We start from the raw sequence: 57509 nt of genomic DNA on the forward strand, positions 1-57509 counted from the left end.
TGGAGTTCGTGGGGCGGGTGGACGACCAGGTGAAGATCCGGGGTTTCCGGGTCGAACCGGGTGAGGTGGAAGCGGTGCTGGCCAGCCATCCCGCCGTCACCCAGGCCGCCGTCATACCCGGGCAAACCCCTGGGGGCGCCAGGACCCTGGTCGCCTACGTGGTCAGCGCCCCGGGGCAGGAACGCCCCACGCCGCAGGACCTCCGCGGCCATGTCAGCCAGACCCTCCCGGACTACCTGGTTCCGTCGGCGGTGCTGGTCCTGGACGCGTTTCCGCTGACCGCCAACGGAAAGCTGGACCGCGCGGCCTTGCCCGCACCCGACTTCACCGCGATGGTCTCCGGTCGGGCCCCGCGCAGCGCGCGCGAGGCAGCCCTGTGCGCGTTGTTCGCCGACGCGCTCAACCTGCCCGAAGTCGGCGTCGACGACGGGTTCTTCGACCTGGGTGGGGACAGCATCCTGTCCATCCAACTGGTCAGCCGAGCCCGCAAAGCGGGTTTGGTCATCACTCCGCGACAGGTGTTCCAGTACAAGACGCCAGCGGCGCTGGCCGTGGTCGCCAAGGAGATCACCGCGAACCCGGTGCCGCCCGACGTCGGGACCGGTGCGGTGCCACCGCTGCCGATCATGCGCTGGTGGCGGGAGCACGGCGGTGGGCTGGCCGGCTTCCACCAGTCCGTGGTGCTGGAGGTGCCGCCCGAACTGGACGAGGACTGGTTGCTCGGCGCGGTTCGCGCGGTGCTCGACCGGCACGACGCGCTCCGGCTGCGGCTCGTCGACGAGGACTGGAACCTGGAGATCACCCCACCCGGATCGGTGGCCGAGCGCGACTGCGTGCGGCGCGTGGCGGTGTCGGAGAACGAGGAGTTCCGCTCGGTCATCGACCGGGAAGGCGCACGGGCCCAGGCGGAGCTGGATCCAGCCTCGGGTCGTGTGCTGCGGGTGGTGTGGTTCGACGCCGGGCCCGACCGGACAGGCAGGCTGCTGCTCGCCGTGCACCACTTCGCGGTCGACGGGGTGTCCTGGCGCATCCTGGTGCCGGATCTGCGCGCCGCCTGGCAGGCGCTGGCCGAGGGCCGCCGGCCAGAACTGGACCCGGTTCCCACGTCCCTGCGGCGGTGGGCACGTGAACTGTCCGACCGGGCACTCGACGCCGAACGCGAGGCGGAACTGCCGTGGTGGACCAGGACACTGGACGGTCCCGAGCCTCCGCTTGGTCGCCGCCCACTCGACCCGAGCAGGGACACCGTGGCCAGCGTGCGGTCGCTGAGCACCAGCCTGTCCCCGGAACACGCCGAGCCGTTGCTGACCCGGATCCCCGCAGCGTTCCACTGTGGAGCCAACGAGGTGCTGCTGACAGCGCTCGCACTGGCGCTGGGCCGCTGGCGGCACGCCGACTCGGCGGTGCGCGTCGACCTGGAGGGCCACGGCCGGGAACCCACTGGCGATGGGTTGGACCTCTCCCGCACCGTCGGCTGGTTCACCAGCCTGTACCCGGTGCGCCTGGACCCCGGCACGGTCGACCTGGCAGACGTGGGCCAGGCGCTCAAGCGGGTCAAGGAACAGTTGCGCGCGGTGCCGGGGAACGGCGTTGGTTACGGCATGCTCCGCCATCTCAATCCGCGCACCCGAGCACGCTTGGCGGAGCTGGCGGAACCCCAGATCGGATTCAACTACCTCGGCCGGTTCGCCACCGGCGGGGGAGCGCGGGCCTGGGCACCGGCCGAGGAGGCGCCGGCGCTGGACGGTGGTCAGAGTCCGGACACACCAGCTCCGCACTGCCTGGAGATCGCAGTGATCTGCCTGGACAGCCCCGACGGCAGCGAGCTGTCGATCACGTGGTCGTGGCCGGGGGACCTGTTCACCGAGGACGAGGTGCGGGAACTGGCCGAGGCGTGGGGCACTGCCGCACGGGCGCTGGCCGACTGCGCCGACGGCGGTCACAGCCCCTCGGACCTGCCACTGGTTTCGCTGACCCAGTCCGACGTCGAACTGCTGGAGGCCGAGCACTCCGGGCTGGTCGACGTTCTTCCGCTGACCGCGTTGCAGGAGGGGCTGCTCTACCACCTGGTGGTGCACAACACGCAGCGCAGCAGCCAGCCAGACGTCTACACCGTGCAGCTCGGCATCGATGTGACCGGGGCGCTGAACAAGGCGAGGCTTCGGGACGCGGCAAGTGATCTGCTGGCGCGGCACCCGAACCTGCGCGCGGCGTTCGTCCGAAGAGGACCGTCGGGGCCGGTGCAGGTCATCAGGGACGGGGTGCGGCCGCCGTGGCGGGAGCTGGACCTCACCGGGTTCCCGGACTCGGAACGGGACTCGGCGCTGCTGCGACTGCTCGACGAGGACGCCGGGCAGCCGTTCGATCCCGTGACGCCGCCACTGCTGCGTTTCACCGTGATCCGGCTCGACGCGCACCGCCACCGGCTGGTGCTGACCGCACACCACATCCTGGTGGACGGGTGGTCCCTGCCGCTGTTGGTCCGGGACCTGTTCGCCCTGTACGCCGGGGACACTTCCCTGCCGGGGCCAGCGCCCTACCGCGACTACCTGCGGTGGCTCGTGACGCGGGACCGGGCTGCGGCAGCCGCGGCGTGGCGGGCGGCCCTGACCGGGCTTGCGGCTCCGACCTTGGTGGCACCGCCCGGACGCAGCCGCGCACCACTGGTGCCGCGTCGCATCCTGTTCGACCTGCCCGCCGACCTGGTGGCGAGAATGACCGCCCAGGCCCGTCAGCACAGCCTCACCCTGAACACCCTGGTGCAGGGAGCCTGGGGCCTGCTGCTGGCCGAGCTGACCGGACGCACCGACGTGGTCTTCGGCGCCACCGTGGCCGGACGGCCCGCCGACCTGCCCGGTGTCGAGGAGATGGTGGGCCTGTTCATCAACACCGTTCCAGTGCGCGTGCGCGTCGATCCCGGCGAATCGGTACTCACGCTGCTCACCAGGACGCAGGACCAGCAAACCGCGCTGATCCCCCATCAGCACCTCGGGCTCACCGAGATCGCCCGGCTGGCCGGTTTCGGCGAGCTGTTCGACACCATGATGGCGTTCGAGAACTACCCGGTGGCCCCGGATTCCCTGGCCGCACCGGGTACCGGGCTGCGGCTGGCCTACGCGGACTCCCGGGACGGCACCCACTACCCGCTGGTCCTGCTCGCCGGCCCGTCGCCGGACGGGCTGAGCCTGCGGCTCGAATACCGACCCGACGTGTTCGACGACCGCGTGGCCGACGGGATCGCCAACCGGCTGCGGGACCTGTTGGAGACCATTGTGGATGGTGAGTGGGACGAGCGGTGACCGTCACGGCCACGGCCACCGCCCTCCCCGGCTCGGCCCGCTACCGGGCACGCGTCCGCCAGCCGTCAGCTCCCGGTGCAGGTGAGGGCCGGTCTGCCGGGCGCGGCCGTGGACGTCCCGAGGAATCCGAACGTGGTGCTGGCCCCGGCCGCGACCGACCCGTTGTGCGTGGCGTTGCGGGCGGTGACCGCCGCGCCCTGGCTCGTGACGGTCGCGTTCCAGGCCTGGCTGATCGTCTCGCCACTGGTGAAGGTCCAGGACACGGTCCAGTTGTTGATCGCCGCGCTGCCCGCCGTGACCCGGACCTCGCCCTGGAACCCGCCGGACCACTGGTTGGTCACCGTGTACGTCGCGGAACACCCGCCCGTGCCGGGCGGGGTCGTCGTACCGCCCCACCCGGCCGGGGAGTCCAGCCAGGCGATGCGCCGCTGCATCCAGTCCCGCAGGTACTGCACCTGACCCTGCCAGGTGGGCGCGGTCGGGGTGATGAAGAAACCGATGAGCGCCGTCGAGAGGTTCGGCCACCGCTGGAAGTTGCGCTGCGCGGCGTTGGTCAGCGGCCTGGCCAGAGCGTCGATCCTGCTCTGCAGCGCGGCGTCGGAGAGCAGGCCGCGCCGCAGTGTCTGCCACCGCGACCTGACCTGGTCGACGAAGGCCGGATCCCGCAGCAGTTGGGTGAACCAGTCGTTGGCCAGTGGCTGCCGGGTCTGCTGGTACTGCCAGCCCGCGGTCTGGTCGTTCTGGAAGTACCCGCCCACCCCGAAGGAGAGGTCGTAGTCCCACAGCGGGCCGGCGAAGATCTTGGTGTACCGGTCTTTGTAGAAGTAGGCGCTGCGGACGTAGGAGTCCATTTCCCGGCTCAACTCGTTGATGATCAGCTGGTCGACGAAGGAGCCGACGTCGATGTACGCCGGGTAGCCGGTGACCGGGTCGGCGAAGTTCGGCGCCCGCAGCACGTTGTGGAACTCCTGGATGTGATTGCGCAGCCAGTCCCGCTGCTCGGGTTGCAGCGGTGACGGGTCGGCCACCTCAAGGTAGTTCCAGCAGGTGGCCGCCGGCCCGCTGCACGGCAGTGTCGGCTCCTCGGCCGCCATCCACTCGAACTTCCAGATGTACCCGCCCTGGATCTCCGGCAGGGTCCGGTCGTCCTCGTGCAGCTTTTCGAGGTCGAGCCGGTTCTTGGTGTTCTTGATCGTCTCGACCATCAGGTAGACGCCCATGTAGTCGTTGGCGTTCACCGGAGTGGCGTCGGTGTTGAGGTAGAGTTCCGCGAACGCGTACCGCGGTGCCTGCAGCCCCATCTCCCTGCCGAGGTCGTAGCTGAGGGCTTCCCGGATCAGTGCCTTGTCGGTGAACGGTCCGCGCAGCACCCAGTCGGAGTCGGCGGGCATGCCCAGCACCGGGTAGTCGGCGTCGTCGTTGTCGTTGTCCCAGAACTCGACGCGGTACGGCGTCTTCTCGAACGTGGCCGACGACTGGCCCCGCAGCCGGAGTCCGGCGCGGGTCGCGACGGTCGGAGCCGACGCGATCGACGTCGTCCCGCCGCTGCCCGGTTGGAAGATCATGGTGGCGGCGTCGAAGTACTCCCGGCCGGGCTTGCCCGCGCCGTAGGAGTCGATCAGGATCACCGGCAGGTCGTGCGTCGTGGTGGTGGTGCCACGGGCGACGTACATGGCCGTTCCGGGCGCGCCCGACGCGGTCTGCCCCACGAAGGCCTGCGCCCGCAGTTGGGTGGTGCGGGTGAACTGCAGTGCCGAGCCCTGGTAGAGGGCTGACTGCGCGGTCGGCAGCCGGCCGTCGGTGGTGTAGCGGATCTGGGCGCCGCTGACCGTGGTGCTCAGGGACACCGCGACCTGGCCCTGGAAGGTGCCGCTGGGCACGGAGAAGGTGATGTCGCCGGTCAGGTCGTCGGCGGCGGCAGCCGCGGCGTCGGCGTCGGCGGCCGCCGTGTCGGTGTCGGTGGTGCCGGTGCCGGCGGCGGTGCTTGCCGCGCGGCTGTCCGGAGGGGCGTTGGAACCCGGGGCGGCACCGGCCGATGACGGGTACGGGATGAGGAGGCCGGCGAGGAGCACGGCGGTGACCGCGAATCCCGTGGTGCGGCGGGGTACTGCGACACCGGTGCTGTGCGGAGTCAGACGCACGATGTCTCCTGTTCGGGGCGGGGGGAGGTGGTCGGTGCGGAGCCCACCGACGGCGCGGTGCCGCGGAAGTGGCGGCGCAGCGTCCGCCGCCACGGCACGTCAGGCAGGTCCACGCGGAGGGCGGCCAGCCCGGTGGCGTACTTGGAGATGCGGACCGGTCGCAGCCCTTCCTGCCACAGCACGCGGTCAACCGCTGTGGCGGCCGAGGCGGTCTTGGTCTCGACCACGGCGAGACCGGGCAGGCACAGCGCGGACTCGGCGGTCCGCCAGGAGAGCCCGGTGTCGATGGTGACCCGGCTCGCGGTGTCCGGCAGCAGCAGGGTGGCGCGGTGGTAGCGGGTGACCAGGACCGGGTCGAGGGCGCTCCCGGCGGTGGGACCGATCGACTCGCGGGTGAGGGCGTCGTCGACGAAGTCACGTCCGGGGTGGACGGTGGCGCGGTCCCCGGGGTGGTATGGCAGCCGGTGCTTGGTGACGTTGCCCCGGGCACCGCTGATCTTGACCTCCAGCCAGCACTGGGCGGAGTCGAGGTAGGTGCGGGTGCGCACCTTGAAGCGCCGGCGCCTGCGGTACGCCGCGCAGTGGTAGCTGGCCAGGCGTGGCGTGTCGAAGTACACCGACTCGTAGCGGAAGGTGCGTTCACCGTCGATGTCCAGCACCCGGGCGTGCGGCGCGAGCCGCTCCAGCAGGCCTGGCAGTGCCTGCGCGGGGACGAGGTACTTGCGGTCCACCCTGGTCTGCAACGCGGCGCGGTCGATCAGTTCACCGAGCCCGACGGGGGCCAGCCGGGTCAGGGCCGGCACGATGGGAACCGTGGTCATCGGCGCGCTCCGGACGGTGTGGACGTGCTGGGATCAGCGATCAGCGCGCGGTCGGGCAGCGCGTACCGGACGTCGACCACGGTGGTCTCGTTGACCAGGTCGAGCCGCTGGACGCTGACGGCGTGCACCCGGGCGTCGAGCAGCTGTTCCAGGCGTGCGACGAGCACGGCGTGGTGGGTGATGGCCGAGTCGAGCACCAGGATCTGGTGCCGGTAGTGCCGGAACAGGCGCCGGTGGTCGCCGAGGAACATCACCGCGAGGATGAGCGCCATCAGGCCGCCGCTGAGCCACACCGAGGTGGTGCTCAGCGCGCCGAGGATGCCCAGGGCCAGCGCGGAGAAGTAGTAGGCGACCTCGTGTTGGTCGAGTTCTGTCGAGCGCAGGCGGATGATGGACAGCACGCCGAACAGCGCCAGTCCCAGCCCGAGCCCGGCACCGACGTTGCTGGCGCTCAGCGCGCTCGCCACCGCGAGCACGCCGATGTTGACCCCCAGGTAGGCGACGACCAGGTCGCGGCGGCGGTGTCGTGGGAAGTAGAGCCCGAAGACGAGCAACACCACTGCGCAGATGTCGATCGCGAAGAGGACGAGCTGTGACATCTTGTACGTTCCTCCTGAACCGCTGCCGGGTCGGCCGGACACCGCCCGCTTCGTCACGGGGGTCTGCGGGGCAGGTAGCCGAAACTTTCGACCTTACGGCTAAACTTTCGGGAACTTGGTCGAAACCATAGGGGGCCTCGTGGTGTCGCGTCAATGAACTTCTGGTTCCCCACGGTCCGGCAAAAGGGGGAAATTTTCCTGGCTGGGCTGGATCTTCAGTCGATCTCGGTGTAGACCGAGGCGCACGGACGCATGTCCGGACGCCGTGTCCTCCGGGGTCCTGGCCGCCGAAAGTTTCGGACCCGAGTCGGCTGGGCAGCCCGATTCCGCCGTTCCCGCGGCGGGTTCGGCCCGGAAGGTCGCCACCCCCGGCGCGAGAGGCGGGGGCGGCGACCGAGGTGAAGCAGACAGCCGCTCAGCTGACAGTCCGACCGCGACAGTGCGCACTGGACTGATCGGGGCCCGGTGAACGTTGTGACGCGGTGTGGCGGTGCGCCAGGCACCGCCACACGCTGGTGCCACCTGGGTGTTCGAGGACTTCGCGGTTCGGCGCGGAGTCCTCGCGGTGCCGCCCCGAGGGATCAGCCGGGGCTTGACCGCCCGTGTCGCCAGTACCCGAAGAAGGCGATGTCCGACTTCGGCACCCCGCGGTCGTTCACCAGGTGGCGGCGCAGGCCGGTGGCCAGCTTGGCCTCACCCGCGACCCAGGTGATCATCCTGCGTGACTCGGGCGTGCGCACCTTGGGCAGCATGTCGTCACCCGCCTCTTGTCACAGGTCCACGACGAGCCGGGAGGACAGCGCGCGGGACACGCAGGCGAACATCCGACCCGGCGGGGCACCGATGTCGTCCCGGTGCTCGGGTTCTCCGTCGAGCACGGTGAGTTCGCAGCTACCGCACACGCCTTCCCGGCAGCCGGACGGCACGGGCTGCCCGGCGTGGGTCAGCGCGTCCAGCAGCGTCTCGTCCGGAGCGACCTGGACCGACTGTCCTGATCGGACGCACACCACGTCGAACGCCCTGTTGGGTGCGAATGCTCTGCCGGCGGAGCGGAACCGCTCGGTGTGCAGCCGGTCCGAGGGGAACACGGCCTCGGCCGCGGCGAGCATGGACCCCGGGCCGCAGCAGTAGACCAGTGCGCGCGGGCTCAGCGCGGCGGCCAACGCCGCGAAGTCCGGCCTGTCCCGCGTTTCGGTGGCCACGATGTCGACCCGGTCCGGGTGGGACGCGCGGAGTTCGGCGGCGAAGGGCATGGCCGCGATCGACCTGCCCACGTACACCAATCTCGCCCCGGCTCCCGAGGCAACGGCGGCCCGCAGCATCGGCAGGATGGGGGTGATGCCGATTCCGCCGGCGAGGAACAGGTACTCCGGTGCTGGAACGAGTGGGAAGTTGTTGCGCGGCAACGAAACCGTGAGGTTGCGGCCTGGGCGAAGGAACAGGTGGACGTACTCCGAGCCGCCCCGGCTGAGCGGCTCGTGGCGCACGGCGACGCGGTAGCTCTCCCGGTCGGCCGGGTCGCCGCACAACGAGTACTGCCGGGTCAGCCAGTTCGGCAGGGCCAGGTCGATGTGCGCGCCCGGTTCCCAGGGCGCCAGTGGGCCGGTGGTGCCGCGCAGGACGAGGGAGACGACGCCGTCGGCGACCCTGTCCACACGGTCGAGGATTGTCTGCTGCATTGAGATCACCTCGTGGACTCGGTCAGAACAGCTTCCGGTAGGAGGCTTCCAGGTTGCGATCGAGCAGCGCCGGATCGATGTCGAGTCCGAGCTGGCCGACGGCGGTCTCACCGGGTGACGGGATCTCCGCGGCGAGCGCCTGGCTCGCCGGGTCCCACAGGCGGGAACGGATGAGTGCCCGTCCACAGTGGAAGTACACCTCGGCCACCTCGACGACGAGCGCCAGGACCGGCTCGCTGCCCTCGGTCCGCATCCGGGCGAGCACGTCCGGCTCGTCGGTGGGATAGGCGCGGCCGTTGACGCGCAACGTCTCCCGGAGCCCGGGGATGAGGAACAGCAGACCGATCCCGTCGTTCTCCGCGAGATTGCCGAAGGAGTCCGCGATCCTGTTGCCGGGGCGGTCGGGAATCGCGAGCGTGCGCTCGTCGAGGACCTTCACGAATCCCGGGTAGTCGCCGCGGGGCGAGCAGTCGGCGCGCCCGGCCGCGTCCGCGGTGGCCAGCGCCAGGAACGGGGAGTGGGCGATGAAGCGGTGGGAATGCTCATCGATGTGGTCGAGGATCTTGGCCCTGATCATCGCCTCGGGCTCGCCGAGTCGGGCGCGGACCTCGTCCTGGTACACCCGCCGGGGGCGCGTGCGGGCATGCGTCATCAAGGGCTCCTCGTGGATGCGAGAGGACAGGGGCGGTGCGGTCGGGCGTCAACGTCGTCCCGGCCGAGGGTTCACCGCCACCGCCAATGGACTCGGTGCCACCTGCGCGTGCTACCCGATCACGGCATTCGCGCAGGTCATGACACTATTATGAGCAATTGCTCACTTCGCGCGCTACTCGCTTTCGGCGCTGTCGTCCAGGAGGTGCCATGACATCGGAGAGCCGCCGACTTCAACCACGTAAACAGCCCCGCCAGGTTCGGGCCGAGCACACCAGGGAGCGCATCCTCACCGCGGCTGCTCACGTTTTCGCCGAACACGGTTACGCCGCGGGCACCACCAACCGGATCGCCGAACGGGCCCGGATCTCGATCGGCTCGCTGTACCAGTACTACCCGAACAAGGACGCGATCCTGCTCGCGCTGGTGGACCGGCACCTCGACGTCGGCGGCGCCATCAGCGCGCGGCGACAGAGCGAGGAGCTGCCCGACTCCCTCGGGGAGATCATCCGGGTCTTCGTGCGCACGGCGGTCGAGAACCACCTGGACGACCCGCAGCTGCTGCGCGTCATGGCCGAGCAGGCGCCCCGCTCCCGTGAACTGCTGGAGAAGGTTTCCGAGTATGAACGGGCCCGGGTCGCCTACGTCGAGGAGCTGCTCGCCCGGCACCCCGAAGCCCGGGTCGACGACCCGCACACCGCGGCCCGGCTCGTCGTCGCCACGATCCAACTCGTCGTCCACCAGTTGCTCGCCGCTCCCGATCCCCTTGAGATCCCCCGGTTCGAGAACGAACTCGTCACCATGCTCACCCGCTACCTCACCGCCCCCGTGGCCGGAGAACCCGGGGTGGGACCGCACATTTAAAGCTCTGTTAAATCTGCGTTAAGGATGGCGTTGTCGGTGTGGTTTCCGCCGACCATGGGAGCCGTTCGATTAGTGGTCTAGACCACAATGTGGGTGTCCCTGCTGCCTGCGAGGTAGTTGATGTCCAGAACCCCCTGCCGCGTTCCCGCGAACCCCGCCCGCGCCCCGGAACGGGGGGTTCGACCCCGGGAGATCAGCGACCACTGAGGTCGGCGCGGTGGCCCGCTGTCCGTTCGGACGGGCTGCCGCGCCACATGGTCTAGACCAAGTTGAGGGTAGTCCATCCCTGCTCCCTGTGAGGTAGCTGATGTCGAGAATCCGATGGCACGCCATCGCGGGCGTGGCCGCCGCCGCGGCGGTCGTGCTCGGCCTTGTCGTGGTCGCCCCGGCCAGTGGCGCGGCGACGGTGACGGCCACATTCGAGAAGACCCAGTCCTGGGACACCGGTTGGGAGGGCAGGTACACCATCCGGAACTCCGGCAGCGCCGAGCTGAGCGGCTGGAGGCTCACGTTCACCCTCGGGTCCGGCTCGGTGACCTCGGCGTGGGACGCGCAGCTCTCGTCGTCCGGCACGGAGTACACGTTCGCCAACCTGTCCTGGAACGGGACCATCCCCGCTGGCGGATCGGCCTCGTTCGGGTTCAACGCCTCGGGCACGGGAACGCCCACCGGGTGCGCCCTGAACGGGGTCTCCTGCGACGGCGGCAGCGTGCCCCCCACGACCACCACGACCCCGACCACGAGCAACCCGCCGGATGAGCCCGGCGAGCCCGGAGAACCGGGCCAGAAGCTGGTCGGCTACTTCGCCAACTGGGGCGTGTACGACCGCCACTACTACGTCAAGAACATCGCCACCTCCCGCTCGGCGGCCAAGCTGACCCACATCAACTACGCCTTCGGCAACGTCCAGGGCGGCAGGTGCGCCGTCGGCGACTCCTACGCCGACTACGAGAAGACCTACAGCGCGGCGGACAGCGTCGACGGTGTCGGCGACACCTGGGACCAGCCGCTGGCCGGGAACTTCAACCAGTTGCGCAAGCTCAAGAAGATGTACCCCGGGCTGAAGGTGATCTGGTCCTTCGGTGGCTGGACCTGGTCGGGCGGGTTCGGCGAAGCGGCCCGCAACCCCGAGGCGTTCGCCGACAGCTGCTACAAGCTCGTTGAGGACCCGCGCTGGGCGGACGTGTTCGACGGCATCGACATCGACTGGGAGTACCCCAACGCCTGCGGGCTGACCTGTGACACCAGTGGCCCGAAGGCGTTCGGAAACCTGGTGAAGGCGCTGCGCTCCAGGTTCGGCTCGAACCTGGTGACCGCCGCCATCACCGCCGACGCCTCGTCCGGCGGAAAGATCGACGCGACCGACTACGCCGCCGCGGCGCAGTACGTCGACTGGTACATGGTGATGACCTACGACTTCTTCGGAGCCTGGGACACCACCGGACCGACCGCGCCGCACTCACCGCTGCGGGCCTACGACGGCATCCCCAACCCCAGCTTCAACACCGACTCCGCCATCACCAAGCTCAAGGGCAAGGGCGTCCCACCAGGCAAGCTCCTGCTCGGCATCGGCTTCTACGGCCGGGGTTGGACGGGCGTGACCCAACTCGCGCCCGGCGGCAGGGCCACGGGACCCGCGCGGGGCACCTACGAGCAGGGCATCGAGGACTACAAGGTCCTCAAGAACACCTGCCGGGCCACCAACACCATCGCCGGCACCGCGTACGGACTGTGCGGCAGCGACTGGTGGAGCTACGACACCCCGGACACCATCAGGGGCAAGCGGACCTACGCCGGCAGCCAGAGCCTCGGGGGCATGTTCTTCTGGGAGCTGTCGGGCGACACCAGTGACGGCGAGTTGATCAGTGCCATGAGCGGCAGCTAGCCGAACGGATCCCAAGCAGGGCGGTGCACGCAGACGACCGGGGTGTTCGGGCCGAGTTCGCGAGGACCGGCCCGAACACCCCGCCAGCAAGCACACACCGGGGTGTCGCATGCGCACAGCGCGAGAACTGCTCGACCGCACTGCCACCGGACGCGCGCCGACCGCGGCGCGGCTCGCTCAGCCACCCGAAACCGCGGTGGCGGGCGTGATCCCGTCCGGCTCGAAAGGAGGAGCACGAGCACCGACCGCCGCGTCGGCGACGAGACCGGTGGCCACCGGCGGCCGGCGTTCCGGCCCGCGCGGGAACGAGCGTCAACATCAGTTGAGTCGCCCGGTCCGCGGCGCCGGTGGCGGCGACGCCGACCAGCGCAGGGCAGTTCACCTTGACGGTTCAGATTACGATTCGGCCATGCCCCACGTGTTGCTGGCCGAGAACGATCCGGCGGTGGCCGGGGCAGTGATCCGCGCGCTGGTCACGAGTGGGTACGGCGTCCGAGCCGTCGAGACCGCGGCCGACGCGCTGCGCGACGTCACGACTCGTCCGCCGGACATGGTGATCCTGGACCTGGGGCTGCCCGACATCGACGGTGCCGACGCACTGGTGATGCTCCGGGCGGTGTGCGACGCTCCGGTCATCGTGTCGACGGAGCGCAGATCGGAGTCGGACGCCGTCCGCCTCCTGGACACCACCGCCGACGACTACGTGGTCAAGCCCTTCTCCACCGGTCAACTCGTCGCGAAGGTCAACGCGGTGTTCCGGCGAACCCGCCGCGCCGCACCGGTACTGGCCGACGAACCCATCCTCGTCGGTGGACTGCGGCTCGACCCCGCTCGGCGCACCGCCGCGCTGGACGGTCGTCCACTCGCCCTGACGCGCAAGGAGTACGACCTGCTGTCCTACCTGGCCGGCCGTGCCGACCGGGTCGTGACCCGCAGCGAACTCAGCACCAACGTGTGGCAGCGGCCCTATCTGGGCACCGACCGCACGGTGGACGTGCACCTGTCGTGGTTGCGCCGCAAGCTCGGCGAGAGCGGGGAAACACCGCGGTACCTGCGCACCATCCGGGGGGTGGGCTTCATGCTGGTCAACCCGCACGCTGCGCCGCAGCCGGGTGGTCGACCGGACACCGCTCGGTGACGGCACGTCCGACACGCGCGCCGAGCCCGGGCGTCCCAGCGCGAAGCCGTTGTCGGACACCGGGAGCCAGCGCCCGGTCCGCTGCTGGCCGAGGCGCTGGCTCCCGCTGTGCGGCTGTTCCTGATCACTCGTGCTGCTGCTGGCTGGTCTTGGTCGCGAACACCCACCGGTTGCTCGCGAGCGCGTCGTTCTGCTCGGGCTGTGGGCCACACCCGTAGCGCCGGGTGAAGTGGAAGGGGGTGTGGACGGCCGTGGCCCAGCCGAGTCTGCTCAGGTCCCCAGCGGAGTCCGGGCGCGCCTCCCCGTCGAACAACGCGAGCAGGTCGACGCCGATCTGGCGCTTTGTCGAGGAGTAGACGGGGTTGGCGCGGACTGCCGGTGACTCCCTGTCGAGCTTGACCTCGAACGCCAGCGCGCTTCCGGCTGCGCTCACCCGGTTCACCGTCTGGATGAGGCGCTGTTCCGCGGCGCTGGGCAGGTAGAGCAACAGCCCCTCGGCCAGCCAGGCGGTCGGCGTTGCCGCGTCGAAGCCAGCTCCCACCAGGGCGTCGGCCCAGTCAGCACGCAGGTCGGCCGCGATCGGGGTGCGTGCCACCCGGGAGACGGCACCCACGCTGGAGAGCACCTCGTGCTTGAACGCCAGGACGTCCGCTCGGTCGATCTCGAAGACGACGCGGCCAGGCGGCCAGTCGAGCCGGAACGCCCGCGTGTCCAACCCGGCCCCGAGCAGGACCACCTGGCGCGCACCGGCACGCACCGACCGGAGGAGGAAGTCGTCGAGGACTCTCGTCCGCAGACCGAAGTAGCGCCCCAGACGCCCCCACAGCGGGTTGGCGTCCCCGTCCGCGACCTCCCGCATCCGCACCGGCCAGCCCGAGGACGCCGGTGCGGCGCGGACGAAGTGCTCGGCGTAGACGTCGCGCACCAGGGTGTCGTGGCGGTGGGTCTCGATCGCGCGTGCCGCCGCGACCATGAGCGCGGTCAGGCCGACTCCGCCGCTCACGCCGGTGTCCCCGTGCTGTGCGTGGGCCACCCAACCTCCTCTCCGGGCAGTCGTGACCACGTGTCCAGCTGGTCGTGGGTGGTCGTGCCGGCGCCGTACACGACACGCATGAACCGCAGGATGTCCTGGGCCGGCAGGTGCAGGCTGGCCGTGCAGTCGGTCAGCACCGTCACGTGGAAGCCCTTCTGGAACGCGGTTCGAGCGGTGGAGTCCACGCAGACGTCGGTGTACAGCCCGGCGAACACGAGATGCCCGATGCCGCGTCGGAGGAGGTGCCGCTCGAACCCGTCGCTGAGGAACGCGTCAAAGCACGCCCGCTTGGTGAAGACCTGCTCGCCAGGCGCCGGCGACACCTGGTGGAACTCGGCGCCCCGCGAACCCGCACGGCACTTCGGCTGCTTGCCCAGCACGCGGTCCCGCCGCCGCCAACTCGGTCCCTGGTGTTCGACGTCGCCGAGGAACCTGACGAACACGACCTCGATGCCCCGACCACGTGCCGAGGCGACGGCTCGCGCGGCGTTCGCCGTCACGCTCGCCAGCGACGCGAGGTCGCCCTGGTACCGGGAGGCGGCGACCTCGCCCACGCAGAAGTCACGTTGCAGGTCCACGACGACCAGCGCCGTCTTCTCCCGCGGGGTCACGGCTCGGCCGCCACTGTCCGGCCGGTCAGCGGGGTGTGGTCCGGTTCGGCCGGCTCCAGCACGTCGAGCAGCGCGTCCACCACCGCCGTGGTCGTGTGTCGCCCGCCGAGGTCGGCGGTGCGGATGCCGCGCTCCGCGACGGACCTGAGCGCGCGCTCCACCGCCCGCACCGCACCGGCGCAGCCGGCGTGCCGTTCGGCGATCGCGGCGGCGGCCCGCACGGTGGCCACCGGGTTGACCGCGTCCCTGCCCTCCAGGTCGTCGGCGGAACCGTGCACGGTCTGGTACTCGGTCAGGCCGGCCACCTCGGCGCGCAGGTGGATGTTCTCCGTGCAGCGGCTCTCCTGCCGCTCCGAGCCGAACCGGTCCAACAGGACCACGTGCATGATGTCGGCCCACTCGTTGCCGGCGATGATCACGGTGCGCTCCGGCGGGTCGCGCTCGATCAGGTTGCGGTTCACCGTGTCCGGCTGGCACAACCTGATGGGCGTGCCGTGGCGCTCGGAGATCTCCGCGACCCACTCGTCGAGCGCGCCGTCCAGCAGGTGGAACTTGTAGGCCATGAGGACCTGGCCGATGCCGCGGTCGGGCCACTCCTGCCGCGCCCGCCGCAACGCGAACGACACGACCTTCTCGGTGATCTCCCTGCTGAAGCTCATGGTGCGGGTGACCGTGCCAGGGGAGTGGCTGTTCTCGCCGGTGTAGAACCCCTGGGCCTCGTCCCGGACCAGCAGCAACGACGTGTCCTGGTGGGCGATGACGTCGACCTTCACCGCCTGCAGGCGCTGCCGCACCAGGTACAGCGACTGGGCGTTGATCGCCGTGCGGAAGATCGCCGGGACGCCGTGGCGCGCCTGGGTGCGGCAGAACAGCTCGTAGTGCTCGGCGTCCTCCTGCGTGAGCCGGCGGATCCGTTCGATCCCGCCCTCGCGCCGCAACGACGAATACGAGTGATAAATCCGCGGTGATCGCGTGACGTCGATTTCGGTTGCGTACAACTGGCCGAGTCTGGCCAGCACCCGCTCGAAGACGGCCGCGAGTTCCGCTCCCGTGCCTCGGCCGATCGCGAGTCCTATGACCGGTGCCACCGTGCCCCCTCGTCGTCGGAATCGGGGTCAGGCGCTCGTGCCGTTGACCAGGTGGTCGCCGGGAATTCCCGCCTTGTCGGGGCGGTAGTAGTCCTTGATGCCGTGCACCCAGGTCGACACCTTGATCTGGTCCGAATCCGAGGGGTCGAAAGCGTCGAAAAGGGCCTCGATGTTCGCGCGCTCGAATCCGATGGCCGTCATGAGCGCCACGAAGACGGGGCGCTCGATGAGCCCGTCGCCGTCCGGGTCGCCCAGTGCGGCGAGTGACTCGGCGAAGTCGCTGATCGTGTCGTCGAACCGCTCCGGCGACAGCACGCAGGCGGCGTACTCGTCAAAGCTCACCCTGCCGTCGCGGTTGGCGTCCAGTTCGGCGGCCAAGGTCGCCCAGTACCGGCGGAAGGCGGCGGACATCGCGTCCTTCGCGGCAGTTCCGGCTCCGTCCGCCGCCTCGGCCACGCGCCGTGCCATCAGTTCGAAGTCGGCGGCGTCGAGGTAGCCGGTGCCGTCGGCGTCGAGCAGGGTGAAGATGAGCTTGATCCGATCAACCGCCGCTTTCAACATTGCTCTGTCCACCATTCTCTCGTTCATTGATATCAACCGTGCGGAAGGCGCGTGGAAGCCATTGTTCTTTGTTTGACTGTTATTCCTGGACGGCCCTCTGGTTGGCTCCCCGGCCTGGTGCGGATCAGTTCCGGCGGTGTTTCACTATGCCAGACAGCGGCTGGTGCTCCCACGGGGAAATCCGATGCCACTCGAAAGAGTGAATATGCTGGTGTGTTCGCGGATTGTGCGGAATGTGTACCGGGCCGGCTGGTCGAGCGCGTGTCCCGGCGTCGGTTGTGGCGGCGGGGCCGCGCGGCGCACCGGGGAGTCGCCGTTGCTGGCGAATCGCCAGACTTCGCGTGCTGCCGCGAGATCGCGGCAAAGCCGGATCCGGGTGGTGACGCGCTCAGTATCATCCTGATCACGCTCGCGATGCCAAGCAGGGCAAGGAGATTGTCGTGTGGAACCAGCGTGATCAGATCCAGGCGTACCAGTTCCTCCGTCGCCGCCTTGTCTCGGCACTCGTCTCGGCCGACGCCAACCACCCGGCGTCGCCGTCGATGCGGGTCGTGCTCGGCACCGTGATCGGGCTGGTCGTCGTGCTGCTGACCACCGCCGTGTTCGGCATCATCGGCCTGCTCACCCCCAGCCGCGCCGAGGAGTGGCGGCAGGGCGGGCAGGTGATCGTCGAGAAGGAGACCGGGGCCCGGTTCATCCTCGGCGCGGACAACGCGCTGCACCCGGTGCTCAACTACGCCTCGGCGCGGCTGCTCGCCGGTGGCGACGGCGACCGCACCGTGGTGGTCCCGGCCAGCACCCTGAGCGGGGTGCCGCGCGGTCCGGGCATGGGGATCAGCGGCGCGCCGGACTCCCTGCCCGGTGTCGACCACCTACTCACCGGCCCGTGGACCAGGTGCACCCGGCTGGCCGCGGACCGGCCAGCCGGTGACGACCCGATCTCCACCGTCCTCATCGGACAGGAACCGGGCGGGGCGGAACTCGGGCCCGCACAGGCGATCCTGGCCACGCTGCGCTCCGGTGAACTCTTCCTGATCACCGACGGACAACGGCACCGCCTGGTCGACGAGCACGCCGTGGTCGCGCTCGGCTACGCCGCGGCCGAGCGGATCCCGGTCGCCCCCGCCTGGCTGAACACCATCCCGGCCGGGCGCGACCTGGACACGATCGACGTGCCCGGACGCGGGGAGAGCGGCCCCCGGGTCGGCGCGACCGCCACCAGGGTCGGACAGGTGCTGGTCACCGGGACCGCCGAGCACTACCTGGTGCGCGCCGACGGCCTCGCCGTGGTCACCGAGACCGAAGCCCGCCTGGTGCTCGGCTCGCCGGGCAGCGCGGCCGCCTATCCCGACACCGCCCCGCGTGCCCTGCCCGTGTCGGCCGCGGACGTGGCGGACGCACCGCGCTCGGCCGCCCGGGAGGACGGCTACCCGCAGCGGCGGCCCGAACTGATCGACATCGACGCCACCGCGACCGTGTGCGCGTCCGGTGACCGCGTCACCGTCGGCACCGGGCTGCCCGGCAACGTCGCGCCGCGCACCGTGGACGCGAGCGCCGCCGGAGCGGGCGGTGCCGATCCGGCCGAGCAGACCGGCACCGGGCCCGCCGCGACCGAGGTGCACGTGCCCGGCGGTGCCGGTGCGGTCGTCGCCGAACAGACCGCGCCCGGCGCCCCGCCCGGTCCGGTGTACGTCATCACCGACACCGGCGTGCGCTACCCGGTGCCGGGTGAGGACGCGCTCCGGGCGCTCGGCTACGGCACGGTGAGCCGCACCGAGGTGCCGGCGGCCGTGCTCTCCCTGTTCCCGACCGGGCCGGCACTGGACCCGGCCACGGCGCGCACCACCACGTCGAGTTGACCGGCTCCGCCGAGCGGGGACTGCTCCGGCAGGGTCTGCGCTACGCACTGGTGATGCGCCTGGCGGTGATGGCCGCGGCCAGCCTGGTGTCGCTGTTCGTGGAACCCGCCCCGCGACCGGGCGTCGCGGTCGCCGTGGTGCTCGCGATCAACGCCTGGAACGCGGTGTACGCCACGGCGATGGCGCGCCGCGCCGCGCGGGTGCGGCGCTGGCTGGTGCCCGTGGACGTGCTGGTGGTCTGCGGCGCCTGCCTCACCCAGGTGTGGACCGCCGCACCCGACGTGGGCGCGGACGGGATGAGCTGGGTGCTCGTCATGGCCGAGATCACCATCGTCAGCTACCCGTGGCAGATCGGCACGGCGGCCCTGGCCGCGGTCACCGCCGCGGTGGTGCCCGCCTACCTGGTCGGTGCGGTGATCGCCCGGCCGGACGAGTGGCTGGTGTCCGCCCCGTTCCAGCTGTGGCTGGTGATGGAGGCCGCGCTGTCCTGGGGGCTGTACAAGTTCGTGCGCCGGGCGGCCAGGGCGGCCGACCGGCAGGTCGAGCGCGGCGAACTGCTGCGCCGCGACGCCGCGATCGCCGCCTCCCGCCGCGTCGACGAGCACGAGTACCTGGCCGCCCTGCACGACACCGCGTCGGCGACCCTGCTGATGGTGGGTGCGGGAGTGGTGCCGGGGCCCCGGCGGTGGCTGGCCGACCAGGCCGCCCGCGACCTCGACGTGATCAGCGAGCCGTCCGTCGCGTCCCACCGCGAGGTGGACCTGATGGGCCGGCTGCGCGAGGTCGCCGGGCTGACCCCGCTGCGGGTCCGGCTGCGCGGTCCGGACGCGCTGTCCGTGCCGGCGGTCACCGCGGCCACGCTGTGCCACGGCACCAGGGAGGCGCTGACCAACGTGGTCCGGCACTCTGGCGTGGCCGAGGCCGACATCACCGCGAGCCTGGACGGCGACACCGTGGTGGTCGAGGTGGCGGACGCGGGGCGCGGCTTCGACGCGGAGCACCTGCCCCGGCACGGCTACGGCGTGACGCGGTCGCTGGTGGAACGGATGCGCCGGGTGGGTGGCCGCGCCGAGGTGGTCAGCGCCCCCGGCCAGGGATGCCGGGTCCGGATGGAGTGCCCCCGGACCACCCGCCAGTTCGCCGCCGACGACACCGAGGTCATCGGCACCGCGTTCCAGACCGGGCTGGGCTGGGCGGTCGTGGTGATGAACCTGGTCATCCTGTTCCTGCTCGACCTGCCCAAGCTGCTGACCAACCTCGACACCTACCGCGCGGTGTGGCCGCAGGTGCTGGCCTGGGGCGGGTTCCTCGCGATCACCGCCTGGGCTGCGCTGGTGCTGCGGCGCGGCCGGCAACTCGGGCGGTGGCGCTGGGTCCTGGTGGCGGTGGTGTTCGCGCTGTCGGCGTTGGCGACCGAGTCGATCCCACCCGAACACCGGCTCGGCGCCGTGCACTGGTCCGAAGGGGACGCTGGCTGGACGGTGGCGCTGCTGCTGCTGGACGCCAGGGCCGTGGTGTTCGTCGGGGTGCTGCTGGCCCAGTACGCGATGACGTTCGGCCACGCGGCCCTGGCCGGCGACAGCGCGGTGTCGTTCGCCGGTCTGGTCAACGCGACCGTGATCGTGCTGGGCTACCAGCTCGCGGTCGGCCTGATCGCCGCCGTGCTGCGCGGGCTCGCCGCGTCCTCGGCGAAGGTGGCGCGCGCCGAGGAGGAGCTGCGCACCGCCGAGGCGGTCGCCGAACAACTGCACCGGGACCGGATGGAGCGCTACGCCGGCCTGGCCGACACCACCGTCCCCCTGCTGCGCGGCCTCGCCTCCGGGGCCCTGGACCCGGGTGACGAGGGGGTGCGCCAGCGGTGCGCGGTGGAGGCGGCCAAGATGCGGCGGCTGTTCGCGGAGGACACCACCGCACCCGACCAACTCCTGCACGAACTGCGCGCGTGCATCGAACTGGCCGAGCGCAACGGGATCTCGGTGTCGTTCGCCGAGTGCGGGGTGCGGCCGGAGATACCGAGGGTGGCACGCCGGACCCTGACCGAACCCGCCGTCGCCGCGCTGGCCACCGCGCGGGGCAGGGTGCGGCTCACCGTCAGCGGCTCGGACGGCTCGGTGACGGTCAGCGTGGTGGCGGACTGCCCGCCTCACCTGGTGCCCGAGCCGAACACCGACGGGGTTCGAACGTCCACACTGGTCGACGGCGACCGGGTGTGGGTTCAGGCGACGTGGCAGGGAGGCAGATGAACACGGTCGTGGTGGTGGACGACCATCCCGCGGTGATCGCCGGAGTGCGGGCCTGGTGCGCCCTTGCCGACCCGCCGATCGAGGTGGTCGCCTCGGGGACCAACGTCGGCGTCGCCTGGCTCTCCCCGGGGGACCAGGCCCAGGTGGTGATCCTCGACCTGCAGCTGGACATGGCCGGCCCGGCCTACGGCGACCTCAAGCGACTGGTGGACGCCGGCCGACAGGTGGTGATCTACAGCATGCGGGCCGACCGGGAGACCGTGCTGGCCTCACTGGACATCGGCGCCTTCACCTACCTCACCAAGGCGGAGGGCCAGGACCACCTGGTGGCCGCCGTCCACGCGGCGGCCACCAACACCCCGTACACCCCGCCCATGCTCTCCGGCGCCTTCGGCACCGACGACCGGCCGAACCGGCCCCGGCTCTCGCCGAGGGAGACCGAGGTGCTGCTGGAGTGGTTCCACTGCGAGTCCAAGGAGATGGTCGCCAGACAGCTGAACCTGACCGTGCGCCGGGTGAACGCCTGCCTGGAGCGGGTCCGGATCAAGTACGCCAACGTCGGCCGCACCGCGCCGACCAAGGCGGCACTGGTGGCACGGGCGATCCAAGACGGACTGATCCGCGCCGACGAACTCTGAGTGTCCACGCCGTCACCGGCAATGGTGGACGAATGACCGACATCGGCGCACCCGAAGCCTCGCTACGGTCGGCTCGATGGCTGCTACCGGCCAACCATCCAGTGAGGGGGTTTGGGATGCCGACCGAGCGGATCGCGGTTGGGGTCGTGGAGAGTTCGCCGCTGTACCGAACAGCGGTGGTCCGGTTGCTCAACGAGGAGCCCGGAGTCGAGGTGGACGCGGTGGCCGAGTCGGTGGCGCGGTTCGCCGCCTGTCGCCGCCGGCCGGGCTCGGTGGTGGTGGTGGACCCGAGTCTGCCGGGTGTGCGGGACTCGGCGGCGGTGCTGGCCCTGACCGGGATGGGACACCGCGTGTTGGTGCTGTCGGCCTGGACCGGCCGGGCCGAGGTGCACGGCGCGTTGGCCGCCGGGGCGCGGGGTTACCTGAGCAAGCACGCCGACGGGGTCGAGATCGTGCGCGCGGTCCACGAGATCGCCGCAGGCAACCGCTACCTGTCGTCCTCGATCGCCAACGCCGTGCTGGACGTGCCCGGCCGGCGCGGTGGCGGATCGCTGCCCGAACTGTCCGACCGGGAGCGGGAGGTGCTCGGCCGGCTCGCGCTCGGCGAGCGCGACCAGGACATCGCGTGCGCCCTGGCGATCAGCGTGCGGACCGTGCGCAGCTACCTGGACCGGGTGCGGGACAAGACCGGGCTGCGGCGGCGGCCGGAACTCACCCGCTACGCGATCGAGCACGGCGTGGTCGCCGACGAGCGGGCGTGCGGCGGCGACCGCGTGTCGGCCTGATGCCCGCCCGGTCAGGCCGGTCCCAGGCGGCGGTGGCGGCCGTCGCACTGGGCGTGACGGCGTTGTCCGCCGCACCACCACCGGCGGCTGGCGCGTCCCCGTGCGCGGCACCAGCCGGCGTGTACCGGGAGGGTCCCGGCTGGGCCCAGCGGCTCACCGCACCCGAGCGGATCTGGCCGGTGACCGAGGGCACCGGCCAGCTGGTCGCGGTGGTCGGCACCGGTGTGGACGCGGGCAACCCGCAGTTCGCGCCGGGCCAGGTGGTGTCCGGTTCGGACAGTGGCGACTGCGACGGGCGCGGCACGATCGCGGCCGGGATCGTGGCGGCGCGGCCGGACGCGGCGACCACGTTCACGGGCATGGCGCCGGGCGTGCGCGTTCTCGCGGTGCGCTACACCCAGGCCACCGACGGATCCGCGGCGTCGGAGCCGGACCCGGACGCGTTGGCCGCGGCCATCGGCCGGTCGGTCGCGGCGGGCGCGACCGTGGTCCTGGTGGTCGTGCCGGCACCGCGGTCCTCACCGGCGTTGCAGCGGGCCGTGTCGGACGCGTTGGCGCGCGGCGTCAGCGTGGTGGCGCCCGCGGTGGGTGACAAACCCGAGTCGCGGTCCTACCCGGCCGGTCTGCCCGGGGTGGTCGCGGTCGCCGCGACCGACCAGACCGGCACACCCGTGCAGGGCGAGTCCGGTGATCACCTGTCGCTCGCGGCACCGGGCACCGGGCTGGTCAGCACCTCGGCCGGCACCCGGGGACAACTCGGACACCGGTGGGGGGTGGACAACCCGGCGTTCGCCGCCGCCTACGTGGCCGGTGCGGTGGCGTTGGTGCGCGCGTACCGCCCGGCGCTGGACCCGGCTCAGGTGCTGGACCGGCTCACCGCGACGGCCAGCCGGCCAGCCAGCGGCGGCCGCGACCCGAGACTGGGGTGGGGCGTGCTGGACGTGTACCGCGCGGTCACCGCGGAGGTGGTGGGGGAGGCGTCGGCGCGGGCCGGTGCCTCCCCCACCACGGTGGAGCCAGCGGCCGGGCCGGCGACACCGCCACCCCGGGACCGGCTGCCCGGTGCGCTCGCCGTGACCGGGGTGCTGCTCGCCGGGGCCGCCGTGGTCGGGGTGGCTGTGATCCGCCGAGGCCGCAGGACCAGTCCTGGCCGGTGAGGGTGGTGTGCGGGGTGCGGCACCGGTCCGACCAGCGCCTGCGGTCGGCTCACCGCGCCGGCTGCGGTGCCGCGCCCCCGCGCGTCGCGTCGAGCCTGGTGATGATCTGGTTGATGACCCGGTCGTGGTTGTCGTCCCACAGGCTGTTGGTGTAGATCTCCAGCGGCTTGTTGAGCGGGTGCTGCAACCAGGAGTTGCCCTCGCCGTAACTCACCAGCACCAGGCTGCCGTCCTCGGCCCGCCGGCCGTACCGGATCACGTAGCCCTCGTCGAGGATGTGCTCGTCGGCGACGGTGTAGTTGATCGTCAGGTCGGTGTAGTTGCTCGGATCGGGGGAGGGGTAGGTGAACGAGTACACGTAGTTGCCGCCGCCGTCCGCGTCGATCCGCGCACCGGATGGGGTGGCGGCACCCGCGGTCGCGTTGGGCACCGGGTCGGTGCGGATGGCCTCGCCGGCAACGGCTTGCACGTCGTCGAAGCGGAACGGCGTCGGCGTCTCCCGCCGGTAGGTGTGTTCCTGGTCGAGCAGGTCCCACCAGGGACCGACCTCGAACCCCTTGGCGCCGACGATGTTGGGGATCAGGGAACCCGGCACCGACGGGTCGCGCGGCGTGAGCCTGATGTAGTCGCGGTCCTCGCTGGCGACGATGCTGGCGCCGCCCTGGCCCCACTGCAACCAGCCCTCGCCCGCGGTGTCCTTGCCCCGCACCAGCTCGTTCACCTTCGCGGCTACGGCCTCGTCGTGTTGCTGGAACCGCTGGCTGACGTCCAGCATGCCGGCCGCGATGGCGATCAGCTGACGGTCCTTCTCGACCAGCCCGCGCACCGAACGGGCCACCGACTCGCCGTGCGCGGTCGCGGCGAACTGCGACGCCTCGGGCAGCGCGCCGAAAGCGCCCGCGGCGAGCGGGCGCGCCTCCAGGGTTTTCGCGGTCTCGCGCAGCACCCCGCCCTGGTTCGGCAGCTCCCTGGCCGCCGCGGACACCTGGGCGTGCTCGATCTGAAACCCCTGCCCTGCCTGGTCACCGTGCACGGCGACCCCCCTTCTCCCGCCCGAGGCGGGCGGATCCTCATGCCGTGGCGTTGCGCTGGATCGCCGGGTCGACGAGCAGGTTCAGTTGCGTGGCCCGGGCTCGGTCGTCCGCGGACTGCGCGTCGTGGACCGACTTCATGCCGGCCCGCATCCGCTCCAGCTCCTGTGCGCTGCGCTCCGCCTGTGCCGTGCACTCCTGCACGGTCCGGGCGTTCGCGCTGGCGGCCACCCCGGCGCCGGCGGTGCCGCCGAACGCGCCCGCGGCGACCCGCGTTCCCGCCTGGACCATCCTGGCCGCGTCACTGATCTGCTTGCCCGGGTTGAGCAGCCGCTGCATGGACCGGATCAGCTCGGCCAGGTCGACGGCCATGCCGCCGGGGTTGCTGGAACCGCGCTGGCTCTGGACCGGCTGGACCGACTGGCTGGAGCGCTGGCCGGCGGCGGGGTCCGGTGTGGACGGTGCGGGTGCGGTGCCGGCGTTCGGGGACCGCACCGCGCGCTGGGCGCGGTCGAGGAACTGGCGGTACCGGCCGCTGGTGTAGGTGGACCAGTCGCGCCACCCGTAGCGCTCGCGGATCGCGTACGCGTTCCTGGCGTTGGTCGCCGGGTCCAGGTTCGCCTGTTCGTTGCGGTGCGCCTGGTCGAACCACCCGCCGTGGCCCGGGTTGACCGAGCGGATCTGCCACAGGCCCACCGAGGGGCCGTACACCTCGGTCCGCAGGTGCAGGTCGCCGAGCGCGTCGGAGTCGCCGTGGGACTCGGCGAGCGCGACCGCGACGGCGGTCTCCAGGTCCGAACCGGTGAAGCCGGCGTCCGCGGCGTGCCGTGCTATCTCCTCATCGGTCAGTTGCGGCATGTTCCACGCCTTTCTCAGCGGTGTTCGGTCTTTCTCCAGCGGTGCTCAGTACGGATAACCGGGTCGCGGGTACTCCTCGGCCGGGGCCGCGCCGATCACCGGTGGTGCGGTGTCCTGCGGTTCGCCCCAGACGTCCTCGGTCTCGGTCAGCCACGGCGGGATGCGCCGCGCGCTGTCCATGTCCGAGCCGGCCGGCGCGAACGGCATCATCGGCATCATGGGTGCGCCGCCGGCACCCGCCTTGACCGCGCCCGCGGTGGCGCCGAGCGCCGCTGCCGCCGCGCTCGGGGTCGGCCCGGCGCCGGTCATGCCGACGCCCGCGACCGGTTTCGGCGCCGCGCCAACACCGCCGACGACACCCCGGCCGGCACCGGCCTCGCCCTTGCCGCTGCCGCCGAGGCCAGCACCGCCGATGCCCGCGCCGCCGATGCCCGCGCCGAGCCCGAGGGCGCCCAGCCCGGTGCCGCCGTTGGGCTGGGACGGTGTGCCCGGTGTGGTGGTGCCGGGTGGCGCGGCCGGCTGGTCCACCGCGGCCGGCGGCTTCTTCGCCGCCCAGTCGGGAACTTTCGGCAGGGCCGGCACGAGCTGCCTGGCCACGGCCGCGGACGCGGCACCCAGACCCGCGGTGAACGTGCCGCTGAACACCGGCGTGGTGGTGGCCGTCCCGGTGCTGTCCGGTGGCGACCAGGAGGACTGAGCGGGGTCCCGCTGTCGCATCCAGTCGTCGACGCCCGCGCGCCCGCCGGTCGCTGCCTGGCGGGCTTCCGGTGAGGCTGGGATGGCCTGGTCGGTCACCTGGTACTCACCGGCCAGCGCGGACATCACCGCGATGGCGCGGGCGTGTGCGGCGTTGGCCACCTGCGCCGCCTGCTGGTGCGCCTGCACCGCGGCGATCGCCTCGGCGCGCAGCTGCTGCAGCCGGGCCACGGTCTCGGCCGAGGTGAACGCGTCCACCTCGATCGGCGTGGCGGCCAGTTGCGCGGTGGCCGGGGGCAGCTGCGGCACCTCGACCGGCACCGGCATCTCGACCTTGGCCTTGACCAGCACGTCGGCCGCCTGGTGGGCGAGATCGCGCAGCGTGAACGCGGTGTCGGCGATCCGGCGCAGCCCCGCGCCCAGATCACCGATCATCACCTGGTACTGGTCGGCCGCGGTGCCCCGCCAGCGGTCCCGGAACCGGGCCAGCCGGCTCTCCAGGTTGCCGGCCTGCTCGTGCAGCCGGGCCCCGATCCCGTCCCAGGCGTCCGCGGCCGAGCGCACCCCCGCCTCGTCGGAGGCGTGCAGCATCGCGTACAGCTGCTGGTGGGGGTACTGGCCGAAGTTGGTCGCCGGCTTCATGCCGCCTCACCCCCGGTGTCCGGTGTGGACGGTTTCGAGCCGGGCAGTGGCCGCAGCGCGGCGCCGAGGGCGGACAGGTCGGCGGTCAGGCCGTCGTCGTGGGCCCGGTAGGCCAGGGCCACGGTGTTGGTGACCTCCTCGGCGAAGGCGATGGCCTCGCCGGCCTTGGCGAGCAGGGTGGCCATGTCCGCCACGGCCGCGTGGTGGGTCTGGTCGAGTGAGTGCGCCTCGGTGAACTCGCCGAGCGGCAGCACGAACTCGGCGAGCGGGGCCAGTTCGGTCAGCTGCCGGGTGGTCGCGTGCAGCTGGGTGGTGAGTTCCTCGGTGAACTCGGTCAGAGCCGGGAGGTCGACCGAGAAGAATCCGGAGCCGGACATGGCGGCCTTTCCAGGTGCTCGACGGGTGACCGGGGTGGGTGGCCTGGCGGCGCACCCACCCCGGGGCAACGGACCGGAGTGTGGTCAGGCGTGCGCGGTGCCCTGGTGCGTGTGTCTCACGCGGAGGCGAACTTGCTGGTCAGGCTCTGGTCCAGCGCGGCGGCGTCGGTCGCCGACGTGCTCAGCAGGTTGCCGATGTTGGTGATGATCTGGGACATCTCCGCGAGCAGCCGGCGGAGGTTGGCCTCGGCGACCTGCGCGCTGGCGCCGGACGCGCTGCCCGAGCCGTACCAGCTCTCCCGCACCGGGCCGAGGGCGGTGTCCAGATCCGACACCGACTGGCTGATCTCGCCGGAGTACTTGACCAACGACTGCCCGGCCGTGGTGACCGCGGCGTAGTTCATCGCGACGGTGCCGGCCGATGGTGAGGTCTGCATTGTTCGTTCTCTCCCTTCGCGTGGTTCGCGTCGAGCCGGGTCAGCCGTTCAGGCCGGCGTGGATCGGCCCCACCTGCTGGTTGAGTCGGGCGGCCTGCTCTTCCGCGAAGGACGCGTGCTGTCCCATCACCTCTTTGAACTTCTCGCCGATGACGTTCAGTTCAACGGTGGCCTTGCTGATCTTCTCGTTCAGCAGCGCGTGGTTCTGGTCGAACGCCAGTCGGGCGGCACCGTTGAACATCCTGGTCTGCCCGATCGCGTTCGTCACGTCACCGTTCATCTTGCTCATCATTTCCTGGATGCGCTTCGCGGTGGCGTCGAAATCGGTCGCCGCCTTGGCGATGATCGCCTGGTCGAGAAGAACTCCGTCAGCCATGGTCGACCTCCTTTCAGGACCGAAGCTACGGCGGCTTCAGCACGCCACCAACGGCACTTTTACCCACATTCGCCCGGCCAGCCGACCTGGATCAGGGACGGGGCGCCGCGCCGGCGCACCAGCACGCCCCGGCCAGGCGGTTGCGGTCCCGGCCGCACGTCGCCGAGCAGCGGGCCCTCGTCCCGGTCACCGGACATCACCAGGCCGGGCGAGCCGAGTTCCCGCATCCGTTGCAGCACCGGGTCGAACAGGGCCCGTGCGGCGCCGCCGCTGCCGCGCGTCACCACCAGGTGCAGGCCGATGTCGCGGGCGTGGGGGAGGAACTCCAGCAGCGGACCCAGCGGGTGGGTCAACTTGCCCGGCGCCGCCACCAGTTCGTAGTCGTCGATCAGCAGGAACAGCTCGCGGCCCTGCCACCAGTCCCGGTTGCGCAGCTGCTCCGGGGTGATCTCGGGACCGGGCAGGCGTTCCCGCATGGCGTCGGCCACCTGGCCGATGAAGTCCGCGAGCACCGGCTCGGAGCCCGCGTAGCCGAGCAGGTGCGGCTCACCGACCGCGCCGAGCAGCCCGCGGCGGTAGTCCACCACGATGATCCGCGCCTCGTCGGGCGTGTAGCGGCGGGTGATGCCGTGCGCGATGGTGCGCAGCAGCGCGGTCTTGCCGCACTCCACGTCGGCGAACGCCAGGAAGTGGGGGTCGCTGTCGAAGTCCAGCGCCACCGGCTGCAGATCGGACTCGGCGATCCCGAGTGGAATCCGGTGCCCCGACGACTCGCCCGACTCGTCCAATGTGGACAGGGGAACCATCCTCGGCAGCAGGCGCACCTGGGGAGCGGGCTCGCCGGGCCAGGCCGCGGTGACCCGGGCGACCAGGTCCGCGGTGCCCGCGCCGAGGGTGGTGGCACCGGTGTCGCCGTCCACCCTGGGCAGTGCGGTCAACATGTGCAGGCCGTCCGGGGTGATGCCGCGCCCCGGCGTGTTGGCCGGCACGTTGACCGCGACACGCCGGTCGATCACCGAGTCGGTGGGATCGCCCAGCCGCAGCTCCAGCTTGGTGCCGGTGCTGTCGCGCAGCGGCGTGGGCAGGTTCAGCCACCAGGTCGAGCTGACCACGACGTGGATGCCGAAGCCGAGCCCCCTGGTGGCGAGCCGGGTGACGGTCTCGGCGAGCTGCTCGAACTCCTCGCGCACCGTGGCCCAGTCGTCCACCACCAGGAACACGTCGCCGAACACGCGGCCGTCCGGTCCGCCGGTGATCTCGGCACGGCGCTGCCGGAACGTCGCCACCGAGTCGATGCCGTGCTCGGCGAAGAACTGCTCGCGCCAGGCGAGCAGGGTGACGACCTCCGCGACGACCCGCCGGCAGCGCTCCGCGTCCCGGCGCACCGCGTAGCCGCTCACGTGCGGCAGGCCGGACACCGGTCCCAGCGCGCCGCCTCCCATGTCCAGCAGGAAGAACTGCGCCTCGGCCGGGGTGTGGGTGAGCGCGAGCGCGGCGATGAGGCCGCGCAACAGCGTGCTCTTGCCGCTCTGCGGGGCGCCGAGCACCAGGACGTTGCCTGCCGCCCCGGAGAGGTCGAGCCACAGCTGGTCGCGGCACTGCTCGAACGGCTTGTCCACAATGGCCACCGGCACGGCGAGCCGGCCGTTGCCGCTCCAGCCGAGCGGGCACAGGCCCCGCACCGGGTCGACGCCCAGCGGCGGGAGCAGCGCGTCCAGTGTGGGCGGTTCGTCCAGCGGCGGCAGCCAGATCTGGTGCGCCGACGGGCCCTTGCCGGCCAACCGGCTCAGCATCGCGCCCATGATGGTCTCCCCGGTGTCCTCCTGGCCGGTGGTGTCCGGCAGCACCGGTGCGGGCGGCAGCGCCGGAGCGGGGACCGGGGCGAGGGTGAACGGGAGCACCTGCCGGCCCGGCGTGGCCACCGGCACCGCACCGGTGGGCCTGGCCGGCAGCTCGCCGGACACGTAGGCGGCCTTGAGCCGCACCAGCGTGTCGGTGTCGCTCTTCAGGTAGGCCGACCCGGGCACCGCGGGCAGGTGGTAGGCGTCGGGCACGCCGAGCACGGCGCGGCTCTCCGCGGCCGAGAAGGTCCGCAGCCCGATCCGGTAGGACAGGTGCGCCTCCAGCCCGCGCAACCTGCCCTCCTCCAGTCGCTGCGAGGCCAGCAGCAGGTGCACGGCCAGGCTGCGGCCGAGCCGGCCGATCATCACGAACAGGTCGATGAACTCCGGCCGGCTGGAGAGCAGTTCGCTGAACTCGTCGATGATCACCAGCAGCGCGGGCAGCGGGGCCAGGTCCGCGCCGGCCTCGCGGGCCTTGGTGTAGTCCCGCACCGACGCGTAGTTGCCGGCCGCGCGCAGCAGTTCCTGGCGCCGCACCAGTTCGCCGTTGATCGCGTCGGCCATCCGGTCGACCAGCGCCAGGTCCTCGGACAGGTTGGTGATCACCGCGCAGGTGTGCGGCAGATCGGTCATGCCGGCGAAGGTCGCGCCGCCCTTGAAGTCGATCAGCGCCAGGTTCACCGCCTCGGACGAGTGGGTCACGGCGAGGCCGGTCACCAGGGTGCGCAGCAGTTCGCTCTTGCCGGACCCGGTCGCGCCGATGACCAGGCCGTGCGGACCCATGCCGCCCTCGGCCGACTCCTTGAGGTCCAGCTCGACCGGCCGGCCCTGCGGGTCGACGCCGAGTGGCACGCGCAACCGCTCGCGCGGCGGCCGGGGCTGCCAGCTGACCGCCGGGTCCACGTCCCTCGGGTCGGCCAGGCCGAGCAGGGTGGCCAGCGCGAGGGTGTGCGCCAGCGGGGTCTGCCTGGCCGCGACCGTGCCGAGGTGGAACGGGGACAGCGCTCTGGCCAGCGCTTCGGCTTCGGCCTCGGTCAACCGGTCGGGCACGCCGAGCGGGCGGAACGTGCCGGAGTCGCTGTCCCAGCCGACCCGCATGCCCATCCGCTCGGCGGACACGTGCAGGGACAGCGTGTGCTCACCGGGCGTGTCCAGCGGCACCTCGGTCAGTTCCAGCACGGTCACCCCGTGCATCCCGGTCTCGGCCATCAGCCGGGAACCCCCGGCCGTGCGGCCCCCGTCCACCACCACCAGGACGTGCGCGACGTCGAAACCCATCCCGGGTTGCCGGGTGAACGCGGGCCGCTCGCCGAGTTCGGCGCCGAGCAGGTCGGTGAGCGCGTCGAGGTCGCCGGCCACCAGCCGGACCGGGCCCACCGGGTCGGTGTCGTCCGGGTGGTGGGTGTGCGGCAGCCACTTCAGCCACTCCCAGTCGGCACGCCGGTCGCTGGCGAGGCACAGCGCGATCCGCAGGTCGGCCGGCGCCTGCAGGGTCGCCGCCTGCGCCAGCAGCGCGCGGACCAGATCGAGCACCCGCTCCCGGGAACCGCTCACCACCACCCGGGAGAAGGCCCGCAGCGAGATCGCCACGGGCAGGTCGGGCACGGTGCGGTAGGTGCGGATGAAGTGCCGCAGCGACGTGGAGGACACCGGGTCCAGGTCCTCCAGCGGCACTGTCCGGGGTGGACTGAGCGGGGTGGCCAACTCGTGCGTGCCCCGTCCGACGCGCAGCTGGCCGAAGGTGGGATCGGACCGGCGCCGCTCCCACAGCCGCTGGCTGCCCGCGAAGGTCCACAGCTCGGTGGGGTCGGGCTGGCCCGACTCCAGGACGAGCCGTTGCCGGTCGGCGGTCTCGTGCACCTGCTTGCGCAGGCCGGCGAGGTAGCGCTGGTAGTCGCGGCGCTCCTCGTTGATCCGCTTCCTGCTCGCCTGACGGCCGCCGGCCAGTGACATCACGACCATGCCCACCATGACCAACACGAACAACCCGCCGAAGATGTAGGTCATCGGGCCGCCGGATCGTCCGATGTAGACGAAGGACATGGCGCCCATGCCCAGCATCATCGGTGCCATGACCAACAGGTGCAGCATGCCGTTGCCGCCGCCGCGGGCCAGGGTCGGCGGCGACTCCAACACGATCTCGCCCTCGGGCGGCAGCACGGCGGAACGGCTTCTGGACGGGCTCGTCACGCACCCGAGTGTGACCGCTCGACCTGCGGCGGGGGTGGGTAATTCTGCCGTCCTGGCGACGGGTGCCGTTACCTAGGCTGACCGGGACGAGGAGGTGGGTTGTGGACATCAGCCAGGTAACCGAGATCCTCAGGGCGGGCTTCACGCTGCTGGACGTGGCGCTCGGTCAGGTCACCGGACAGCCGGGCGAGCTGCGGGCGAAGGCACAGGAGTGCGACCGGTGCGCGGCCATGATCGGGTCGGCGGCCAGTTCGACCAACCAGGTGGTGACCCAGCTGGGGCAGACCTGGAACGGCCGGTCCTACGACGCCTGCCAGCAGGCGTCCACCCAGCTGGTGGACCAGCTCAACAACGTGCTCAAGCGCAGCCTGGAACAGGAGAGTCAGCGCCTGGTCTCCTCGGCCGACGCGCTGGAGAAGGCGCGGCAGGCGATCGAGCAGCTGCAGCAGACGTTCACCCAGGCCGCCCAGGTCGTGGTGCGGTTGCTGAACATCGCGCTGCGGCTGTTGGCGTTCGGGCAGAAGGCACAGGCCATGGTGCAGTTCTTCCTGGCCCTCCGGCAGGCGATCACGGCGAAGAAGATGGCCGAGGCCGTCTCCAAGGGGATCACCGCCGGCCTCAGCCAACTGCTGACCACGTTGTTCAGCGGTATCGGTACCAGCAGCAGCAACACCCTGGCGCTCACCAGCGCCAGCCGCTGACGGAGGTTGCCATGCACCCGGAGTTCGACAACCGCGTGCCCCCGGTCGCGCCCGAGGCCGAGATCGAGGAGATGATGGCGCGGTTGCAGCGCCGCCAGCAGGAGATCGCGCAGATCCAGCGCGGCGTGGACGCCATGCTGGTCAAGGGGTTCTCCCGGGCCAGTGAGGTCACCGCCACGGTGCGGGGCACGGGCCGGCTGGTGGAGATCTCCATCGACCCGGTGACCGTCCGCCGCCACGACGCCCACGACATCGGCGCCATCGTGACCGAGGCCGTCAACGACGCGCTGGACCGGTTGGCCGCGGCCACCCAGGCGCGCTTCGCTCCCGTGCTCGCCGACGGCCAGGACTCGTTCACGGCCCGATGACCACTCCGACCGCGACACCGCGCCGGGTCACCGTGGTGACGCCGCACCGGCGGATGGACGTCGGCCTGCCGCTGCAGTGCACGGTGGCCGAACTGGTTCCGCAACTGGTCCACCTGGCCGGCGAGGCGCCACCGCAGGCACGCCCCAGCGCCGGCTGGACGCTGTCCAGGTTGGGTGAGCCGCCGCTGTCGCCCCGGCTCACCGTCGCGGCCGCGGCCCTGCGCGACGGGGACGTGCTCCAGCTCAACCCGAGGACCGCCCAACCGACACCGCTGCTGTTCGACGACGTGGTCGACGCGATCGCCAGCGCCGCGCGCACCAGGAAGGGCGCGTGGCAGCCGAAAGTGGGGCGGCGGCTGGGCATCGCGGTCGCGGCCGTGCTGTTCGTGGCGGCCACCCTGCTCACCGCGTTCGGCCTGGCCGGGCACCTGTCCGCGCCGCTCGCCTCGGGCGGGTTCGCCGTGCTGCTCGCCCTCGTGGCCGGTGCGCTCGCCCGGGTCTACGGGGACCAGGACGCCGCCAGCGCGTGTGCGGCGGCCGGCCTGGGCGCGGCGTTGTGCGCCGGGCTCACCGCGCTGCCGCCGCACGCGATCTGGCCGCTGGGGGCCGAGCAGCTCGCCGTCGGGCTGGGCGCGGCCACGCTGTACGCCGCGTCGGCGGCCGCGGTGCTCGCCCGCCGCCTGGCGTGGTTCGCGGCGGCCGCGGTCGCGGCCGGTGGCGGCGCGCTGGTCACCGCCACCGTGCTGCTCTTCGACGTGCCGCCCGCCCGTGCTTCGGCCGTGGCCGCGGCCGCGGCGATCGGGCTCACCGTGGCAACCCCGGTGATCGCCATGCGGCTGGCCCGGTTGCCCCTGCCGTACGTGCCGGCGGACATGGAGTCGTTCCGGGTTGACGAGCGCCCGGCCTACGACTCCGAGGTGCTCGACCTGACCTCCCGGGCGGGCGAGATCCTCACCGGACTGCTCGTCGGGATCGGCGCGATCGCGGTGGGGTGCTGCGCCGTGCTGGCCACCGACCGGTCGAGCTGGGCACCCGTGCTGGTGGGCCTGGTCGGCACGGCGTGGCTGCTGCGGTCCAGGGCCTACGCCGGCGCGGCGCACCGGGTGGCCCTGGTGGTCGTCGGGCTGGCCGTGCTGACCGTGCTCGGCGTCCAGCTGGTGTCCACTGTGGCCGGAGGCTGGCTGGTGGCCAGCGCCGTGGTCGCCGTGGTCGCCGCGGCGTGCTGCCTGTACTACGCCGCCCGCGTGGTGCGCAACCTGCGCTCGCCGTTTCGCGGGCGCTGGCTGGACATCGTGGAGTACGTCGTGCTCATCGCGACGCTGCCGGCCGCCGGCGCGGTCCTCGACGTCTACAACGCCGTCCGCGACGCGATCAGCTGAGCCGGAGGGCCCAGCCGCCCGGTCGCCTGGCCACGCGGTCGGTGTCCACCGATGGTTCAGCCCGCGGCCAGGGCGTCACCGGTCGGGGCGTCACCGGTCAGTGCCTGCGCGACGGTCAGGCTGTCCTCGTAGACGTGGTAGCGGGTGATCACGCCGGCCTCGACGGTGAGGTGCAGGGCGCACCGGGCCGTGTACGCCCTGCCCGAAGCCCGCACGGTCTGCCGGATGTCGCCGAGCACCACCGCGTCCGGCCCCTCGACCAGAACCCTGGGCGCAACCCCGTCCGGCCGCTGGGGGACGTGGAAGGCGTTCAGGGCGCGGAAGTGGTCGGCCACGTCGGCGCGCGTCGACCGGGGGCGGATCCAGGGCACCGCGGGGTGCCCCTCCGCCGGCCAGCCCAGCCGCCAGTCGACGGTGTCCGCGAACAGCTCGGCGATCCGCTCCGGGTGGCCCTCGGACAAACGGCCGAGGAAGTCGGCCACGACAGCACGGGTGCTCGCCTGCTCACCGGTGAACTGGTAGTCGCGCTGGATCCGCCCGTCCCGGTCGAGCACGGCGAACACCACACCGCTCCACACGGGAACGCCGCCGGCCGAGGGAACCATGTGCGTGGCGAAGGTGACGGCGTCGTGGTGGCGCAGCACGTCCGAGGCCACGACGAAGACGAACCCGCCCGTGGCGACGAACTGCTCGTGGGCCTCGGTGACGCGGGCCTCGACGGCGTCGTGCCCGTGGTACTCGCTGGTGTCGGTGTACTCGACGCCGTCGTCGGCCCACAGCTCGGTGATGATCCTGCGCCGCAGCGCGGGGTCGGGCTCGTTCCACACGGCGGCGTAGCGGTTGACGAAGGTGTCGACATCGGGTGTTGCGGTCATGGTCGTGACGCTACGGCCGGTCCCCTGACATCTTCTGTCAGTGGAGTTCGGCAGAGTGGTGGGCATGCGCGCGAGCCGTCTGGTGTCCCTGCTGTTGCTGCTGCAGACGCGTGGCCGGATGACCGCTCAGGAGTTGGCGGACGCCCTGGAGGTGTCGGTGCGCACGATCTACCGGGACGTGGAGTCGCTGAGCGCGGCCGGCGTGCCGGTGTACGGAGAGCCCGGGCACGAGGGCGGCTACCAGCTGCTCGACGGCTACCGGACCCGGTTGACCGGGCTCAGCGCGGCCGAGGCCGAGGCGGTGTTCCTGACCGGGCTGCCCGCGGCCGCCACCTCCCTGGGCCTGGCGGCGGTGGCCAGCGCGCGGCTCAAGCTGACGGCCGCACTGCCGGCCGAACTGCGCGACCGGGCCAGCCGCATCGCCGAGCGGTTCCACCTCGACACCCCACCGTGGTACCAGGGGGCGGAGCACACCCCCCACCTGGCCGCGATCGCGGACGCCACCTGGAACCAGCACGCCGTGCGGATCCGCTACCTGCGCTGGGCGCAGCCGCACGAGATCACCCGGACCGTGCAGCCGCACGGCCTGGTCCTCAAGGGCGGTCACTGGTACCTCGTGGCGCGCGGTGACGGCCAGTTCCGCACCTACCGGGTCTCCCGCGTCCTCGACGCGGACGTGCTCACCGGGCGGTTCGACCGCGCCGAGGGTTTCGACCTGGCCAGCCACTGGACCAGCTACCTCAGCCGCTTCGACCAGTGCCGCCACCGCGACACCGCCGTCGTCCGCCTCTCCCGCCGGGGCCTCGACCGGCTGCCCCACCTGCTGGAGCCGGTCATGGTCGACGCCGCCCGGCGAACCGCGACCGAACCCGACGCGGCGGGCTGGACGCGCGTGGCCGTCCCCATCGAGTCCGTCGACGTGGCCGCCACCGAACTCCTCAAGCTCGGCGCCGACGCGGAGGTTCTCGCACCCGACGACCTCCGCGAACAGATCATCCGAACCGTGCACGAGATGAACCGCGTCTACGGCGGGCGCCCGGCCAGCCCGCACCCGAGGGCCGACCCGTGACGCGCCCGAGGCGGCCGCCGACCCACACACGCTGACCCGTTCCTGGTGGTCCCGTCCCGCTGTCCACTGTAGATGGGATTCCCCCGTGCCCTGGTGGGGTCCGGGGGCCGTGCGGCCGCCCCGCGTCCGTGATCCGTTTTTGTCGGTGGGCGCCCGTATGGTCACTCGCGTCCCACGGTTGTGGTTGACAGTCCCCTTGGAACACAGGAGATGGCGTGTTGGCAGATTGGGAGAGGTCGAGCACGGTGCGAGTGGTACCACCCGCGCGTCCGCGCAAGCTCGCCAAGGTCCCGTTCGTCGAGTTGGCCGACGGACGCTTGCAGGGAGTGGTGTCCAGCGGCTCCGACATCGAACGCGTCTACGTCTCGTCGGTCGAGGCCGGCAGCTACGCGTTCGCGTGCAGCACGAACAACAACCGGCCCTGCGGCGGCGCGCGGGGCACGTACTTCTGCAAGCACATCCACACCCTGATCACCGAGGCGGTGCTGCAGTACGGCGCTGAGCGGGTGGCCCGCTACCTGCGGGTCGAGATCGCGGCGGGGGAAGTGGACGCGCAGACCATCGCCGCCGAGATGAGCGGCACCAGTGCGGCGGGGGAGACCACGGCGGCAGCGCCCGTGTTCAGCCGGTTCCTGCGCCACCTGGCCTACCTGGAACTCGCCCCGACCACCGCGCCGCTGCCGGAGCTGCAGTGGTTCCCGCCGACCAGGGCGGTGGCCTGATGCGCGCCGACCTGCTCGCTGACCCGATCAGCGGGCTGGACGAGGCCCTGGCCGCTGTCGACGCCCTTGACCAGGCTCTCGTCGCCGGCCTGCTGCGCCCGCACCCCACCCAGGCCGCCGGCCTGACCGAACTCGCCGGTGCCGTCGCGGGGTCACCGCTGGCCGCCAGGGTCGCTGAGGCGGCTGAGCGGGCGGCGGTCGGCGCCGCGAGCGAGGACCACTTCGTCGCCCTCGCCGCCGCTCGCACCGCGCTGCTCGGGTCCGTCCACGACGCGCTGATGGCCCGGATCGAGGAGGCGACCGGACGGCCCCGCGGCGAGCAGACCGCCCCGCCGACGGGGTCGGGACAGCCGGTGAACCTGCTCGCCGCCGCCCGCGCCTGGCTGGCCGAGCTGGCCCGGTCGGGGTGGCGAGGCATCGACCACGACGTGGTCGCCGGCTCGGCGCAGGTCATCTCCGCCATGCTGCCGGACCCGGCCCTGCGCCGTCTGGCCGCGCTGCTCGACGGCTTCGCCGCGGAACTCGTGGCGTCCTGCCCGGGCGCGGCGCTGGACCGCGTCCCGCAGCGCCGCTGGGGCGACCTGTGGTCACGCGCGATGCTGCTGACGCTGCCCGGCGCGGCCGACGTGCCGGTGACCGGCGTGGCCACCGGCCGCCTGCTGCCGCTCGGCGTCGACCTGCACGAGCACCCGACCGCCGCACAGGCCCAGGTCCACGCGGTGTTCGAGCCCGCCGACGGCGCCGCGCCCCGCCTGGTGCGGGCCAGCGTGTCGGCGGCCAAGCCCGACACGGTCGTCGGCGCCGGCCTCTGGCAGCTGCTCCGGCCGCACATGTCGCTGCTGGCCGCTGTCAGCGAAGGCCGCTCGATGGACCTCACCGACATGCCGATCACCGCCGAGGGCGACCTGATCTGGGACGACCAGCACGCGCGCCCGAGCGAGCCGGCCGACGCGTTCGCCACCGCGCGCGTGGCCCTGCCCACCGCGAGCGCTCCGGCGCCCACACCCCTGGACCGGCACCCGGCGCGCATCGCCGTACCCGTCTTCCTGGAGGGCTACATCGCCGACCGGGACGGCGACGCGCTGACGTTCACCGTCGCCGGGCACGGCGTGGCCGTTGACGCCGACCGCGTCCCCACCGCCGGGCCGCTCACCCCCGACGCGGTCGCCGCGTCGAGTGCCTGCATCGGCCTGCTCCGCTGGGACGCCGGGACGTTCCGCGTCCAACCGCTCGCCGTCGAGACCACCGTGCGGAAGAAGACCGTCGCGGTCCACGCCGGGGCGTGGGCCGGGGGCACCACCGACAAGGCCGGGGTCAAGGCGGAGAAGGCCGCCACCGACACCACCGCGGTGTTGCGCGAGCGCGCCGGAAGGCTGTTGCGGAAGTGACCGACCAGGATCCCGAGATGACCTCCCACGACAAGCGCCGTCAGGTCCTGTACTGGCGGCTGCTGGCCCGGCTCTTCGACCCCGAGGAGCGGGCGACGCTGGAAACGGCGAGCCTCGGCGTCGTCGAGGACATCGGCCTGCCGCCCGCGCTGCTGGACCCGCAGGTCTCCGTCGACTCGATCGTGCAGCGCCACCCCGGGTTGGCCGCCGAGTTCGACGGCCTGATGGTGCCCACGCCGGTGTCCACAGTGGACGGATACGCGGACGGCGGACGAGACCGCGCCGCCGAGGTGCGCCGCGCGGCGCTGGTGTCGAAGGTGTTGCTCAACGTCTTCGCCGCCGGCTCGGGCACGGTCACCGCCGGGCAGTTGGCGCGCTGGCAGTCCGACGCGGGGTGGTTGGAGCGCGCGCTGGGCTGCCAGCCGGGTCAACTGCGGGCCGGCCGGCCCACTGCGGGAGCGGGCGCCAGCCCGACCGGCTCGGGTGGTGGCGGCACGACGCCCGACCTCAGCCAGCTGATTCCGGCGATCGGCCCGCAGCTCGGCGCCATCGAGGCCGACCTCGTCAAGCGGATGCACCTCCGCGAGGTGCTGGCCGATCCCGCGCTCGCCGCGCGGCTGACCCCGAGCATGTCGCTGATCGAGCAGCTGCTGCGGGACAAGAACAACCTGTCCGGCGTGGCACTGGCCAACGCCAAGGCGCTGATCCGCCGGTTCGTCGACGAGGTCGCCGAGGTGTTGCGCACCCAGGTGGCCAAGGCCACGGTCGGTGCCCTGGACCGCACGGTCCCGCCCAAGCGGGTGTTCCGCAACCTGGACCTCGACCGCACGATCTGGAAGAACCTCACCAACTGGAGCCCGGAGGAGGAGCGGCTCTACGTCGACCGCCTCTTCTACCGGCACACCGCCCGCAAGACCACGCCCCAGCGGCTGATCGTGGTCGTCGACCAGTCGGGCTCGATGGTCGACTCGATGGTGAACTGCACCATCCTGGCGTCGATCTTCACCGGACTGCCCAGGGTGGACGTCCACCTGATCGCCTACGACACCCAGGCGCTCGACCTCACGCCGTGGGTGCACGACCCCTTCGAGACCCTGCTGCGCACCAACCTCGGGGGCGGCACCGACGGCACCGTCGCCATGGGACTGGTCCGGCCGAAGATCGCCGAGCCCCGCAACACCGTCGTGGTGTGGATCTCGGACTTCTACGAGTGGCAGGCCGAGCCGCTGTTCGACAGCATGGCCGGCATCCACCGCTCGGGGGCCAAGTTCATCCCGGTCGGTTCGGTGACCAGCTCCGGCCGCGGCAGCGTCAACCCGTGGTTCCGGGAGCGCTTCAAAGACCTCGGCACGCCGGTGATCTCCGGCCACATCGGCAAGCTCGTCCACGAACTCAAGACGTTCCTCGCTTAGAAAGGCCCTGACATGTCCGACCTGTTGCGCGCTCCCGCCGAGATCAAGTACGCCGAGGAGCTGGACTGGCTGGAGTCGATCGACGACAGCCCCAAGCCGTTCGCCTGGCGCCTGTCGCCGAAGATGGTCCGCCTGTTCATCCTGGGCGCGGAGCGCTCCGACGGACTCGACCGGGAGATCTCGCAGAAGTGGTTCGGCGACCGCAGCTTCGTCGAGCGGGCCATCGTCACGCTGGCCTCCGACCGCGGTCTGCTGCTGATCGGTGACCCCGGAACCGGCAAGAGCTGGCTGGCCGAGCTGCTGGCCGCCGCGATCTGCCGGAACTCCACGCTGGTGGTGCAGGGCACCGCCGGCACCACCGAGGACCACATCAAGTACTCGTGGAACGTGTCCATGGTGATCGCCAAGGGCCAGTCGCGGGAGTCGATGATCCCCTCGCCGATCATGACCGCGATGGAGTCCGGCGCGATCGGCCGTTTCGAGGAACTCACCCGCTCCACCAGCGACGTCCAGGACGCGCTGATCTCGATCCTGTCCGAGAAGTACATCTCCGTGCCGGAGCTGGACAGCGACAACATCGTCTTCGCCAAGCCGGGCTTCTCGATCATCGCCACCGCCAACAGCCGGGACCGCGGCGTCAACGACCTGTCCTCGGCGCTCAAGCGCCGCTTCAACTTCGTCCGCATCCCGGTGGTGACGAACAAGAAGAGCGAGGCGGAGATCGTCCGCTTCCGCACCGAGGAACTGCTGCGCCGCCACCAGATCGAGCTGGACGTGCCGCCGACGCTGCTGGACGTGCTGCTGCGCAGCTTCGCCGACCTGCGCGCGGCCGCCGCGTCGGCCGGCAGCGACGACGAGAAGCTGGAGTCCGCGCTGTCCACCGCCGAACAGATCGGCGTGCTGGAGGACGCGATCCTGCACAGCAACTTCTTCGGTGAGCGCGCGCTGACCGCCCGTACCCTGGCCTCCTCGCTCGTCGGGTCGCTGGCCCGGCGCGCACCGGAGGACCTGGCCATCCTCAACAAGTACCTGCACGGCGTTGTCGAGCCGCGCAGCAAGGACGAGGGCGGGTCCTGGCCGGAGTTCCTGGAGGGCGGCCGCGACGCGATCGCCACCCTGTCATGAGCGGCGTGGACCAGGGCGCCTTCGCCGCGCTGCGCACCCAGTTGCAGGACGCCGCCGCGAGCTTCGCCGACGGACCCGACGCGCTGGCGGACATCCTCCTGGGCATCGTCGACGACGTCGACCGCGCGCTGCGCGAGCCACTGGAGATCTTCCCGGTCTGCCACCACTCACCGGCCTCGGCCCTGGCCATGGCGCGGCGGCTGCGGGAGAAACAGCCCAAGGTGGTGTACCTGGAGCTGTGCGAGGACATGGCGCCGCTGCTGACCGAGCTGCGCAACTGCCGGCTCCCGGTGGCGGTGCAGGCGTTCGCGACCGAGGTCGAGGGCTTCCCCGTCGAGTGGGCGCCGCTGTCGGTGGTCGCGCCGATCACCGAGGCGTCGGCCGAGTACCAGGCGATCGCCTACGCGCTGGACACCCCGGGGGTCGAACTCGTCCTCGTCGACCGCTCCGCCGACCACGTCTTCCAGTGGCAGGAGCAGGGGGCGCGGACCGCCGAGCCAGCCGACCCGGACGCGCCGCCGGCCGAGGAGGAGGCCGCGCTGCACGGGGACGCGATCGGCGTGGAACTCGGGGACCTCCGGCCGCGCTTCGTCGAACTGGAGGAGCACCTGCTGCACCACGGCCGGGTGCGGCACTGGTCGGAGTGGTGGCACCAGTACGTGGAGCTGCCGCTCGGCGACAGCGACCACGACACCTACCGGCAGGTCATGTTCCTGATCGGCAGCCTGTTCCGGCGGCTCGCGCCCGGGAACCCGCACGAGGTGCGGGTGGACGAGGACCGCGAACGGTACATGTGGACCAGGGTGCGCGAACACCTCACCGCGACCGGCACCGACCCGGCGGAGTGCCTGTACGTCTGCGGTGCGTTCCACGCGGCCAGCCGGGTCGCGGAGTTCGGCGTCCACGGCAGCGACACCTTCGAGATCAGCCCGCCCAGCGCGAGCACCTGGCAGTACGGCCTGATCCCCTCCAGCCACGCGGCGATCGAGGCGCAGTTCGGGCTCGCGGCCGGGTCGGTGTCGATCGCCGCGACCGAGTGGGCGAAGAACGTCAGGCGCACCGGTGTGCGACCGTTCCGGTTGGCCGGCCAGACGGGCGCGTCCAAGCCGGGCAAGCGGGCCAAGCCGGCCGGTCCCGCCACGCCCTCGGCACCGGCCGACCCGGTGCCGGCAACCGCGCCGTCGGACAAGCTCGCCGGTTTCCTGCGGCGACCGCCCGTCCTCGACCGCCTGGACGAGGCCGAACTGCTCGGCTGGTCGGTGGAGATCGTGCGTGCCGCGCGGCGCAACGGCTACCTCGCCTCCACCGCCGACGCCATCGCGGTGTTCGAGACGTCGATCCTGCTGGCCGGGATGCGCGACCGGGCCAAGCCCACGCCGTACGACTTCCAGGACGCGGCGATCACCTGCATCGAGAAGGACGTCGTGCCGGGCCGGCGCGACGTGCGCCGACTCGTCGAGATCATGATGGGCGGCGACCGGATCGGCCAGGTCGGCTACGACGCGCTACCGCCGCTGGCGCGCGACGTGCACGATCGGCTCGCGCCGCTGAACCTCAAGCTGCAGCAGCGCGGCGTGCACCGGGCACTGCTGGACATCGCCGGCCAGCCGGAGCTGGAGCGGTGCTCCGATGTGCTGTGGATGCTGCGCTACCTGCTGCCGGACGGTGCCGCGCGGCCGATCATGGGTGAGCGGCGGCTCGGTGAGCGGCCCATCCAGGAGTCGTGGGACGTGGCGCTGGGCACCCACCAGCGGGCGCTGATCGAGCTGGGCTACGAGGGCGTCAGCATCGAGCAGGTTCTGGAGCAACGCCTGCGGCGCGCGGCCCACGATCCACGGGCGACCGCGGCGACCGTGCTGGAGGCGGTCGAGGACGCGACGCTGTACCTGCGCGGCCACCGGCTCGCCAACGAGCTGGGCGAGCACGCGCTGGAGGTCCTGGCGAGGGAGCGCAGTGTCGACGGCGCGCCGGACGTGCTGCGCCGGGTGCGCCGGCTGCTCGCGTACTACCGAACCAGTGAACCCGCGCTACCGCCGTGGATCGAGTCCTTCGTCAAGACCGGCTACGCGCACTACTGCACGCTGCTGCCCACGGCGTTCACCGACGCCGACGCGACCGTCGACCAGGTCGCCGCGATGCTGGGCTTCCTGTTCAGCATGGAGAGCCTGGCGCTGTCGCTGGGCTGCGACCGCACCCAGTTGGAGTTGGCGCTCGCGCAGTCGCACCCGGTGGAGCCGTCGAAGGTGGCGCTGTCGTGGGCGGCTCAGGTGCAGCTCGGGCGCCTGTCCCGGGCGGAGCTGCGGTCGCGCTGCGACGACCTGCTCGCCAACCCCATGGTGCTGCCCGCCTACCCGCGCTACCTCAGCGGGTTCCTGCACGCGCTGGAGCCGGTGCCGGGGTTGGTCGACTTCGTCGTGGAGGCGGTGTCGAACGCGTTCCGCCGGCTGCCGGACCCGGTGTTGCTGCCGTGGTTGCCGACGCTGGTCAGCACCCTGCGGTCCGGCGGTGCCGAACTGGCCCCGCTGCTCATCCGGGAGGCCGCGCGGATCTTCCCGGGCCGGCTCGCGGCGCTGGACGAGTGGGTGCCGCCGTGGCTGGCCCCGCCGGTGCCGGACGCCGTGCGTCCGACACCCCGCGCGGACCGCGGTGGCGGGGTGGCGCTGCTCGCCGCCCACCCCGCGACGTGCGACGCGGTGGCGCGGCTGCTGGGCTGCGACCTGGTGTGGGAGAGCGTTGCCTCGGACCCGCCGGGCGCGGCGCTGGTCACCCGCCATCCGGACACCGCGACAGCGCTGGAGGAACTGCTGGCCAACCGGTGGCGGTGACCGTCGTGCGAGGTGCCTGGTGCGGCTGCGCAGCGACGAACTGGTGCATCCACCCCTATTGTTTCAGTGTCAACCAAAAAATATGCAAGGTTGCAATCAACCCCACGATCGCCACAATCGGGCCGCGGTTCGTCAGCACAGGTGGATCGAGCACGCCCACCCGCACGGCTCACCGGGTGTGTCGGGCGAGCCAGTCGAGAACCCGGGTCGGGTTGTTCTGGAAGTGCAGGTACCCGTCCCAGCGCCGGGTGGTCCCGGTGATCCAGAACAGCTCCTTGTCCCGGCCGTCCTGGCCGGGGATGGCGTCGAAGACCGCCTGGACGTCGGTCGGCCTGGTCATGGGATCGTCGTGGACCTGGTAGACGAGGGTCGGCGTGCGGACACTGCGCGCCGCGGCCACCGGGGACATGGCGTCGAGGTGGAAGCTGGTCCGCAGCCTGATCCGCCGACCGATCTCGTCCACGCACTCGACCGGGAGGCCGTTGCGTTTCGCCCCCTGTTCGAGCACCACGCGGGCGGACAGCGGCTGGCAGGCGACGAGGCACCGGACGTGCTCGAAGGCCTGCGGTGCCCGTTCCATCGCGAACAGGGTGGCGTTGGCTCCCAGGCACCGGCTGAACAGCGCGATCTTCGCGTCGTTCAGGTCCGGCCGGGAACGGACGTAGCGCAGGGAGCCGATGACGTCGCGCGACTCGAAGATGCCGCCGCTGGTCAGTCCGCCGTTGGCGGCGCCGCTGTGGCCGAAGTTGCGCAGGTCGTAGGCGAGGACGTGGTAGCCGGCGGCGTGCAGGATCGCGATGTCCGGGACGAAGTTGACCTCGACGTCGTTGCCGGTGCCGGCCCATTTCGAACGCCACGGTTCGAGGTGGGCCGGCAGGCCCGAGCGGCTGAACCAGCGCGGGTGGTTGATGACCACGACCGTGTCCGCGCCCTCGGCCGGGACGAACCACCCTTCGAGCGGTGTGCCGTCTTCGGACGGGAAGGTGACGTCCTGGAAGGACAGTCCGTGCTCGGCCGGCGTGTGCAGGATCGGCGAGCGCGGTGACGTGCTGAAGTCCTCGGCGATGTCGGTGAGCAGCGCGTCGAGTTGGTCGTCCGGGCGATCGGCGACCGCGTCGGCGGTCTGCGGCTGTGTTGTCATTCGACGTGCCTTCCGGCGGTGGTGTGGCGACGGGGCTGGGTGAGCCGGCCTCGTCGCCTCGTCTCGGTGTCAGGCGGCGCGCACCGCGGGCTTGAGGATGTCCTCGCACCACTGCCGGAACGTGGTGGGGGTGTCGATGGCGTGCTGCGGTGTGCGGGTGATTCCGGCGTTCAGGCCGTTGGCCGTGGCGGTCATCATGGCCACCACGCCCTGGGCCATGGCCTCGGACGCGCCCGCGGTGGTGAGCTGGTCCTTGAGGGCCTGGTAGGGGATCTGCTGGTACCGCACTGGGGTTTCCAGCACCTCGGAGATGATGGCGGCCATGTCGTTGCCGGACAGGTCCTCCGGCCCGAGCAGCGGAACCTCCTCCTGACCGGTCCAGGTGGTGTCGAGCAGCAGCCGGGCGGCCACGGCGGCGATGTCACGGGTGGCGACGGCGGGCAGGGTGAGGTCGGGGGGAAGGGTGTCGAAGAGCGCGCCCTGTTCTTTGATCACCCGGACCTGCCGGAGCACGTTGTCCATGAACGTGGCCGCGGCCAGGGCGCGGAAGGCCACGCCGGTGCTGGCGATCAGGTCGTCCATGGCCAGTGACCCGGTGACGTACCCGGCCCGACCCGCGTGCTCGGTGTGGCGGCCCAGGGCGCTGACGTCCACCACGCGGGTGATGCCGTGGCTGCGCATCGCTTCGGCGGCGGGGCGGGTGAAGCCGACGTAGGCGTCGTCGACGCTGGCGGCGGCGCGGTTGACCGGCACCAGCCAGAACAGGGCGTCAGCGCCGTCGAAGGCGCGGGCGAGGACCTGGGGGTCGGCGTGCGAGCCGGGGATGACCTCGACCCGTTCGCGGATGTCGGTGGAGAGCTTGGCCGGGTCGCGGACAATGACACGAACCGGCTGGTCGCCGGCGAGGACGTTGTTCAGGACCTGGTGTCCGATGTTTCCGGTGGGGGCGGTGATGACGATCAAGAGTTCTCCAGATGGAGCGTGATGGGAATCATCGAGCAAGTAAACTCTACTGTACCGTTTACTTTTGGAGGACGCAAGCCCATGAGGCACGAAGGCGCATCCCGGCGGCGAGGTGAACAGCGGCGCGGTGAGGAACTGCGCCGGCACATCCTGTTGGTGGCCAAGGAGGTGTTCCTCGAAACCGGCTACGAGCGGGCCTCGATGGACACCGTCGCGGCACGCGCCGAGACCTCCAAGCGGTCGCTGTACGCGCACTTCGAGAGCAAGGACAAGCTGTTCCTCGCGGTCCTGGACCTCATCCGCGAGCTGTACCTGGACAGGTTGAGGACCCCGGACGTGTACGCCGACGACCCCGCGGAGGCGGTGGCGCTGTTCTGCGGGCGGTTCCTGCAGTTGATGGTGTGGGAGCCGCAGACGCGGACCTGCCGGCTGATCATCACCGCTGCCGAGCGGTTGCCCGGCAGCGCGAGCGCCTACTTCGACGCCATCTTCGCCAGCACGCGGGAACGGCTGACCGCCTACCTGGCCGAGCGGTTCGACGTGGACCGCGCCGCCGGTGCTGAGCTTGCCGAGGACCTGCTCGGCCGTGCCGTGCTGCCTCGGCTGTTCCGCACGTTGCTCAACGTCGAGGACCCGGTCAAGGACGAACCCGACGAGGCGGTCCTGGCCGAGCACGTCGATCTGGACGCGATCCGGCGGCTGGTCTCGGTGACCCTGCCCGGCTGACCAACGCCCCCGCTGGCGTCCGGAGCCGTGGGGCGGCCGGTCAGCCGGCCGAGACCGGTGTCCACTGGTGGTCGGGGCCTGCGGCGTGGGTCCGGAACGCGCCGAGGCGGCGGGCGGGGTGGGGTGCAAGGCGGTGTTGAAGCAGGCCACGACCGGTGTGTCGGCCAGGGTGGCGTTGCGATGGCCGAGTGGTCTGGTCGGCGGCCAGCGGCACCAGGTCGCGCAGGGCGCACGCCAGGTAGTTGGGCCTGCCAGAGCAGGCCCTTGAGGTGGCTGGGGGTGAGCGGCTTGGTGGGGGTGACCGTGCCGGGGGCGACCAGCACGCGCGCCGTAGAGCGGGTTGGTCACGCAGGCGGCGTCGCCCACCGGCACCAGCCCGGTCACCGCGGTGGTCGCGGTGGCCAGCGCGCGCACCGTGCTGCCGGGCGGGTTCATCGCGGCCACGCCCGAGATCGGGCTGGCGTCCTGGGTCAGCGGGAAAGCAGTCCGCTTCGCCGTGGACTGCTGAGCACTTCTTTCGCATTTCAGGACATGCGCACCGGATTGTCTGGTGTTCTCACCAGGTGGTCGGGGTGCGCGGGTCGGCCACGACGCCGTCGGGGCCGCCGTCGAGACGGCTGATGACCTGGCCAACCGGTCGCCTCGGGGTGGCTGGCAGGGGATCGGCGTTGAGGTGTGCCCACCCGATGCGCAGCATCAGTTGGGGAAACGCCTGTCCACCCAGCAGGGACCTGATCGCCGCCCGGGTCTCGGGCACCTCCAGGGGCTGGGAGAGCGGGCACGTGGCCAGGCCGAAGCTGGTCGCCCGCAGCAGGACGACACTGGCCGCCTCGCCGGCGTGCAACCGGGAGCGCAGGTCGTCGGATCCGGTGCCCAGGACCACGAGGGTGCCGCCGTCGGGATCGGTGAGCGCGCCCGGAGGCTGCGTCAGCAGGGGGGCCACGAACCGGCGCAGGGGCAGACCGCCGTAGCCGTCCTGGTCCGCCGGCGCCGCCCCGGCGGGCACACCGTCGGGGTCGCCGGCGTACCGCCCGCTCCACGCCGCGACTTCCCAGCAGTAGTCGTCGTCCGACTCCTGAGTTCGCCTGGCCTCGGCGAGGGCGAGCAGCAGGCGCGAGCGCGTCGCCGGGTCGGTCGCGGCGCGCAGCAGGGACGCCTCCTCGGTGCTGTGGGTCCGCAACTGGTCCAGCAGGGCGTCGCTGACCGGCCACGAGCTGTAGAGCCTGCGGTCGCTGCGGCGGCGTGGTACCGCCGACACCAGGGTGATGTCGTCGTGGCTGGGCTGGCGCGGGGACAGTTCCACCGAGGCGAGGTGGTCGCGGTCGTTCGGGTTGGGCAGGCGGTGCACGGTGGCACCCCAGCCGAGCGCGGCCAGGGCGACGCGCAGGTGGTGCAGTGCCGCGCCGCAGCTGACCACGAGGTCGCGGCCGTCGGGGTCGGTGGCCGGCAGGTGGCGCGACCAGTCGGCGTACAGGTGCACCGAGCGGCCACCCACTCGCCAGCGCCACGGTTGGGAGTTGTGCACCGACGGAGCGCGCACCGCCAGGGTGATCGCCAGGCGCAGGGTCCGGTCGTCGGGACAGCCACGTCTCATGTTCGCTCGCCACTTCCTGGTTCCTCGGGTTGTCCGTTGTGGACGGACAGGCGCGGTGCGCGAGCGGCCCGAGGGGACCCGCGCACCGGCTGGGGCCGGGAGGACCGCGGTGACCCCGGATCGGCCCGGTGATGTCCGTTGTGGACGGACAGCTGCGGCGGCCCTTCCCGGCATCGGATGGTGCCGACACCCAGTGTGCCGGGGCGCCCGCTTCGCGAACCTGGGCCGAAAGTCCTGCCGTCCGGGGCCGTTGGTCGTGGACCCGACCACCCGGTGGCGCGCGCCAGGGTGGGCAGGACCAGGCGGAGGTGGTGTCGAGCGGGCCGGACGTCAGCCGAGTCCCGGTCGCGGTCGCCCGCGCCTGCGGGCGGCGTAGACGGCGGCCTCGGTGCGGCGTTCGAAGCCGAGTTTGTGCAGCAGTGAGGAGACGTAGTTCTTGATGGTCTTCTCGGCCAGGTGCAGCCGGTTGGCGATCTGGCGGTTGGTCATGCCCTCGGCGATGAGGTCGAGGATGCGGCGCTCCTGGGGGCTCAGCGCCGTGTAGCGGGGGTCTTCTCGCTCGCCGCCGGTGCGCAACCGGTGCAGCACGGTGGCCGTGACGCCGGCGTCCAGCAGTGAGCCGCCGCGGGCGAGGGTGCGCACGGCGCTGACCAGATCGTTGCCGCTGACCTGCTTGAGCATGTACCCGGCGGCGCCGGCCATGATCGCGCCGAAGAGGGCCTCGTCGTCGGAGTAGGAGGTGAGCATGAGGCAGGCGGGCGGTGGTTCGACGGCGGAGCGGATATCCCGGCACACGCTCACGCCCTCGCCGTCGGGCAGCCGGACGTCGAGGATGGCGACGTCCGGCCGCAGGGCCGGGACGCGGGCCAGCGCCTCGGCGGCGCTGCCGGCCTCGCCGACGATCCGGATGTCGGGTTCGGACTCCAGCAGCTGCTGGAGTCCCCGGCGGACCACCTCGTGATCGTCCAACAGGAACACGGAAATGGGCATCGGTCTGGTCCTCCGCGTGGCTGCTGACAGGAAAAGCGCTAGTAGTCGGGTGTGATCGCACCGGCAGAGCCGGAGATCGGCCTCGGGTCCGGGGTGCGCGTGGACGAGGTCAGGGGGTTGAGCTGGCCAGCGGGACCGTCCAGGAGACGGTGGTGCCGCGGCCGGGCGCGGAGTCGACCTCGCAGGTGCCGTGCCAGCGCGCTGCCCGCTCGGTGATGTTGGCCAGCCCGCTGCGGCGCGGGGCCGGGGTGGGCATCCCCCTGCCGTCGTCCTGGACCACCAGCCGCAGTCGGGTGCCCGTGTGGTCCACCGCGATCCGGACCAGCACGGCTCGCGCGTGGGCGTGCCGTGCGGTGTTGGACAGCGTTTCGCGCAGGGTGGCCAGCACGTCTGGTCGCAGGGCGTCGGGCACGAGGCTGTCCAGGGGGCCGTCCATGCTCAGGGTGGGTTCGAAGCCGAGGCCGGCGGTGCTGTCCTGGGCCACGCGGAGCAGTTCGCCGCGCAGGCTCACCGGCCCGTCCGGGGCTTCCTGCAGGGAGAAGATGCTGCGGCGGATCTCGCGGATGGTCTGGTCGAGTTCCTCGACGAAACCGCTGAGTCGGCCGGCGGCTTCCGGGCTGTCCACCAGGCGGGTGGTGCCCTGCAGGCCGAGCCCGATCGCGAAGAGCCGTTGGATGACCAGGTCGTGCAGGTCGCGGGCGATGCGGTCGCGGTCCTCGAACACGGCGAGGCGTTGGCGGTCTTCCTGGGCGCGGGCGAATTCGATGGCCAGCGCGGCGTGGGCGGTGAAGGTGCGGACCATGTGCAGGTCGGTTTCCTGGAACGGCCGCTGGCCCCGGGTTCTGGCCACGACCAGCACGCCGAGCACGTGCTGGCCGGCGGCGAGGGGGACGAGCAGGGTGGAGCCCAGCTCCTTGGTTCTGGCGGGGGGCTCGTCGGCCCAGCCGATGGGTGATTCCTGGGTGGCGTCGTCCTCGTCGGCCACGATCCGCGCTTCGGCCGTGGCGAACACGTCACCGAGCACGCTGCCCGGGATGGCGACCTGGTGTCCGGTGATCTCGGCTCGGTCTTCGGCCTCGACGACGTCGAACACGAACGCCCTGTCGGTGTCGCCGTCGGTGTCGTCGTCGGTGTCCGCGGCGGTGGCGATGGCGACGAACGGGGCTTCGGAGACGGTGGCGGCCTGTTGGGCCACCAGGCGGAGGCCGCCGTCGGTGTGGTGCCCGGCCAGCAGGGTGGCGGTGAGGTCGCTGGAGGCGCGCAGCCAGGCCTCGCGGTGCCGGGCCAACTCGTAGAGCCGGGCGTTCTCGATGGCGATGCCGGCGGCCGCGGCCAGTGCGATGACCACGGTCTGGTCCTCCTCGGTGAACTCGCCGCCGCCCTGCTTCTCGGTCAGGTAGAGGTTGCCGAAGACCTCGCCGCGCACCCGCACCGGCACGCCCAGGAACGACGTCATGGGTGGGTGGTTGGGGGGAAATCCGTAGGACTGGGGGTGCTGGCGCAAATCGGCCAGTCGGATCGGGTGCGGGTCCTTGATCAGCAGGCCGAGGATGCCCTTGCCGTGGGGCAGTTCGCCGATCAGCTCCCGCTGGGTGCCGTCGATGCCGAGGTAGATGAACTCCCGCAGGCTGGTCCGGTCCGCCCCGAGCACGCCCATGGCGGCGTAGCCGGCGCCGACCAGGTCGAGTGAGGACTGGACGATCCGGCGCAGCACGTCCGGCAGGGACAGGTCGCTGGCCACCGACACCACCGCGTCCAACAGCCGGTGCACGCGGTCGCGGGATTCGAGCACCTCGGCGGCGCGGTCCATCAGTTCACGCAGCAGCGTGTCGAGCCGTAGCTGGCTGAGATCGGGAATGACTCGCTCGCCGCTGGTGCGGTCGCTCACGCTCACCTCGAACCTGGAATCGCCGGACGGTGTCGAGGACCGAGGGTAACGGTGGTGTTCACGCGGTTCCGCCATCGGCCGCCGGGAGGATCCGCCGACCGGAGATCATCCGCAGGTCGATCCTGATGTAATGCTCCCTGATCCCGGGCGCCCACGGCCGCAGGTCCAGTTGCCTGGCCTCGCGCAGCTGGTCGGGGTCGGTGATCGGGGCGGCGTGTCCGACGACCACCACGTCCCACCCGGTCCGGGTGCCGCCGTCGCGGTCGAACTCGTCGACTTCGAAGGCGACGACGGCGTTGCTCGCGGCCGTGGCGAGCCGGCTGTTCGCCGCCACCCGGATGATCACCGCGCGGTCGTGCACGGCGAAGTTGACCGGTTGGATCGCGGGAAGCGCACGGTCGGTGAACACGATCCTGCCGATCGGTGCCTTGGTCAGCAGGCGGAAGCACTCCTCCTCGGACAGCACCTCCAGTCCCGCGCGGTCGATCATCCTGCCTCGTCTCGTGAGTTGCCAGCCGACGGTGTCCACCGTGCGGCGGCACCCGGTGGTCGGCCAGGGTCGAAAGTCCCGGTGTTTTCCTGGCTCGGATCGGTGTCCGCTGCCACTGTCGCGACTGCTACTGGCCCCGGGGGTGCCGGGGTGAGCGGTCACCGCCGGCACACCGTGCCGGTGCTGCGCAGTCGGGTGTGCACCGCTTCCACCCCGGGAACGACGTGCACCAGCGCCTGGACCACGCCGCGTTCGGCCGCGTCGTGGAACTCACCGGTGACCGTCACCACCCGGTTGTCCACCTCGATGTCCCACCGGCGTCCCGGCCCCCAGTAGTTCTCCAGGTGGTGGCGCACCTGTGCGGCCAGGCTGTTGTGCTGGTGGACGAGGGTGCGCATGGCGTCGCGCCTGGCGACGATGCCGAGCACCACGCGGTCCGGTGCGAGCACCGGGACGCTGCGCAGTCGGTGGCGCAGCAACCGCTCGGACAGCTCCCGCACGTCGGTGTCGGGCGCGGCGCTGATCACCGTCGAGGTCATCACCTCGCCGACCGTTGTCGGGCAGGCGCTGTCCGCGCCCTGCACCGGCAGGTGGCAGCGGATGAGGTCGGTCTCGCTGACCACGCCGAGGACGCGGTTCGCGGTGTCCACCACGGGCAGGGCGGCGAAACCGTTGTGCGCCAACAGTGTCGCGGCGTGGCCGGGGGACGCGTCGGGCGGCACGCAGATGACCGGCGTGGTCATGATCTCGCGCGCGGGGGTGGCGCTGAGCGGACGGATGCGGGCCCGCGCCGGGCCACGAGCGCTGTCAGCGGTCATGGGACACCGTCCGGGCGTCCTCGGTGGTGTCCTGGGGCCGGGTGGCGGTCGCGGGCACGACCACGACCGGGCAGCTCGCGTGGCGCACGCACGCCGCGCTGACCGAGCCCAGCAGCACCTGCCGGACCAGCCCGCCGCGGTGGCGGCCCACGACCAGCATTCCCGCGTCCCGCCCGGCCTGGCAGAGGGCGTGTGCCGGTTCGCCCTGGATGCTGTCGAACTCGATGGCCGGCGGTCGCGTCAGGCCGGTGGTCGCCTGGGTGATCTGCTCGCGCAGCAGTGCCAGCGAACTCAGGTACAGCTCCCGGCTGGAGGTGCCCACGAAGTCCGCCAGGGGTTCGTAGGTCCAGGCGTGCACGACCCGCACGGTGCAGCCGCGGATCTGCGCCTCGCGCACCGCCCAGTCCAGTGCCCGGTGTGCGCTGTCGCTGCCGTCGATGCCGACGACGATCGGGGGAGGGGGCTGGTCGACCATGGGGTTCTCCTCGTTGCTCCGCTTCGGGTGACACCGCCTCGGTTGGCTGCAACGCTAGGCACGCCGCGCACCGCGCGGCAGGGTCGAAGGTCCCTGTCCCGGCGGCCACCCGCCACCGGGGCACCTCCGTCCACACAGGACCAACACGGGTGGGCGCGGGGCCACCCCGAGGGCGCCGGTCGGGAGCGACGTCGCGGCCGCCTGGTGCGGACCTGGCGCCGTGCGGCTGAACACGATGTCCGAATGCCGCCGGCGATCGTGCCGGCCGGAGGCGATCATGGGGGACCGGTCGGCGGTGGCCGGCACCACGCTGCTTCCCCGCCGGCCCACCACCTCCCCGACCCGAACCGCGACGGAAGACTCACCATGATCGAACCTGCCGCCGCCGACACCGGCGCCCTGTTCAACGTCGGCGCACCGGCCGGGGCGCCGCCCCGCGTCCCACCCACCGCGGGACTGCCGGCGCTGAGCGAGCTGGACTGGACCGAACTGGGGGCGCGGCTGACCGAGGAGGGGGTGGCCCTCACCCCGCCGCTGCTCTCCCGGGCGCAGTGCCAGCAGATCATCGCCACCTTCGACGAGCCCGGCCTGTTCCGGTCCACGGTCGTCATGCAGCGGCACGGGTTCGGTCGGGGCACCTACAAGTACTACGCGGACCCGGCCGCCGTCCCCCTGGTGCGGAGCCTGCGGGAGCGGTTGTACCCGCCGCTGGCGTGGCTGGCCAACCAGTGGGCGGCACGGTGGGGGGAGCGCGCGTTCCCCACCAGGCTGGACGAGTTGCTCGCCGAGTGCGCGGCCAACGGGCAGACGCGCGCCACACCGCTGCTCCTGCGCTACGGTCCGGGCGACTACGCGGGGCTGCACCAGGACGTCTACGGCGACATCGTCTTCCCGCTGCAGATCGCCATCATGCTCAACCAGCCGGGCGAGGACTTCACCGGCGGGGAGAGCGTCTTCGTCGAGCAACGGCCCCGCGCGCAGTCCCGGGCCATCGTCGTCACACCGCGCCTCGGCCAGGGCGTGATCTTCCCGGTGCGCCACCGCCCGGTCCGGGGGCAGGGCGGGGTGCGGCGGCATCCCCTGCGCCACGGCACCAGCACCGTGCGTTCCGGGCAGCGCACCACCCTGGGCCTGATCTTCCACAACGCCCGCTGACCGCCGCGCACCGTCCGGGCCGCAGGGCGAGGTCCGAATCCCGCCAGCATCGCCACTCGCCGGATCGGAGAGTGGAGGCGGAAGGACCGCACGAGGAGGAGACGACGATGACCACCTACACGACGATCACCAGCCCGCTGGGTGAGCTGCTGCTGGTGGGTGAGGAGTCGGCCACGGCGGCCGGCGGCACCGCGCTCGCCTCGGTGTCCGTGCCCGGCCAGCGGTCCGCTGCCGTCGTCCAGGACGACTGGGTCGAGCGGCCGGAGGCGTTCGCCGAGATCACCGCGCAGTTGCGGGCGTACTTCGCCGGTGGGCTGACCCGCTTCGACATCGAGTGCGTCACCACCGGTTCGGACTTCCAGCGGCGGGTGTGGACAGCGCTGGAGACCATTCCCCACGGCACGACCCGCAGCTACGGCGAGATCACCGCGCTGATCGGCGCGCCACCCGCGGCGGTGCGGGCCGTGGCCGCCGCGATCGGCGCGAACCCGCTGCTGGTCGTGCGTCCCTGCCACCGCGTGATCGGCGCCAACGGGGCGCTGACCGGCTACGCGGGGGGCCTGGACCGCAAGCGGCGGTTGCTGGACCTGGAGCGCGTCCACCCGACCGCCTGACCGTCTCACCCGGCCGCCCGGGACCACCGGAGCCGGGTGACACCACCGCCGAGCTGAGGAATCGATCGTGACCGAAACCATCCCGCTGACCGGGCCGGTGGCCGAGCGCGTCGCCCGGCTGGACTGGGCCGCGCTGGCCGACGAACTCAACGAGCACGGCAGCGCCCTGACCGACCGGCTGCTGTCCGTCGCCGAGTGCCGGGAGATCGCCGCGCTGTACGACCAGCCCGAGCACTTCCGCACCACCGTCGACATGGCCCGCCACCGCTTCGGTTCCGGCCAGTACCGCTACTTCACCCACGACCTGCCCGAGATCGTGCGGGAGTTGCGCGCGGCGTTCTACCCCCGGTTGCTGCCGGTGGCCCGGGACTGGGCGGCCAAGCTCGGCCGGCCCGCGCCCTGGCCGGACACGCTGGCGGAGTGGGTGGCCCGGTGCCACGCGGCCGGGCAGGCCAAGTCAGCGCAGATCCTGCTGCGCTACGGCCCGGGAGACTGGAACGCCCTGCACCGGGACGTGTTCGGGGAGATGGTCTTCCCGCTGCAGGTCGTCATCGGCCTCGACGAGCCCGGGGTCGACTTCACCGGCGGGGAGTTCCTGATGACCGAGCAGCGTGCGCGTGCCCAGTCCCGTGGGTCGTCCACCACCCTGCCCCAGGGCCACGGGCTGGTGTTCACCACCCGTGACCGGCCGGTGGCCTCCCGGCGGGGCTGGGCGAACGGGCCGATGCGGCACGGGGTGAGCACCGTCCGGTCCGGCCGGCGGCACACCCTGGGCCTCGTCTTCCACGACGCGTCATGAGTCCCGCCCCGGCCGGCGCTGGCCCCGGGCCGCACACGCGCACGTATACGCTGGTCGGTGCGGATGGACAGCCGTATCCGAGCACCGTGCCGGGCACGCTCGGCGGGCACCGGCGTGGCCGGCTCTACGGCCGGCTGGACTGCCCCTCCGCCCTGCGGGCCCTCGCCCGCGGCCACTACGCCAAGCACCGGGTGTTCTTCGCTGACGAGTCCACCGCGCGCGCCGCCGGCTACCGGCCCTGCGCGGTGTGCCTGCCGGAGCAGTACGCCCACTGGAAAGCACAGCGGGAAGAGCCCACGACACCATGAACCAGACCACGCCCCGAGGCGCTGCTCGCTCACCGCTGGTCAGCGCGACCGACCTGGCCACGCACGGCGTCGGCCTGCCCACGCCGGCGCCGCACACGGCCGAGGAACTCGACGCGCTCATCGGCCTGCTGACCGGGCGGTCGGCGCGGGTCAGCACCGTCGCGGTCGGCCACAGCCGGGATGCCGCCGCGCGCGTGGCCGCGCAGGCGTTCACCGCCGCCTGGACGGCCCGCGGCGGCACCGTGCTCACCGTGGTGGACTGGCCGGAGACCGCCGCGTCCTGGCTGCGTCCGGCCGTCCGGCTGACCGCGCAGCGGCCCGACGCCTGGGTGGTGGCCGCGGCGCCCCTGGGCTTCGCCCAGCTCGCCCGTCGGCTGCGCCACTCCACCGACTGGGAACCGGCCCGCACGGTCGCGTTCGCCAGCCTGCACGACTCCCGCCTGCCCGCGCTGGCCGGGCCCGACACCGTGCACGGGCTGCGGGGCGCGAGCGCGGACGGCGGCACCTGGGCGGTGCGCCACGGCTGGGTCAGCACCTGTCCGCCGGTCGGGGTGACCGGGTGAGCGCGCTGATTCCCCGCCCGGTCAGGGAACTCGCCCCGGGTGCGGTGCACGTGCCGGGCTGGCTGACCCTCGACCAGCAGCGCGACCTGGTCGCCGCGTGCCGCGCCTGGGCCACCGGGCCGGTGCCGATCCGGCACACCCGGTTGCCCGGCGGCGGTGTCATGTCGGTGCGGACGGTGTGCGTCGGGTGGCACTGGCAGCCCTACCGGTACACCCGGGTGGCCGGAGATGTGAACGGCCAGCGGGTGGCCGAGTTTCCCGAGTGGATGGTCCGGTTGGGACGGCGCGCGCTGCTGGCGGCCTACGGTGACGCCGCGGCAGCGGCCGAGTACACGCCGGACACCGCGCTGGTCAACTTCTACGACGGGCAGGCCAGACTGGGCATGCACCAGGACAAGGACGAGCGGTCCTCGGCGCCGGTCGTGTCGTTGTCCATCGGCGACACCTGTGTCTTCCGCGTGGGCAACACCGAGACCCGCACCAAGCCCTACACCGACATCGAACTGGTCTCCGGTGACCTGTTCGTCTTCGGTGGCCCCTCCCGCTACATCTACCACGGGGTGCCCCGGGTGCTCGGCGGCACCGCGGACCCGGCCTGCGGGCTTTCGGCGGGTCGGTTGAACATCACCATGCGGGTCACCGGCCTCACCGACGAGGATGCCCGGCGGTGAGGCGGGCTGCCGCCCGGGTGCGGAAAGCGCAGGCGAATCCGAGACCGCCTGGCGCGCTCACCGGGTGATGTCCGACGGTCGCTGCCGCCCCGCGAAGGGGTAGCGCTCGCGGAACTCGTCGGCGGCCTCGGCGAACGAACCGAACGTCACCCCGTCGTGCCCGCGCAGGTAGCTGATCAACCGCTCCAGCATGAGCAGGACCTGGGGGCGCCCGCTGACGTCGGGGTGCAGGGTGATCGGGAAGACCGCGTGGTCCAGTTCGCGGTGGACCCAGTCGAACTGGTCGCGCCACAGCTGCTCCACGTCCCTGGGGTTGACGAAACCGTGGCTGTTGGGGGAACTCTTGATGAACATCATCGGCGGCAGGTCGTCCAGGTACCAGTTCGCGGCGAACTCGACCAGATCCACCTCGCGGCCGTGCACCAGGGGACGCATCCACCCCGCCGCGTCCCCGCCGTAGTCGATGCGCGTCCACTCCTCACCGGTGCGGGCATAACAGGGCTGGAAGTCGCGGTGGGACTGGGAGTGGTCGTAGCTGAACCCGTACCGGCACAGCAGGTCGACGGTGCGGGTGGACATCTCCCACCACGGCGCCACATAGCCGCGCGGCCGCACCCCCAGCACCCGGTCGAGCACCGCCAGGCTGTGGGCCAGCACGTCCTCCTCCTGCTGGGCGGACATCCGCAGCGGGTTCTCGTGCAGGTAGCCGTGTGCCCCGATGTCGTGGCCGGCGGCCACCACCCGCGCCATCTGCTCGGGAAACGACTCCGCCGAGTGACCGGGGATGAACCAGCTGGCCCGGATGCCCTCCCGGTCGAACAGCCGCAGCAGGCGGGGCGTGCCCACCTCGGCGGCGAAGATGCCACGCTGGATGTCGTTGGGGGAGTCCTGCCCACCGTAGGAGCCGATCCAGCCCGCCACCGCGTCCACGTCCACCCCGAAGCACACCC

At 71.9% G+C, this 57509-nt stretch carries 53 protein-coding genes (1 of these 53 cut by a window edge); 26 read left to right on the forward strand and 27 right to left on the reverse strand.

What is annotated here, in order from left to right; genetic code table 11:
- Positions 1-3299: condensation domain-containing protein (locus LX83_RS35595; protein ID WP_253779990.1), on the forward strand; the 3299-nt coding region annotated here is incomplete at its 5' end.
- 65 nt (positions 3300-3364) lie between these two features.
- On the opposite strand, the gene LX83_RS35600 is transcribed toward LX83_RS35595, so the two are convergent.
- The 6 genes from LX83_RS35600 to LX83_RS35625 form a co-directional block, all read right to left on the reverse strand.
- Complete coding sequence (locus tag LX83_RS35600) at positions 3365-5440, reverse strand: CotH kinase family protein (protein ID WP_253779993.1); 2076 nt, start codon at positions 5438-5440, stop codon at positions 3365-3367.
- The gene (locus tag LX83_RS35605) at positions 5431-6261 is read right to left on the reverse strand and encodes a polyphosphate polymerase domain-containing protein (RefSeq protein WP_253779995.1); all 831 of its coding nucleotides are present in this window, start codon (positions 6259-6261) and stop codon (positions 5431-5433) included. Before LX83_RS35605 ends, LX83_RS35600 begins: the two co-directional genes overlap by 10 nt.
- The gene (locus LX83_RS35610; RefSeq protein ID WP_253779997.1) at positions 6258-6860 is read right to left on the reverse strand and encodes a DUF4956 domain-containing protein; all 603 of its coding nucleotides are present in this window, start codon (positions 6858-6860) and stop codon (positions 6258-6260) included. Before LX83_RS35610 ends, LX83_RS35605 begins: the two co-directional genes overlap by 4 nt.
- Before the next feature lie 581 nt (positions 6861-7441).
- A complete protein-coding gene (locus LX83_RS35615) occupies positions 7442-7612 on the reverse strand; it encodes an SIP domain-containing protein (RefSeq protein ID WP_407649746.1) in 171 nt (56 codons plus the stop codon).
- A gap of 18 nt (positions 7613-7630) precedes the next feature.
- Positions 7631-8539: a PDR/VanB family oxidoreductase gene (locus tag LX83_RS35620; RefSeq protein WP_253779998.1), complete on the reverse strand. Its 909-nt coding sequence runs from the start codon at positions 8537-8539 to the stop codon at positions 7631-7633.
- A 22-nt stretch (positions 8540-8561) separates the two neighbouring features.
- A complete protein-coding gene (locus LX83_RS35625) occupies positions 8562-9191 on the reverse strand; it encodes an MSMEG_1061 family FMN-dependent PPOX-type flavoprotein (protein WP_253780000.1) in 630 nt (209 codons plus the stop codon).
- A gap of 209 nt (positions 9192-9400) precedes the next feature.
- Here LX83_RS35625 and LX83_RS35630 point away from each other — a divergent pair, with 209 nt between their 5' ends.
- From LX83_RS35630 to LX83_RS35640, 3 genes are all read left to right on the forward strand, one after another.
- Entirely contained in the window at positions 9401-10054 is a 654-nt protein-coding gene (locus tag LX83_RS35630) for a TetR/AcrR family transcriptional regulator (protein ID WP_253780002.1), read from the forward strand.
- Between the two features lie 307 nt (positions 10055-10361).
- Entirely contained in the window at positions 10362-11939 is a 1578-nt protein-coding gene (locus LX83_RS35635) for a glycosyl hydrolase family 18 protein (RefSeq protein WP_253780004.1), read from the forward strand.
- A 409-nt stretch (positions 11940-12348) separates the two neighbouring features.
- Complete coding sequence (locus tag LX83_RS35640; protein ID WP_253780007.1) at positions 12349-13077, forward strand: response regulator transcription factor; 729 nt, start codon at positions 12349-12351, stop codon at positions 13075-13077.
- Between the two features lie 124 nt (positions 13078-13201).
- Here the strand turns inward: LX83_RS35640 and LX83_RS35645 are convergent, their stop codons facing one another.
- The 4 genes from LX83_RS35645 to LX83_RS35660 are packed head-to-tail and all read right to left on the reverse strand — an operon-like array spanning position 13202 to position 16370.
- Positions 13202-14110, reverse strand: coding sequence for a class I SAM-dependent methyltransferase (locus LX83_RS35645; RefSeq protein WP_253780009.1), 909 nt, complete (start codon positions 14108-14110; stop codon positions 13202-13204).
- Positions 14077-14721, reverse strand: a complete 645-nt coding sequence (locus tag LX83_RS35650; protein ID WP_253780011.1) for a cysteine hydrolase family protein — start codon at positions 14719-14721, stop codon at positions 14077-14079. The genes LX83_RS35645 and LX83_RS35650 overlap by 34 nt, the downstream gene beginning before the upstream one ends.
- On the reverse strand, positions 14718-15809 hold the full coding sequence (locus LX83_RS35655; RefSeq protein WP_253780013.1) for an isocitrate/isopropylmalate family dehydrogenase: 1092 nt from the start codon (positions 15807-15809) through the stop codon (positions 14718-14720). Before LX83_RS35655 ends, LX83_RS35650 begins: the two co-directional genes overlap by 4 nt.
- A gap of 27 nt (positions 15810-15836) precedes the next feature.
- The gene (locus LX83_RS35660) at positions 15837-16370 is read right to left on the reverse strand and encodes an EF-hand domain-containing protein (protein WP_253780015.1); all 534 of its coding nucleotides are present in this window, start codon (positions 16368-16370) and stop codon (positions 15837-15839) included.
- A gap of 440 nt (positions 16371-16810) precedes the next feature.
- On the opposite strand from LX83_RS35660, the gene eccB reads away from it, so the two are divergent.
- The 5 genes from eccB to LX83_RS35685 all read left to right on the forward strand — a co-directional run bounded on the left by eccB (position 16811) and on the right by LX83_RS35685 (position 23052).
- Positions 16811-18229 carry a type VII secretion protein EccB gene (gene eccB, locus LX83_RS35665; protein WP_253780017.1) on the forward strand — a complete coding sequence of 473 codons (1419 nt, stop codon included), beginning with the start codon at positions 16811-16813 and terminating at the stop codon, positions 18227-18229.
- Positions 18226-20472, forward strand: a complete 2247-nt coding sequence (locus tag LX83_RS35670) for an ATP-binding protein (RefSeq protein WP_253780019.1) — start codon at positions 18226-18228, stop codon at positions 20470-20472. The genes eccB and LX83_RS35670 overlap by 4 nt, the downstream gene beginning before the upstream one ends.
- On the forward strand, positions 20469-21110 hold the full coding sequence (locus LX83_RS35675; RefSeq protein ID WP_253780023.1) for a DNA-binding response regulator: 642 nt from the start codon (positions 20469-20471) through the stop codon (positions 21108-21110). Before LX83_RS35670 ends, LX83_RS35675 begins: the two co-directional genes overlap by 4 nt.
- Before the next feature lie 116 nt (positions 21111-21226).
- Positions 21227-21895, forward strand: a complete 669-nt coding sequence (locus LX83_RS35680; RefSeq protein ID WP_253780026.1) for a LuxR C-terminal-related transcriptional regulator — start codon at positions 21227-21229, stop codon at positions 21893-21895.
- On the forward strand, positions 21895-23052 hold the full coding sequence (locus LX83_RS35685; protein WP_253780029.1) for a S8 family serine peptidase: 1158 nt from the start codon (positions 21895-21897) through the stop codon (positions 23050-23052). Before LX83_RS35680 ends, LX83_RS35685 begins: the two co-directional genes overlap by 1 nt.
- A 49-nt stretch (positions 23053-23101) precedes the next feature.
- Here the strand turns inward: LX83_RS35685 and LX83_RS35690 are convergent, their stop codons facing one another.
- The 7 genes from LX83_RS35690 to eccCa form a co-directional block, all read right to left on the reverse strand.
- Complete coding sequence (locus LX83_RS35690; protein ID WP_253780031.1) at positions 23102-24085, reverse strand: hypothetical protein; 984 nt, start codon at positions 24083-24085, stop codon at positions 23102-23104.
- A 37-nt stretch (positions 24086-24122) separates the two neighbouring features.
- Positions 24123-24941, reverse strand: a complete 819-nt coding sequence (locus LX83_RS35695) for a hypothetical protein (protein WP_253780035.1) — start codon at positions 24939-24941, stop codon at positions 24123-24125.
- Positions 24942-24986: 45 nt separating this feature from the next.
- Complete coding sequence (locus LX83_RS35700) at positions 24987-26279, reverse strand: WXG100 family type VII secretion target (protein WP_253780037.1); 1293 nt, start codon at positions 26277-26279, stop codon at positions 24987-24989.
- On the reverse strand, positions 26276-26656 hold the full coding sequence (locus tag LX83_RS35705) for a hypothetical protein (protein WP_253780039.1): 381 nt from the start codon (positions 26654-26656) through the stop codon (positions 26276-26278). The genes LX83_RS35700 and LX83_RS35705 overlap by 4 nt, the downstream gene beginning before the upstream one ends.
- A 116-nt stretch (positions 26657-26772) precedes the next feature.
- Positions 26773-27093: a WXG100 family type VII secretion target gene (locus tag LX83_RS35710; RefSeq protein ID WP_253780048.1), complete on the reverse strand. Its 321-nt coding sequence runs from the start codon at positions 27091-27093 to the stop codon at positions 26773-26775.
- Positions 27094-27133: 40 nt separating this feature from the next.
- Positions 27134-27469 (reverse strand): hypothetical protein, encoded by a 336-nt coding sequence (locus tag LX83_RS35715; protein ID WP_253780051.1) that lies wholly within the window; start codon positions 27467-27469, stop codon positions 27134-27136.
- A gap of 59 nt (positions 27470-27528) precedes the next feature.
- The gene (gene eccCa, locus LX83_RS35720; RefSeq protein ID WP_253780053.1) at positions 27529-31500 is read right to left on the reverse strand and encodes a type VII secretion protein EccCa; all 3972 of its coding nucleotides are present in this window, start codon (positions 31498-31500) and stop codon (positions 27529-27531) included.
- Between the two features lie 101 nt (positions 31501-31601).
- Between eccCa and LX83_RS35725 the strand changes: the two genes are divergently transcribed.
- From LX83_RS35725 to eccD, 3 genes are read left to right on the forward strand one after another with little or no spacing between them, the layout of a single operon-like run.
- Positions 31602-32201, forward strand: coding sequence for a WXG100 family type VII secretion target (locus LX83_RS35725; RefSeq protein WP_253780056.1), 600 nt, complete (start codon positions 31602-31604; stop codon positions 32199-32201).
- 11 nt (positions 32202-32212) lie between these two features.
- Positions 32213-32569, forward strand: coding sequence for a YbaB/EbfC family nucleoid-associated protein (locus LX83_RS35730; protein ID WP_253780059.1), 357 nt, complete (start codon positions 32213-32215; stop codon positions 32567-32569).
- A complete protein-coding gene (eccD, locus tag LX83_RS35735; RefSeq protein WP_253780062.1) occupies positions 32566-33948 on the forward strand; it encodes a type VII secretion integral membrane protein EccD in 1383 nt (460 codons plus the stop codon). Before LX83_RS35730 ends, eccD begins: the two co-directional genes overlap by 4 nt.
- 56 nt (positions 33949-34004) lie before the next feature.
- Here the strand turns inward: eccD and LX83_RS35740 are convergent, their stop codons facing one another.
- Positions 34005-34823, reverse strand: a complete 819-nt coding sequence (locus tag LX83_RS35740) for a nuclear transport factor 2 family protein (RefSeq protein ID WP_253780064.1) — start codon at positions 34821-34823, stop codon at positions 34005-34007.
- A 64-nt stretch (positions 34824-34887) separates the two neighbouring features.
- On the opposite strand from LX83_RS35740, the gene LX83_RS35745 reads away from it, so the two are divergent.
- The 6 genes from LX83_RS35745 (at position 34888) to LX83_RS35770 (ending at position 43364) form a co-directional block, all read left to right on the forward strand.
- Complete coding sequence (locus LX83_RS35745; protein WP_253780066.1) at positions 34888-35892, forward strand: helix-turn-helix transcriptional regulator; 1005 nt, start codon at positions 34888-34890, stop codon at positions 35890-35892.
- A gap of 245 nt (positions 35893-36137) precedes the next feature.
- The gene (locus LX83_RS35750; RefSeq protein ID WP_253780068.1) at positions 36138-36614 is read left to right on the forward strand and encodes a hypothetical protein; all 477 of its coding nucleotides are present in this window, start codon (positions 36138-36140) and stop codon (positions 36612-36614) included.
- Positions 36584-38002, forward strand: coding sequence for a hypothetical protein (locus LX83_RS35755; RefSeq protein WP_253780070.1), 1419 nt, complete (start codon positions 36584-36586; stop codon positions 38000-38002). Before LX83_RS35750 ends, LX83_RS35755 begins: the two co-directional genes overlap by 31 nt.
- 17 nt (positions 38003-38019) lie before the next feature.
- Positions 38020-39414: a VWA domain-containing protein gene (locus LX83_RS35760; protein WP_253780072.1), complete on the forward strand. Its 1395-nt coding sequence runs from the start codon at positions 38020-38022 to the stop codon at positions 39412-39414.
- A 12-nt stretch (positions 39415-39426) separates the two neighbouring features.
- On the forward strand, positions 39427-40539 hold the full coding sequence (locus LX83_RS35765) for an ATP-binding protein (RefSeq protein WP_253780075.1): 1113 nt from the start codon (positions 39427-39429) through the stop codon (positions 40537-40539).
- Positions 40536-43364 carry a DUF5682 family protein gene (locus LX83_RS35770; RefSeq protein ID WP_253780077.1) on the forward strand — a complete coding sequence of 943 codons (2829 nt, stop codon included), beginning with the start codon at positions 40536-40538 and terminating at the stop codon, positions 43362-43364. The genes LX83_RS35765 and LX83_RS35770 overlap by 4 nt, the downstream gene beginning before the upstream one ends.
- A 169-nt stretch (positions 43365-43533) precedes the next feature.
- Here LX83_RS35770 and LX83_RS35775 read toward each other — a convergent pair whose 3' ends face one another.
- Complete coding sequence (locus LX83_RS35775) at positions 43534-44505, reverse strand: alpha/beta hydrolase family protein (protein WP_253780079.1); 972 nt, start codon at positions 44503-44505, stop codon at positions 43534-43536.
- A 69-nt stretch (positions 44506-44574) separates the two neighbouring features.
- On the reverse strand, positions 44575-45468 hold the full coding sequence (locus LX83_RS35780) for an NmrA family NAD(P)-binding protein (protein WP_253780081.1): 894 nt from the start codon (positions 45466-45468) through the stop codon (positions 44575-44577).
- An 81-nt stretch (positions 45469-45549) separates the two neighbouring features.
- Between LX83_RS35780 and LX83_RS35785 the strand changes: the two genes are divergently transcribed.
- Both LX83_RS35785 and LX83_RS35790 read left to right on the forward strand, forming a co-directional pair.
- A complete protein-coding gene (locus LX83_RS35785) occupies positions 45550-46194 on the forward strand; it encodes a TetR/AcrR family transcriptional regulator (protein ID WP_253780083.1) in 645 nt (214 codons plus the stop codon).
- A 340-nt stretch (positions 46195-46534) separates the two neighbouring features.
- Positions 46535-46702 carry a hypothetical protein gene (locus tag LX83_RS35790; protein ID WP_253780085.1) on the forward strand — a complete coding sequence of 56 codons (168 nt, stop codon included), beginning with the start codon at positions 46535-46537 and terminating at the stop codon, positions 46700-46702.
- 48 nt (positions 46703-46750) lie between these two features.
- Here the strand turns inward: LX83_RS35790 and LX83_RS35795 are convergent, their stop codons facing one another.
- The 6 genes from LX83_RS35795 to LX83_RS35820 all read right to left on the reverse strand — a co-directional run bounded on the left by LX83_RS35795 (position 46751) and on the right by LX83_RS35820 (position 52449).
- Complete coding sequence (locus tag LX83_RS35795; RefSeq protein ID WP_253780087.1) at positions 46751-47788, reverse strand: Acg family FMN-binding oxidoreductase; 1038 nt, start codon at positions 47786-47788, stop codon at positions 46751-46753.
- 330 nt (positions 47789-48118) lie between these two features.
- Positions 48119-48778 carry a response regulator gene (locus tag LX83_RS35800; protein ID WP_253780089.1) on the reverse strand — a complete coding sequence of 220 codons (660 nt, stop codon included), beginning with the start codon at positions 48776-48778 and terminating at the stop codon, positions 48119-48121.
- A 109-nt stretch (positions 48779-48887) separates the two neighbouring features.
- Positions 48888-50666 carry a sensor histidine kinase gene (locus LX83_RS35805; RefSeq protein ID WP_253780092.1) on the reverse strand — a complete coding sequence of 593 codons (1779 nt, stop codon included), beginning with the start codon at positions 50664-50666 and terminating at the stop codon, positions 48888-48890.
- A 58-nt stretch (positions 50667-50724) separates the two neighbouring features.
- Positions 50725-51156, reverse strand: coding sequence for a pyridoxamine 5'-phosphate oxidase family protein (locus LX83_RS35810; protein ID WP_253780094.1), 432 nt, complete (start codon positions 51154-51156; stop codon positions 50725-50727).
- 158 nt (positions 51157-51314) lie between these two features.
- Positions 51315-51974: a CBS domain-containing protein gene (locus LX83_RS35815; RefSeq protein WP_253780097.1), complete on the reverse strand. Its 660-nt coding sequence runs from the start codon at positions 51972-51974 to the stop codon at positions 51315-51317.
- On the reverse strand, positions 51964-52449 hold the full coding sequence (locus LX83_RS35820; RefSeq protein ID WP_253780099.1) for a universal stress protein: 486 nt from the start codon (positions 52447-52449) through the stop codon (positions 51964-51966). The genes LX83_RS35815 and LX83_RS35820 overlap by 11 nt, the downstream gene beginning before the upstream one ends.
- A 366-nt stretch (positions 52450-52815) precedes the next feature.
- Here LX83_RS35820 and LX83_RS35825 point away from each other — a divergent pair, with 366 nt between their 5' ends.
- The 6 genes from LX83_RS35825 to LX83_RS35850 all read left to right on the forward strand — a co-directional run bounded on the left by LX83_RS35825 (position 52816) and on the right by LX83_RS35850 (position 56559).
- Positions 52816-53604, forward strand: coding sequence for a 2OG-Fe(II) oxygenase (locus LX83_RS35825; RefSeq protein ID WP_253780101.1), 789 nt, complete (start codon positions 52816-52818; stop codon positions 53602-53604).
- A 107-nt stretch (positions 53605-53711) separates the two neighbouring features.
- A complete protein-coding gene (locus LX83_RS35830) occupies positions 53712-54218 on the forward strand; it encodes a methylated-DNA--[protein]-cysteine S-methyltransferase (RefSeq protein ID WP_253780103.1) in 507 nt (168 codons plus the stop codon).
- Between the two features lie 67 nt (positions 54219-54285).
- Positions 54286-55017: a 2OG-Fe(II) oxygenase gene (locus LX83_RS35835; protein ID WP_407649750.1), complete on the forward strand. Its 732-nt coding sequence runs from the start codon at positions 54286-54288 to the stop codon at positions 55015-55017.
- Between the two features lie 86 nt (positions 55018-55103).
- Positions 55104-55325, forward strand: coding sequence for an Ada metal-binding domain-containing protein (locus LX83_RS35840; RefSeq protein WP_253780105.1), 222 nt, complete (start codon positions 55104-55106; stop codon positions 55323-55325).
- A complete protein-coding gene (locus LX83_RS35845) occupies positions 55322-55888 on the forward strand; it encodes a type 1 periplasmic-binding domain-containing protein (protein WP_253780107.1) in 567 nt (188 codons plus the stop codon). The genes LX83_RS35840 and LX83_RS35845 overlap by 4 nt, the downstream gene beginning before the upstream one ends.
- Positions 55885-56559 carry an alpha-ketoglutarate-dependent dioxygenase AlkB family protein gene (locus LX83_RS35850; RefSeq protein ID WP_253780109.1) on the forward strand — a complete coding sequence of 225 codons (675 nt, stop codon included), beginning with the start codon at positions 55885-55887 and terminating at the stop codon, positions 56557-56559. Before LX83_RS35845 ends, LX83_RS35850 begins: the two co-directional genes overlap by 4 nt.
- Positions 56560-56616: 57 nt before the next feature.
- Here the strand turns inward: LX83_RS35850 and LX83_RS35855 are convergent, their stop codons facing one another.
- Positions 56617-57509, reverse strand: the 3' portion of a protein-coding gene (locus LX83_RS35855) for a polysaccharide deacetylase family protein (RefSeq protein ID WP_253780111.1). It continues 13 nt past the right edge of the window; the window shows 893 of its 906 coding nt (coding positions 14-906); its start codon lies beyond the right edge, outside the window; its stop codon occupies positions 56617-56619.

Source organism: Goodfellowiella coeruleoviolacea (assembly GCF_024171785.1).
Lineage (GTDB): Bacteria > Actinomycetota > Actinomycetes > Mycobacteriales > Pseudonocardiaceae > Goodfellowiella > Goodfellowiella coeruleoviolacea.

Coding starts and splice junctions, on each gene's coding strand:
- LX83_RS35605 (WP_253779995.1), bottom strand. CDS start 6,261: ATGACCACGGTTCCCATCGTGCCGGCCCTGACCCGGCTGGCCCCCGTC.
- LX83_RS35610 (WP_253779997.1), bottom strand. CDS start 6,860: ATGTCACAGCTCGTCCTCTTCGCGATCGACATCTGCGCAGTGGTGTTG.
- LX83_RS35615 (WP_407649746.1), bottom strand. CDS start 7,612: ATGCTGCCCAAGGTGCGCACGCCCGAGTCACGCAGGATGATCACCTGG.
- LX83_RS35620 (WP_253779998.1), bottom strand. CDS start 8,539: ATGCAGCAGACAATCCTCGACCGTGTGGACAGGGTCGCCGACGGCGTC.
- LX83_RS35625 (WP_253780000.1), bottom strand. CDS start 9,191: ATGACGCATGCCCGCACGCGCCCCCGGCGGGTGTACCAGGACGAGGTC.
- LX83_RS35630 (WP_253780002.1), top strand. CDS start 9,401: ATGACATCGGAGAGCCGCCGACTTCAACCACGTAAACAGCCCCGCCAG.
- LX83_RS35635 (WP_253780004.1), top strand. CDS start 10,362: ATGTCGAGAATCCGATGGCACGCCATCGCGGGCGTGGCCGCCGCCGCG.
- LX83_RS35640 (WP_253780007.1), top strand. CDS start 12,349: ATGCCCCACGTGTTGCTGGCCGAGAACGATCCGGCGGTGGCCGGGGCA.
- LX83_RS35660 (WP_253780015.1), bottom strand. CDS start 16,370: ATGTTGAAAGCGGCGGTTGATCGGATCAAGCTCATCTTCACCCTGCTC.
- LX83_RS35675 (WP_253780023.1), top strand. CDS start 20,469: ATGAACACGGTCGTGGTGGTGGACGACCATCCCGCGGTGATCGCCGGA.
- LX83_RS35680 (WP_253780026.1), top strand. CDS start 21,227: ATGCCGACCGAGCGGATCGCGGTTGGGGTCGTGGAGAGTTCGCCGCTG.
- LX83_RS35685 (WP_253780029.1), top strand. CDS start 21,895: ATGCCCGCCCGGTCAGGCCGGTCCCAGGCGGCGGTGGCGGCCGTCGCA.
- LX83_RS35695 (WP_253780035.1), bottom strand. CDS start 24,941: ATGCCGCAACTGACCGATGAGGAGATAGCACGGCACGCCGCGGACGCC.
- LX83_RS35700 (WP_253780037.1), bottom strand. CDS start 26,279: ATGAAGCCGGCGACCAACTTCGGCCAGTACCCCCACCAGCAGCTGTAC.
- LX83_RS35705 (WP_253780039.1), bottom strand. CDS start 26,656: ATGTCCGGCTCCGGATTCTTCTCGGTCGACCTCCCGGCTCTGACCGAG.
- LX83_RS35710 (WP_253780048.1), bottom strand. CDS start 27,093: ATGCAGACCTCACCATCGGCCGGCACCGTCGCGATGAACTACGCCGCG.
- LX83_RS35715 (WP_253780051.1), bottom strand. CDS start 27,469: ATGGCTGACGGAGTTCTTCTCGACCAGGCGATCATCGCCAAGGCGGCG.
- LX83_RS35730 (WP_253780059.1), top strand. CDS start 32,213: ATGCACCCGGAGTTCGACAACCGCGTGCCCCCGGTCGCGCCCGAGGCC.
- eccD (WP_253780062.1), top strand. CDS start 32,566: ATGACCACTCCGACCGCGACACCGCGCCGGGTCACCGTGGTGACGCCG.
- LX83_RS35740 (WP_253780064.1), bottom strand. CDS start 34,823: ATGACCGCAACACCCGATGTCGACACCTTCGTCAACCGCTACGCCGCC.
- LX83_RS35745 (WP_253780066.1), top strand. CDS start 34,888: ATGCGCGCGAGCCGTCTGGTGTCCCTGCTGTTGCTGCTGCAGACGCGT.
- LX83_RS35760 (WP_253780072.1), top strand. CDS start 38,020: ATGACCTCCCACGACAAGCGCCGTCAGGTCCTGTACTGGCGGCTGCTG.
- LX83_RS35765 (WP_253780075.1), top strand. CDS start 39,427: ATGTCCGACCTGTTGCGCGCTCCCGCCGAGATCAAGTACGCCGAGGAG.
- LX83_RS35770 (WP_253780077.1), top strand. CDS start 40,536: ATGAGCGGCGTGGACCAGGGCGCCTTCGCCGCGCTGCGCACCCAGTTG.
- LX83_RS35775 (WP_253780079.1), bottom strand. CDS start 44,505: ATGACAACACAGCCGCAGACCGCCGACGCGGTCGCCGATCGCCCGGAC.
- LX83_RS35785 (WP_253780083.1), top strand. CDS start 45,550: ATGAGGCACGAAGGCGCATCCCGGCGGCGAGGTGAACAGCGGCGCGGT.
- LX83_RS35795 (WP_253780087.1), bottom strand. CDS start 47,788: ATGAGACGTGGCTGTCCCGACGACCGGACCCTGCGCCTGGCGATCACC.
- LX83_RS35800 (WP_253780089.1), bottom strand. CDS start 48,778: ATGCCCATTTCCGTGTTCCTGTTGGACGATCACGAGGTGGTCCGCCGG.
- LX83_RS35810 (WP_253780094.1), bottom strand. CDS start 51,156: ATGATCGACCGCGCGGGACTGGAGGTGCTGTCCGAGGAGGAGTGCTTC.
- LX83_RS35815 (WP_253780097.1), bottom strand. CDS start 51,974: ATGACCGCTGACAGCGCTCGTGGCCCGGCGCGGGCCCGCATCCGTCCG.
- LX83_RS35820 (WP_253780099.1), bottom strand. CDS start 52,449: ATGGTCGACCAGCCCCCTCCCCCGATCGTCGTCGGCATCGACGGCAGC.
- LX83_RS35825 (WP_253780101.1), top strand. CDS start 52,816: ATGATCGAACCTGCCGCCGCCGACACCGGCGCCCTGTTCAACGTCGGC.
- LX83_RS35830 (WP_253780103.1), top strand. CDS start 53,712: ATGACCACCTACACGACGATCACCAGCCCGCTGGGTGAGCTGCTGCTG.
- LX83_RS35845 (WP_253780107.1), top strand. CDS start 55,322: ATGAACCAGACCACGCCCCGAGGCGCTGCTCGCTCACCGCTGGTCAGC.